The sequence below is a fragment of the Bacteroidia bacterium genome (assembly GCA_039924845.1).
Classification (GTDB): domain Bacteria; phylum Bacteroidota; class Bacteroidia; order DATLTG01; family DATLTG01; genus DATLTG01.
This window is the reverse complement of the sequence record JBDTAC010000047.1, coordinates 1-48,784: the sequence shown is the minus strand read 5'-3', so window position 1 is coordinate 48,784 and position 48,784 is coordinate 1. Positions and strand designations below refer to the sequence as shown.

Genomic DNA, 48,784 nt, shown 5'->3' with positions numbered 1-48,784 from the left:
TCTTTCATGCAGGCAAAAATGCCTTTTTTATTAATTGTTCTGATTGCAGAAGTAGATACTTTTAAAGTAATCCACTTATTTTCTTCCGGAATAAAAAACTTTTTCACCTTCAGATTCGGATAAAATTTCCGTTTCGTTTTATGATTAGAATGCGATACCTTATTCCCTACTACCGCTTTTTTTCCTGTTAGTTCACAAATTCTTGACATCGTATTTTGTATTAATGATTCGAAAAATGGAGTGCAAAGAACGTATATTTTATTGTAATCTGCAAAAAAATATTTTTCCAAAGCATTATTTCTTTTAAAACGGTATCCATCGCGACAAAGACCGTACATTTTAGAATTCTTTAAAAATAGTACATTTGCCTTTTCTGAATCCTTTAAAAATAAAGATGAAAAAAAAGATTTTAGTTACCGGAGGTGCTGGTTTTATAGGTTCTGCCGTTATTGCAAAATTGCAAGAATACGACAACGATATATATGTAATCGACAATTTATCTTTTGGCAACAAGAATTTTATTTCTATCCCAGAATCTCATTTTTTCAATATAGATATTCTCAATAAAGAAGAAATTGAAAAAACCATCCTTAAAATTAATCCGCATCAAATAATACACCTTGCGGCCATTCATTTTATTCCGTATTGCAACCAACATCCTTTTGAATCGAGCAATATCAACATTCAGGGCACGATTAATATTTTAAAGTCTGCCGAAAAATTAACTTCACTGGAATCTTTTCTGTTCGCTTCTACGGCGGCTGTTTATCCGATTTCTGATTCGGCTGTAAAAGAAAACCATCAATTGGATCCTTTAGATGTATACGGTTTATCGAAATTGACCGGAGAACATTTGTGCACCGAATTTCATTTGAAAACGAAAATTCCAACTATTATTTGTCGATTTTTTAATGCTTTTGGTCCGAACGAAACCAATCCACATTTATTTCCAGAGATTCAGCAACAAATTAATTCCGGTTTACGAACTATTAAATTAGGAAATCTTACTCCAAAGCGCGATTTTATTCATACTTCCGATATGGCAAATGCGGTTCATTTATTAATTACAAAATTCGATAAAGGAATTGATACTTTTAATTTAGGACAAGGTGTAGAATATTCCGTTACCGAAATTGTGGACGCTTTTGAACGACAATTAGGCGAGAAAATTACAATAGAAATAGAAGCGTCGCGCGTACGAAAAGTAGAACGTATGCACTTATTGGCAGACGTTTCAAAATTAAAAGTCTTTGCGGGATGGGCTCCAAAAATTGGTATTGACGAAGGCATCAAAACATTAATTTTTCAAAAATCAGAAAAACAAAACGTAAAAAACTGATTTGATTTTGCTCCAAAAATACCTCTTCGAAAAATTATTTTTTCAACGATGCTAAAAATTATTTTTTGCACCGATGGAATTTTTCCGCACGAAGTAGGCGGCATGCAGAGGCATTCGCGTTTGTTGATGGAAGAATTAGCAAAAAACGAAAACATAAAATTAGTGGTAATTCATCCGCATCAAGTCTCTGTTTTTGATCCTCAATTAAATATTAAAGAAGAATTTATTTCCCCTATTGATAAGGACAAAAATTATTTATTGGAATGCTATCATTATTCGAAACGTGTTTATGCTGTTTTAGCAAATTATCCAGATTATATTATTTATTCGCAAGGACTTTCGGTTTGGTACAACATCAAAAAAATTAACCAAAAAATAATTGTCAATCCTCACGGATTAGAAGCGTATCAAAGCATCTCGTTAAAAGATAAATTAACAGGAATTCCGTTTCGAATTATTTTTAATTACCTTTTTAAACATTCCACGAAAGTGGTTTCCTTAGGTGGAAAATTGACAGAAATTCTCGCCAAGAGAATTCAAAATTCAAAACAAAAAATAGTAGTATTGCCCAATGCTGTTATTTTACCACCGCATTTTGAACGAACAGAAAATTCATCGAAATTAAACGTTTTATTTGTCGCGCGTTTTGCACACAACAAAGGAATTCACGTATTATTACAAGCGATAAAAGAATTAAACGCAGAAGGATATTCGGATAAAATAAATTTTCATCTTGGCGGAAAAGGACCATTGTTTGAAACATATCGTACGCATTTCCAATTAAAAAATGTGGAGTATCTTGGTTTTATTTCTGACGAACAATTGATAACACTTTACAAGGGAAACGATTTATTTGTATTGCCCACATTGTTCGAGGGAATGCCCACCGTTGTGTTGGAAGCAATGAGTTACGGCATGCCGATTATTGTGTCGAATGTAGGAGCAACAGCTGAATTGGTGGATGAAAATAACGGTTATTTAATTGAAAAAAATAATGTCAGTGCATTAAAAAAATCTATTTTAGATTTCTATAATTTGAGCGCAGAAGAAAAAAATAAATTATCAAATAATTCTTTTACTAAAATAAAAAATAATTTTACATGGAAATTAATTTCAGAAAAACATATAGAAGTTTTTAATATTCTTAAATCGGACAATGAAAAAAATTAATAAATACATCGCGCCGAAAAATTATTTTTTCTGGATACTGATTTCAGTAATTATTAAAACGCTTATTGTTAGCTTTTTTATTTTGCAATCACATCATCTAACTCCCGATAGAATGGTGAGCAAAATTGTGGTAAAACAAAATGATTACTACATGTTTTTAGGTCCGGTTGACACGTATTTTGCATCGGGAACAATGAGTTTACACGGAGGCGTGCCTTTTGCAGGAAGAATGCCGGGTTATAGTTTTCCGTATCTTTTGTTAGGATCTATTTTTAATCCGCATATCGCTTTGGTTCTGCTTGTTTTAATGCAAATACTATTGGACGCAATCAGTGTTTACATCTTGGCTCGCATCGCATTAATACTGCTTAAACAAGAAAAATATTTTTACATCACTTTCTTTTTATTTGCCATAAGCGCTTATACTTCCATCTTCGATATTTTTACTTTGTCAGAAAGTTTTTCGGTATCTGCATTTATTTTTTATTTGTATTTTTTATTCAAAGCTTTTGTTTCCAACACAAAAATAAATTTGATTCTTTCTGGATTTTTTCTTGCGTGGGCGATATTCCTGCGTCCTTTTTTAGGCCTTAGCATTGTTGTAATTCCTCTTCTCATTTTTCTACATTATTTTAAAGAACAAAATTTTAAAATCGCGTTCATTCATGCCGCTTTATTTATAATTTCTTTTGGTATATTCGAAACGGCTTGGATTGCTCGAAATTACAAAGCTTTGCATGAATTTGTTCCATTGGAAACACCACTGAGCGAATCCTACGAAAAATATGGCTCTTATCGCCCATCTGCTATTGCAATCCGCCAAATGATTTGCACTTGGGGAGGCGAGTCTGGCGAGTTTTACGACAATTCCGATGCCTGGTGGTTTCATTATGCAAAAGGCTCGGAAATAAATAGATATCAATTTAGTCCATCTGTTTTCAGAGCTGATTTTAATAAAGATTCTTTGCTACGCCTCAAAACACTTTTTAATGAAGGTGCGGATAATACTATTTCTGACGCTAAAAAAGATTCTTTCAATTTATTGGCGGAACAAACGGCTATTCGGTTTAAAGAATCTTACTCGCAAGAAAATAAATTTCGAGTGTATTTTATTACGCCTTTTATTCGCATTCAAAAACTTATTTTTTCGAACCCAAGTTTGTTGATGCCTTTGCCGAAATTTAGTGAAATGAAAATCTATGAAAAGTTGATAAAATTATTTTACGTCGGACTTTATTTTATTGTGGTTTTAGGAGGAATTTTCGGAGCAATTATAATGTTTTTAAAACGAGTCTATAAAACACAATGGATTATTCTTATTTCGATTCCTTTGATTATTGTTTTTACGATTATCTTTAATTCTACATTTGTCATCGAAAATCGTTATTTCTTATGCGGGTATCCAGTATGTATTTTATTTTTAATGTATTTATTATCCGTAATTTCAAATCAGAAAAAAACACATGAAATTTCTTAGCTTTCAATCTAAATACATTGATAAAACAAATTTGAAATTTTTCAAAATTTCTATTTACGCGCTTCTTGCTCTCATCAGTATTTTTGACTTTTCTTTTTGCATTTTAAAACAATTTCCAGACATTCCAGATCACAACGCATTCGCTTTTGCTGTTTTTCACGGACACGAGGTTTTACCTGTGCATTTTCTGTATTTTTTGATTTTGCAAATCCCTCAGTTATTTTTTAAAAATATCATTGCAGTACATATTTTTTCAGTCATTATTTTAACGCTGAGTGTGTTGTATAAATATAAAATCAGTCAGCGAATATTCAGCAATAGCCTGCAAGATTCAGTTTCTGCAGATTTTTTGGCAAAAAAATCAGTTTTGTTTTTCTGTTTGCTAATTCCATTTTTAGTGATGATTAGCGAAAATATTATTTGGAAGTTTTCTGCCACCATGTTTTTGGGATATATTCCGCTAAATACTTGGCATAATTCAACAACTATTTTTTTAATGCCTTTTGCATTATTACTTTTTTATCAATCATACCAATATCTTTTACATCCTGATTCTAAAAAATTATGGATTATTTTATTTTTAATTCTCTTGAATTTAATCATAAAGCCGAGTTTTTTTATGAGTTTTATTATCGCATTTCCTTTATTTTGTTTGCTACGTTTTGGGCTTTCCAAATTTTTTTTTTTAGCAGCAGGAATAACATTTATAGGGGCTTTGGGTTTATTGGTAGAATCTAAAATTGGCGTCTATATTGGCAGCACTGTCATTTCCATAAAAATAGCACCTTTTAGTGTTTGGGCACATTGGTCGGACAACATCCCTTTGTCCTTTTTAAGCTCATTATTATTCCCATTGGTTTTTATGATCGTTTATTTTAAAGAAGTAAAAAATAATTTACTCTTAAAATACAGCATTGCTCTTTTTACAGTTGCTTTATTGGTATATATCATTTTTACAGAATCCGGCATCCGGCAATTTGATGCTAATTTTGCATGGCAAATTATTATTTGTTATTATATTTTGTTCTTAACCACCGCCATCGCTTTTTACAAACAATGTGCAACTAAAATAAGTTTGCACATAAAGGATAAAATACTTTTACTGATTTTTTGCGCACATATTTTTACAGGAATAATTTACATTTTAAAATCGCCTATTTTTGGGTTTAGATAAACGAGGGCAGCACCTTCATTTCTTAAATAATACCTATATTTAAAATCTTTTTCTTAAAGTAAGAAACGTATTATTATTAAAAATGTATCGACCGTTAAAAAGTGTTGTTACTCCCGTTTACAACGGAGAATTCTGTATGGACGAATTAATCCTACAGTTAACGATTGAATTAAGCACAATTTCAAGCGGTTTTGAAATCGTGTTGGTGGATGATAGAAGATCTGATAAATCGCGAAAAAAAATTCTTGAGAACTGCAAAAAAGACACACGAGTTAGAGGTATTCAACTGAGCCGAGATTTTGGGCAACATCATGCTATAACTGCAGGACTAGATTATTTAAAAGAAAAAGAGGTAGTTGTGCCGGATTGTGGTTTACAAGATAATCCAGTTTCAAATATTTTATTCTCTTTATTTTAAAAAAAAGTGAAGGATATAAACAACAATTGGATATGCAAGAGCAAATTATTTTATCAGGTAATAGAAATAAAATAACCTTGCGCATATATTTAAAATTAATATTAAATGAATATGTTCTTTATCCTTTTTATTTGATTCAAAAATTAAACACAAAGAATCAAAATTCTATTGTTATTTACGCCGAATTTTCTAATAAAATAATATGAAAAAAATTTCTATACTACAATCTAATTACATTCCATGGAAAGGATATTTTGATTTAATAGCAAAGTCGGATGTATTTGTGATATACGATGAGGTGCAATACACAAAGAATGATTGGAGAAATAGGAACTTAATCAGTACAAAAGATGGGTTGAAATGGCTAACGATACCTGTAAGACAGGAAAATCTTACTCAAAAAATATTTGAATCTAAAATTTCAAGCAATAACTGGCACAAAAAACATATTTCCTCTTTACAAGGGAATTACTCTAAAGCAACTTGTTTTGCTGAATACAAAGATCAAATATTTAGCCTGTATGAAAATCAAAGTGATTTTATTTCAGAAGTCAATACTTCCTTTATTAAAGCTATTTGCAAAATACTTGATATTAAAACTCAGATTATTGATTCGAGAGAATTAAATTTAGATGGAGATAGAAATCTAAGGCTATTAGAAGCATGTAAAAAATTAAATGCAGATGTATATATATCTGGTCCTGCAGCAAAAAATTATTTACAAACAGATTTATTTAAACAAGAAGGTATTGACGTGGAATGGATGGACTACAGTGGCTACCAAGAATACAATCAGCTGCACGAGCCATTTGCGCATGGAGTTACAATTCTAGATTTGATTTTTAATACAGGTAACGATGCGAAGGAATATTTGAAATATGCAGAAGATTAGAATTTATATTTATTCGAAATAATCAACGATATTTACCAGTTGAAGATTTTTTTACGCCCACTTTCGATTTATCCTCTAAATAAAAAAATAAATTATAATGGAATTATCAGTCATTACAACTTTATATAAATCAAAACCATTTCTGGGAAGATTTTTGTCGGAAACGATAGCAACCATCCAACAATTAAATATTAATTCTTATGAATTGGTTTTTGTAAACGATGGCTCGCCGGATGATTCTGTCAAATATTTATTAGAACGAAAAATGGAAATTCCGCAAATAAAAATAATGGATTTATCTCGAAATTTCGGTCATCATTACGCCATCCAAGCTGGATTACGTTTTTGTCAAGGAAAATTTATTTTTTTGATAGACAATGACTTAGAGACATCCCCAGCGATACTGCAAACCTTTTATAATGAATTACAAAAAACTCCTTCATTAGACGTTGTATATGGCTTTCAGGATATTCGAAAAGGTAGTTTTATCGAGAAAAAAGGAGGAGCTCTTTTTTGGAGCATTTTAAATAAAATGTCAGATGTCAAAATTCCACACAATATCCTAACCGAACGATTAATGTCATACCAATATGTACAAGAATTACTCCGGATGCAAGATGCTAATTTATTTATGGGTGGTTTAATGCATTGGACAGGTTTTGAACAAAAAGGAATTCCTGTAATAAAAGGAATTCGCGATGGCGAAAGCACTTATTCGTTGAAGAAGAGGATGCAACTTATGTTTCAAGCTGTCACGTCTTTTTCAGCAAAGCCTTTAGAATGGCTCTTTTATTTCGGTATTATTATTTCCTTACTGAGTTTCATTTTCATTCTGTATTTATTTGTAGATAAACTAATACATAAAGATGCCGTCGAATTGGGATGGACATCTATTATTGCTTTAAATGTTTTAGTTTTGGGTATTCTTTCTACTTTTTTAGGGATAATTGGAATTTACGTTTCTAAAATATTCCGACAAGTACAAGGAAGACCAAATTATATTATAAAAAAAATATATGAGTAAAACGCTTGCCATATTGGGTGCAGGAGAATTAGGGAAGCAAATAGCCAACTTAGCTATTGCCGATTATCATTATGATAAAATTTTATTTTATGATGATTTTAATACTGGGAATTTAATCTGCGGAAATTCAAGCAATCTAATCCATGATTTTAATGATAAGAAATTTAATGAACTCATTATTGGTATTGGCTACAATTTTCTGAAGGAACGTCAAGAAAAATTTAAATTGTTTTGTGACAAAATTCCGTTTGGGATCATTATTCATTCGTCAGCTTGGGTAGATTCGACAGCCACAATAAACAAAGGATGTGTTATTTATCCTCGAACGACAATAGATAAAAACGTAATCATTCACTCCAATGTTATCATAAATCTAAATTGTGTCATTGCTCATGATTCTGTGGTACATTCGCATACGTTTCTTTCTCCTGGAGTGAATGTTGCAGGGTTTGTAACCATTGGAGAATGCTGCAATATTGGCATTAGTACCACTATTATTGACAACATAAATATCGTTGATAATACGCAAACTGGTGGTGGAACGGTTGTCATAAAAGATATTACAAACCCTGGGTTATATGTTGGAAATACTGCAAAATTTATACGATAAAACTATGATTAATTTTAACAAACCCTACCTCACTGGTAAAGAAACAGACTACATCAAGGAAGCTGTATTATCTATGAAAATTTCAGGCGATGGGATATTCACAAAAAAATGTCATCAATTTTTTGAAAAAAAATACGGTTTTAAAAAAGTTTTATTAACCACTTCCTGTACCGATGCGTTGGAAATGGCAGCCATTCTCCTCAATATTAAAGAAGGTGATGAAGTCATAGCTCCCTCCTACACCTTCGTATCAACAGTAAACGCTTTTGTATTGAGAGGTGCAAAAATAGTATTTGTAGATAGTAATTTGGAAAATCCAAACATGAATGTGGATGCTATTGAAGCGCTGATCACCCCTAAAACACGCGTAATTATACCTGTCCATTACGCGGGAATGGCTTGTGATATGGATAAAATAATGCAATTAGCAACTAAATACAATTTGTTTGTTGTGGAAGATGCGGCTCAAGCCATTGATTCCTACTACAAAAAAAGACCCTTGGGTTCCATCGGTCATTTAGCCGCATTTTCTTTTCACGAAACAAAAAATATTATTTCTGGAGAAGGCGGAATGCTGGTTATTAACGATGAACAATTTATTCACCGCGCAGAAATTATTCGGGAAAAAGGAACCAACCGTTCTGCTTTTTTTAGAGGAGAAGTAAATAAATACGGTTGGGTGGATATTGGTTCGTCTTTTTTACCTTCTGATATTATTGCAGCATTTTTATATGCACAAATTGAACACCTCGAAGACATCCAACAAAAAAGAAAAAACACTTGGAATCTTTATTACAAAAAACTCAAAACACTTGAATTAAACGGGCAAATAAAACTCGCTGTGCTTCCTGAATACGCAACAAATAATGCACACATGTTTTATATTGTTTGCGAAAATATAAAACAACGTACGGAACTCCTTCAACATTTAAAAGAGAATAATATCTACGCCGTTTTTCATTATTTATCTCTTCACGAAAGCGATTTTTATAAACACAAGCACGATGGCAGAGTACTCCCCAATTCCGACCACTTTACAGATTGTTTGATTCGTTTACCTCTTTTTTATGATCTCACAACGGAGGAAGTAACTTACATTTGTGATGCTATTCACCGATTTTTCTCATCGAAAAAATAATTTTCCAAAGCGTGAAAATCGTACTAAAAGATAACCTCCAATTTTTTATTTTGCTTCTTTCATGGGTTGTAATAGGCGGTTACGGAGGTCCTGTTATTTATGGATACCTCCCGATTACTTTGCTGCTTTTGAAAAGACGAGAGCGTTATATGGAATTATTTATTGGTTTTTTTTTCATGCTCACTATTTCAGATAGCCGACAAGTGCTTTTATCTTTTGCCGAAAATGTAAAAAATGAATACATTGTATTATTAGCCTTGTTTATTATTTTAGATATTAAAAAATTTCAGCCCTTAAATCTGCTCTACAAAAGATTTATTCCTTTTTTTTTATTTGCATTTTTCTGCTTATTTTTCACAGAGTCATTTGCCATTAGTTTTGAGAAAACACTTTCGTATTTGTTAATGTTATTAATCGTTCCTGTTTATATGTCGAAAGTTTTTCGAGATCAAGGCGAAGAGTTTATCAAAACACTTATTTGGTTCGTCACGTTTTTGTTATTCGTCGGATTTATCATGAAATTTATAGATCCAGCATTTACTACGCTGGAAGATAGGTACTGCGGAATACTCGGAAATCCAAACGGACTTGGAATTTTTGTTACCATGTATTTTTTACTTTGCGCCATTGTCTTCGATTATTTTCCTGATTTATTTTCGAAAACAGATAAAATCATTATTTATATCGCCATTTTTGCTTCCGTTATTTTGTCCGATTCGCGCAGTGCCATTTTCGCTATTTTAATTTTCCTCGTCTTTAAATATTTTTATAAACTTTCTCCTTTTTTAGGATTCATTTTATTCCTGTTATTTATCGTGGGTTACCAAGTCATCTCTAACAATATTGAAGGCGTTATCAATGCTTTAGGATTACAACATTTTTTCCGAGTAAAAACATTTGCCGACGCTTCCGGAAGATTCATCGCATGGGATTTTGCTTGGGAGAACATCAAAAAAAATATTCTTATCGGCAAAGGATTTAATTACACCGAATATCTTTTTCATTCAAATTATACAGAATTGAGTAAACTCGGACATCAAGGAAATGCACACAATTCATATCTTACTTTTTGGTTGGATACTGGCTTAATCGGCTTGTTGCTCTACTTCCGCGGTTTTTTTATAACATTTATCCAAGCGGCAAAAAAAACACGTATTTCCATACCCATTATGTATGCGGTATTATTTTCTATTAATTTTGAATCTTGGCTCTGCGCCTCGCTCAATCCTTTTACCATCCAACTTTTTATGATATTAACCATTATCACCAGCGATGAATTCTACACAAAAGCCGAAGAAAATACTCTTCTTGTACACTGAGCTGGCTTCGTATTTCGCAGCTTGTTTGAATGTATTATCCAACGCGAGTAATATCGAAATTCATCTTGTCAGATTGCCCGTAAACAAAGAAGCTCCTTTTCAATTTTTCTTAAATGAAAAAATAAAAGTGTATGAAAAAAATAATTTTTCAGCGAAAGAATTAGAAAATTTAGGAGAAATAATTTCACCTGATCTTATTTATTGCAGTGGCTGGATCGAAAAAGACTATTTGAAAATTTGCAAAAAATTTAAAAATAAAATTCCGGTAATTCTTGGCTTGGATAATTCTTGGGAAGAGACTTTTAAACAAAAAATAGCCACCTTAATCAGCCCTTTTACCATTCTAAAATCTTTTTCTCATTGCTGGATTCCTGGAAAACCGCAATTAAGTTACGCTGAAAAATTAGGCTTCCCGAAAAAAAATATTTTGAAAGGCTTTTACAGCGCAGATGTTGATTTTTTTCGTAATATATATATTGATACTAAAAAACAGAAAGAAAATAAAATGCCGCATCGCCTTATTTTTGTCGGTAGATATTATGAATTTAAAGGCATCAAAGATCTTTGGCAAGCATTTATCGAATTAAAAAAAGAAACTGAAAACGATTGGGAATTATGGTGTTTAGGCGTAGGTGATATAGCTCCGATCCAACATCCTAACATCAAACATTTTGGATTTATACAAGCTTCTGAAATGGCACATTTTATCAAAGAAACGAGCGTTTTTGTTTTACCGAGCCATAAAGAACCTTGGGGCGTAGTGGTTCACGAATTTGCAGCAGCTGGTTTTCCGTTGATATGCAGTGATAAAGTGGGTGCAGCTTCTGCTTTTATAGAACAAAATAAGAATGGCTACATTTACCCATCAGGAAATATAAAAGAGCTAAAAAACATGCTGAAAAAAATATTTTTTCAATCGGATAAAGAGCTGTTTGAAATGGCTGAAATTAGCGCTGAAAAAGCACTTCAAATAACTCCGGAAAAATGGACATCTACAATTTTATCCCTTATTAATAATTAATAAAGTGTGCGGAATTAACGGGATATACGGTATTAACAATAGCGAAGAGGCACTTGCAAAACTAAAGCAAATGAATACTGCTTTGGCACATCGAGGACCTGACGATGAAGGTGTTTTTTTAAATAACGAAATCGCACTCGGACACAGAAGACTTTCTATCATTGATCTTTCAGCTGCCGGACATCAACCGATGACTTCACACGACGGTCGTTATACAATCGTTTACAACGGAGAATTATACAACTATAAAAATATCAAACTCGATTTACAGCGCGTAACGCGCGACAATACTGATGAAATTTCGAGTTTTGTTTTTCGTACCAACACAGATACAGAAGTAATTCTCGCTGCCTATATTCGTTGGGGAAAGGCTTGTTTGCAACAGTTTAATGGAATGTTTGCTTTTGCGATTTGGGATAATTTGAAAAAAGAATTGTTCATCGCACGCGATCGACTTGGAATAAAACCATTGTATTATTTTCAGAAAAATAATTTATTTCTTTTTTCTTCAGAACTCAGAGCATTGCTTTCTTCCGAATGTATTCCGCGAAAGATAGATCAAAATAGTTTAGTAGATTATTTACGCTATCAAACTGTTCATGCGCCTTCCACGATAGTAGAAAATGTGAAAATGCTTCTTCCAGGGCATTGCATGAAAATTACAAATACGGAAATAGAGATTGAAAATTATTGGAAATTAATTCCGAAAAATTACGATACTTCGAAAGAAAAAAAATACGAGCATATCTGTAAAGACGTAAAAAAATTATTAGGAGATGCCGTTGAAAGACGCTTGGTAGCAGATGTTCCTTTTGGCGCATTTCTTTCTGGAGGTATTGATTCCAGTGCGATTGTGGCTTTAATGAGTCAAGTTTCTTCAAAAAAAATAAAAACATTTTCTGTTACATTTGATGAAAGTGAATTTAGTGAAGCAAAATATGCGCAGCTCATCGCAAAAAAATACGATACTGATCATCACGAAATAAAGTTGAAACCTATTGATTTTATTGAAGATTTACCTGATGCATTAAAAGCGATGGATCATCCGAGCGGCGATGGACCTAATACATTTGTGGTTTCGAAAGCAACAAAAAATGCAGGAATTACAATGGCTTTGTCGGGTTTGGGCGGCGATGAACTTTTTGCAGGTTACCCCGTTTTCAAACAATGGATGGAGTTGAAAAGTAAATTTTGGCTGAATATGATTCCTCCTTTTGCTAGAAATCTTGGAGGAACAATCTTGACAAACATCAAACCAAGCGTGGCTTCTGAGAAAAAAGCGGCACTATTGAAAAATGAAGTAATTGATTTTAATGCGTTTTATAGTTTATCACGACAAACTTTATTGGACAATCAATTAAACATTCTTCGCTCCGAAAATTTGCCGGCAAACAGTGTATCTGAATTTCTAAAAAAACAAAAAATAGCAAATATTAAATCTGAAATTTCAAAAGTTTCTGTCGCGGAAATTTCTACTTATATGCAAAATGTTTTACTTCGTGATACCGACCAAATGAGCATGGCGAACGCTTTAGAAGTACGCGTCCCTTTCCTAGATCACACTTTAGTTGAATACGTTTTAATGCTTTCCGACAAATCAAAATTTCCGATCACACCAAAAAAGTTATTGACAGATTCTTTAGGCGATTTATTACCACCGGAAATTATCAATCGTCCGAAAATGGGCTTTACTTTCCCTTGGAAACACTGGTTAAAAAACGAATTAAATAGTTTTTGCGAACAACGAATAATCGCTCTTTCCAAAAGAATTTTTTTCAATGAAAAAGAAGTGATTCAATTGTGGAAGGATTTTTTAAAAGACAATCCGCGTGTAACGTGGTCGAGGATTTGGCATTTAGTAGTGCTCGAAAATTGGTTGCAAGAAAATAACATCGAGTAAAAAAATATTTTTTGAAAACGAAAAAAAAAATATTGGTTTTGATAGATTGGTTTCTTCCCGGATTTAAAGCCGGAGGTCCGATTCAATCCTGCGCAAACTTGATGGATCACCTCAAAGAGGAAGTTGATTTTTTTGTAATAACACGTAACACCGATTATTGCGAAACAATTCCTTATCCAAAAATAGAAAGTAATAAATGGCTTGATTTTTCAGATGGAATAAAGGTTTTTTATTTTTCTAAAGAGGAATTAACTAAAAAGAATATTCAAAAAATTATTTTTTCGAACGACTATGATTTGATTTATTTGAATGGAATTTATTCGTTCTATTTTACTTTGATTCCTTTGTATTTACTAAATAAAAAGAAAGATCAAAAAATTATTTTATCTACAAGAGGAATGTTGGCTGAGAGTGCTATCTCAGTAAAAAAAACAAAGAAAAAAATATTTTTGGCGCTCGTAAAAAGAATCGGTTTATTTAAAAATATAATTTTTCACGCTACTTCTCTTGCAGAAGAAAAAGACATCCGAAAACAATTTGGAGATACTGTAACTATTGGAGTTGCGCCTAATTTACCTGCAAAGAGAAAAGAAAATAACATTATTAGAAAAACGAAAACAACCGGAAAATTACGCCTGATAAACGTAGCGCGAATTGCTCCTGAAAAAAATTTATTTTTTGCTTTGGAAATTTTAAAAGAAATAAAAAGTGAAATCATTTTCGATTTTTACGGACCTATTTACGACAAAATTTATTTTGAAAAATGCAAACAATTAATTGCTAAAATGCCTTTAAATATTACGGTCTCATATAAAAATAGTTTGGAGCGCGAAAAAATAAATTCCACTTTATCTGATTATCATTTTTTATTTATGCCTACACTTGGCGAAAACTTCGGACATATTATTTTTGAATCACTTGCTGCTGGATGTCCTGTGATTATAAGCGATCAAACACCTTGGAAAAATTTAAATTCAAAAAATATTGGTTGGGATATTTCCTTGTCTCAAAAAAATATTTTTTTGGAAGCCCTTGAAAAGGCTGCTGCGATGAGCCAAGAGGAATACAATCTTTTTTCTTTTTCTGCTTTCGATTACGCCAAAAAGATTTCCGAAGACGAAGAAAATGTAAAACAAAATCGAACATTGTTTTTAAATTCTTAATTTTGTTGTATGTCTAAAAAAAGCACGCATCTTTCTCAATTTAACAACGATTGGTACAACACCGATGCTTCGCTATTCAAAAGAGGTTTATGGTATTTTATAAGTGCTTGTTTCTTCAAAAGTTTTTGTCCCATTAATAATCTAAAACTCTTTTTTTTACGAATTTTTGGTGCGAAAGTCGGAAAGAACGTGGTGATAAAACCTTCCGTAAATATTAAATATCCTTGGAAATTAATTATTGGAGAAAATGTGTGGATTGGCGAAAATGTGTGGATTGATAATTTAGCAACCGTAACGATTCAAGATAACGTTTGTATCTCACAAGGCGCCATGCTTTTAACAGGAAATCACAATTATAAAAAAGAAACTTTTGATTTGATGATTGGAGAAATTTTGTTAGAAAATGGCGTTTGGATTGGTGCAAAATCCGTGGTTTCTCCGGACGTAAAATGTTTTTCGCACGCTGTTTTATCGGTTGGTTCCGTTGCTGTAAAAAATCTCGAAGCATACACCATTTATCAAGGAAATCCGGCTCAAAAAATCAAAGAACGAATTTTTGAATAAGATGATTTCTCCTTTAAAAATAAGCATTATCACCGTTTGCTTTAACAGCGAAGCAACGATTGAAGAAACGTTGAAATCTGTTATTTCGCAAGATTACCCGAATATCGAATACATTGTGATTGATGGAAAATCAACAGACGCAACACTTTTTATCATTGAAAAATACAGAAATAATATACAAAAATTTATTTCCGAAAAAGACGAAGGACTTTATTTCGCGATTAATAAAGGCATTGAAATGGCATCGGGCGAGGTAATTGGAATTTTACATTCGGATGATTTTTATATGAATAAAAATGTTCTCACAAAAGTGATGAAATTATTTACAGAAACGCAGAGTGATAGTGTTTACGGGGATTTACAGTACATAGATAATGTGAGCAACAAGATTATTCGTCATTGGAAAGCTGGACATTATTCCGAAAACTTATTTTTGAAAGGCTGGATGCCGCCGCATCCTTCTTTTTTTGTGCTTAAAAAAATATTTTTTCAATACGGTTTTTTTAATACGATATTTCAATCTGCAGCAGATTATGAATTGATGCTACGTTTCCTCCATAAACATAAAATTTCCACGCATTATCTTCCTGAAGTACTTGTAAAAATGCGTGTTGGAGGTAAAAGTAATGCGTCTTTCATCAACCGCATTAAAGCCAATAAAGAAGACCGTTTTGCTTGGAAAATAAATAATTTGCAGCCCAATTTTCTAACTCTTTGGTTGAAACCATTCTCCAAAATAAAACAGTTTTTCGGACAATAAAAAGAGCTTCGAAAAAATAATTTTTTGAAGCTCTTTTTTTAAGATAAGCGAAGTTTAGAATTTCGCTCTAATTTTTCTTTTTCTGTATTTTTTACCACCAAAAAGACTCGAATAGTGCGAGTGGTAAAAATTACTTTGTCCACGAATGACGTAACTGAAATCAATAGTTGTAAAAATATATGAATCATTGTGCGTAGGATCGCCTCGTTTTTGTCCAGGACCGTATTGTGCCAAATAAACAGGATCGTTTACGATGTAAGAACCACTTCTGTTGGACAAAGCCGAAGCTAAAGCAGCATTTGAACCTGTAAAAGGAGTTGTTGGATATTTGGTACTTATATCATCTAAATAGTCTGTGAATGTGGTTCTCCAGCCGAGTTCCCAACCAATTCTGAATTTACGGTTTAATGTAAAATAAACTCCGGCACCAACAGGAATAGAAGCTTGCCAAAGGCTGTAAGGTGTTTTTTGTCCTTCTGTTTTCAAAGGTTGTAAATCTACCCAAGTTCCTCCGTAATAAGCCTCCGGGTTGTGGTGAAAGCCTGCAATACCAGCAAAAATATATGCTTTAAAATCGTTCCTGTAACGATATGTATGCCCCAAATCATTCACTTGATAAAAATAATATTCTCCAGTAACGGCTAATTCAAAAATATCGTTTCTGAAACTTAAATTTCTTCCACGTCTGCCATAATTTGTGGAAAGGCTGTCGGCACCAGCGATGCGTCCATAATTCAAACTGGCTTTTAAACCGAAGGATTCGCCCAAACGCGTACGCACAAAAATACCTCCGCTAAATTTTGTTTCTGCCAATTTCATGTCGCTTACAAAATTTCGTCTGGTGAGATCTGTTCCACCAATATCTCCGAGGTAATTGGACACGCCCAAACGAAGTCCATAATCCCATCTATATTGAGAAAAGGCAACGGAAGAGATCAAAAAAATAAAAACGAGTAGTGTATGTATTTTTCGCATCGAAGGGCAAATATAGTAAAGTCTTTTAATACGAGAAAATATTTTTTAAGATTCCTTTTAATAGGAAACCGAAAACGGTCGAATAACTCCTAAAAATAGAATAACTTCACGCTCAAAATTTAGAGCGGATGACGTTGAAAAATTATTTTTTTCGAACATGAAAAACAAATTACGTATTTTCTTAGTGGTTTCAATGCTCGCAGGCAGCAGTATCTGCTCTTTTGCTCAAACTTTTTCGCCAGTCATTTCAGAAAAAAGTTTAGATGCAAATAGTCCCTACTCCGTTCAAACATGGAATACGGAAAACGGGCTTCCGCAAAACTCGATAAACGATATTACTCAAACTGATAATGGCTATTTGTGGATAGCTACATTCGACGGAATTGCTCGGTTTGACGGCATTACATTTACCTATTACAACACGGCCAATAATCCGGCATTCAAATCAAATGCTATCAAAAGAGTGTTTGTTGCCAATGATCATCAATTGTTTACGCTTACCGCAGATGGAGAATTATTGGCGTATCAAAAAAATATTTTTTCGGAAATCAAAAATCAACCCGAGAGTTTTAATACCAGCAATGGCTCTGTTGCTTACAATGCCACTACGAATGAACTTTTTTTACTGAGCAAAAACAACCATCTTTATCAATTCGCTAAGGGTATTTTTACCCGCATTCATTTGTCGCAACAGATAGATATCAATGCACTTTGTTTTTCTGCCGAAGATGAATTATTTATTGCGAGTTACCAAGGATTATTCCATTATTTAGACAAGCAATTAATTCCGATAAAAAACCTTAAAAACATAAATGTAGATTGGTTAGAAAGCAACAGTGAGCATACATTATTCGGTCATTCTTCCGAAGGATATTTCGTTTTAAAAAATAAAAAACAAACATTTATTCAACTGCCTAAAAAATACTCGAACTATATTATCAATGACATCGGATTTGATGATAAAAATAATTTAACCTTATTAAGCGACAATGGTTTTATAGAATTAACAGACACTTCAGCTACTGTGATGAACAGCTCTGACGGTTTACCTTCCAACAGTATTTCATCCATTTATAAGGATCGTCAAAATAATTTGTGGATTGGTACAGGTAACGCAGGCTTGTGTAAATTAAAAAGAAAAATAGCCTCGATTCTCTTAGTAAAAGATGCGCAAAATGCAGACGACATTACTGGAATTACACAATTAAAAAATGGCAGTATTTTGTTTGGAAATTTCTGTGGAGGAATGAGTTGTTACCTCTCCGGAAAAATAAGTCATTTGAACGAACCCAAAAATGCCTGTGTTTACAGCATCGCCGAAGACAATCAATCGACACAATGGATTAGTACTTATGGAAATGGTGTATATGCGATACATCCATTGGGCGAAATAAAAAAATACAGCTATAAAGATGGCTTACCGAGTAACGTTGTATTTGTTACTTATGCAGATAATCAAGGAACAATATGGCTCGGAACTGATTCTGGATTATGCTTTGTGGATCACAATCTTTTGAAAAGATACGATCCTAATTTCACATCCAATGTAAAACAAATGATGGAAGATGCCTCTGGACGATTATTCATTGCTTCCGATAAGGGCTTAGGTGAATTAGAAAACGATAAAGTAAAATGGCTGAACGATCAAAAAGACAGCACCTTAAAACTAAAAAATGTACGCTCCATATACGAAGATGCCGATGGCACACTATGGATTGGAACATACGGAAATGGGCTTTTTAAATATAAAAATGGAAATTTTTTCTCCTTTCTACACTATACCAATGTGTTGGGAATAAATACATCTTGCATTGTAGAAGATGAAAAAAATAATTTTTGGATGAGTTCCAACAGTGGGATGTATGTAGTAAACAAAAATAACTTAATTAACTTTTCAGAGAACCCTACAATTCCCTTAAACATTACCTATTTATCGAACGAAGATGGAATTAAAAACAGTGAATTTAATGGTGGATTTCAAGGTTCCGCATTAAAAACGAATGCTGGTTTACTTTTTTTTCCGACGGTGAAAGGAATGGTTCTCATCCATCCGAAACAACTTTCCACCCCTACTGTCCCATCAAATATAATTATTGAAAAAATAATAATTGCCAATACGTCCGAAATACCTGTATCGGATACGATACCCCTTTCCTATTTTGTAAAGGAAATCAAAATTAAATACAGTATTCCGTGTTTTAACAATGCAGATAAAATACAATTTCAATATCAATTAACGGGCTCTTCCAATGCTTGGATAAATGTGGGAACTACCCGTGAAATAGAACTTTCTAATTTACCTTACGGATTTTTAATGTTGCGCATCCGCACCATAAATACGCCACTTAATTCTGAAAAAATCATTTATATCATTCATCGTCAACCTATTTGGGAAACCGAAGAATTTATTGTAATTGCTATTCTTCTCTTTGCACTACTCCTTCTATTCTTCACATGGATTCGAATCAAACACATCGAAAAGCGTGAAAAAGCAAAAACGGAATTGCATCAAAAATATGCCAACATCGAATTGAAAGCATTGCAAGCACAGATGAATCCTCATTTTCTCTTTAATTGTTTAAATGCCATTCAACATTTTGTATTGATAAACGACGAAGTTTCAGCAAATAAATATTTAACAAAATTTGCAACGCTAATGCGCAATTATTTAGAACACTCCAAAAAAAATCGTATCACATTACAAGAGGAATGCGATTTATTAAAATTGTACGTCGAATTAGAAAGCTTACGATTTAATGGACGATTTAATTATATCTTTGTAATCGCTCCGGAAATAAATGCGTTTGAAGTGGAAATTCCGAGTATGTTGTTTCAACCGTTTGTAGAAAATGCGATTAACCACGGCTTGCGAAATTTAGAAAGGAAGGGCAGCTTGACTATTTCCTTCCGTTTGGAGAATAATTGCATCATTGGTATCGTGGACGATGACGGTGTGGGAAGAGCTTTCGAAAAAAATAATTTTCAAACCTCTGCAGAACATATTTCCAGAGGAATGGAAATTATCAACGAGCGAATACATGTTTTAAACTCGATGGAAAAAGCACAAATTAAATTAAGTATTATTGATAAAATGGATGTGAATCATCAATCACTCGGCACATCCATCAGAATAGAAATTCCGATTTAAAAATAAAAATACGATGCACGCACTTATTGTAGATGACGAAGATTTAGGACGATCGGCTTTAGCACATTTAATCAAAAAGCACTGTCCAGAAATTACCTCCATTGTGGAAGCAAAATCCGTGAAAGAAAGTTTGGAGATATTAAAAAAAACACACGTGGATGTCGTATTTTTAGACATCGAAATGCCCGGTGGTTCGGGCTTTAGTTTGCTCGAGAAATTGGAAAACTACACTTTCTCCGTTATTTTCACAACGGCTTATAACCAATATGCCATCAGAGCTTTTAAGTTTTCCGCAGTTGATTATTTGTTGAAGCCAATTGATGCAGACGAATTAAAAAATGCTATTAAAAAAATAGAGAAAAAAACAGACAGCAAGCAGTTGAATGAATCTGTTAAATATTTATTGAATACCTACAACCTGCCAATAGTGAGTAAAATAGCACTTCCCACACAAATTGGATTGGAATTTATTGAGATAAAAAATATTATCCGCTGCGAAGCCGACGGAAAATACACGATTTGCATTTTAACTTCAGGTAAAAAAATTATTTCCACGCGTAGTTTAAAAGATTTTGAAGAACTCTTAGTTCCCAATAATTTTTTCCGTATTCATCACGCACATTTAGTGAATTTAGAACACATCAAAAATTATTTTAAAGGCGACGGCGGCTATATAGTTATGTCGAATGGCGATAATGTTACTATATCCAAACGTAAAAAAGACGCTTTCCTGAAAAAACTGCCCAAAGTATAATTGTAAAAAAAACGTCCAAAGTTTAGAACTTTGGACGTGATATTATTGTACGAAATTTTTGATTTATTTTAGTGTCGAATTACGCTAATCCCAACAACTATTTTTAAATTACATTCTCCAATCACCTGTTAAATCAACAAATTTATATTCTCCTTCAATTGGTCTGATACTAAAAACAGGTATTTTGGAATGATTCACAATTTGTTGTGCATAATTTCCAAGCAAAAATCCAGTTAAACTTTCTTCCTGATCGGTCATAATCATAATTAAGTCAGCGCATATTTTCTTTGCATAAGCCAAGGTAGCCGTAGCAGGATTATCATTATTTATCGTTTCGGCAATAAAATTCACGTTGTGCTTTGTCAAGAAATTTTCAACTTGATTGATCTTCAATTTGAACTTATCCAAATTTACATCGCTATCTACAATTCCTAAAATATGCACTTTCGAATTGTAATGCGAAGCCAATTCAATCGCTTGCATCACTTTTTGACGTGAGTGCGATGAATCGTCAATCGGCAATAAAATAGTAGAGAATCCTAATTTTTTAGCGTGTGTTTGCACCGAGAGTACGGGACAAGGAGATTTGGTAACTACTTTGAACGTGTTGCTTCCCATAAAGAACTCCTCTGCCCCCGATACGCCGTGTGTTCCCATTACTACTACATCAATCTTTTCGTTGTTTACAATCGTTACAATTTCGCTAAAAATATTTCCGGGAGCACAAATACTTGTCGTTTTTACAGCATATTCCTTCCGAATACCTTCAGCAATTTCGGCTAATTTTGCTTCTATTTTATTGGTAAATCCCGATAAATCCTCGATCTGCACTTGAGGTAAAATAACATTAAAATGCGACCATTGCTTTTCAAAAACATGTAACAAACAAATGTCTGCTTTATACAATTTTGCCATAAAAGCACCATGTTTAACCGCTAATAAGGACGTTTCCGAAAAGTCAATCGGAATTAATATTTTTTGTATTTTAAATGCTGTCATATTTTTTTATTTATTGTTTGATTCTATTTTATACTTATCGTGATTTTTACACTTCAAAAAAATAATTTTTCGAAGCTTCTTTTTTTATCAATACGGAACAAAAGAAGTGGTGTCTTTTTTCATAGACGGAATGATACTAATCACAGGAATATCGGACGTATTGATGATTTCTTGAGCCGCTGATCCAATAAAATATTTCGTAAATTCCACTTCTTGTTGCGTCATAATCATAATCAAATCGCCTTCCACTTTGTTAGCGTAATCAATGATATTTTGTCCGAGCGATTCTTCGCCTTTAATTCCTTTTATGATTTCTGCGGTACATTCGATACCCGTTTTTTCAATGAAGTTTTTCACCTGTCCGAGTTGGCGCGTTAAACGATTTACCACAAATTCATCCGTTGTAAATAAAACAGAAATAATACGAATAGCAGCTTTGTTACCCAATTTTGCAAATTCGATCGCTTTGGTTACTTTTTCTTTTGTTTCTTTTGTTAAATCCAGTGGCAACACAATGTTTTTGCAACCATTACGATGGTGTTTCCCTTTAATTGTAATAACGGGGCATTTTGCTTCTCTCACCACGCGCAAGGCGTTGGAACCGATAAATCTCTTTTTCACACCAACGGTTCCATTGGTTCCCATGATAATCATCACCGCCTTCACCAATTCGGCGATTTCTACAATTTTATCGTAAATAACTCCACGAGCAATTAACACATTGATCTTTATTTTTGTCTTTTTTTCTGTTTCGGTAGCCAATTCGTTCATTTTGGCTTCAATTTTCTTTTTCATAGAAGCCTCTTCCGATTTACCGAATAATTTAGACAGCACATTGGAGTCGTCCACCACGTATAGCATGGTAATTTCCGCTTTGTATTCGCGCGCCAAGTTGTACGATTGTTCGAGTGCAATAAGGGATTGATCCGAAAAGTCAATCGGTACTAAAATTTGTTTTTTTGTGGTACTCATAAGTAATAACTATTTTGGTAGATATGCAAAAATAAGCTTTTATATAGATATAATGCAAAAATATTTTTCGAATTAGAAGAAGGTCTATTTTCGATTCTTTTTATCCATTTTAAACACGCTCGAAAAAATATTTTTTTCGATGGAATCAAACTTAATTCCTCTGCGTTGCATTACTTTTTCGGCAACTGCACAAGCTCTATCTAATTTATAATCCGTAAAACCTTGCACTCCTCCCCAAGAAAAAGAAGGAATAAATTTTGGAGGAAATCCTGCGCCAAAAACATTTGCACTCACGCCAACAACCGTACCTGTATTAAACATTGTGTTAATGCCGCATTTAGAATGATCTCCCATAATCAATCCACAAAATTGCAAACCTGTATTTTCAAAATTATTTTTTCGATAATTCCATAATTGAACGTCCGAGTAATTATTTTTTAAATTGGAATTATTCGTATCCGCACCCAAATTGCACCATTCTCCAATCACCGAATTTCCCAAAAAACCATCGTGCGCTTTGTTCGAATAACCAAAAATAACGGAATTATTTATCTCTCCTCCAACCTTCGAATGTGGACCAACAGTAGTAGCTCCGTAAATTTTCGTTCCCATTTTAAGTGTGGCATGTTCGCCTAAAGCAAAAGGCCCACGCACCAAAGAACCTTCCATAATTTCAGCATCCTTTCCTATGTAAATTGGTCCTGCAGATGCATTTAAAACAGCACATTCAACCACAGCTCCTTTCTCTAAAAAAATATTTTTTACACCAATAACGTTGTTTGTTTTTGAAATGCTTTGCGACTTTTTATTTTTAGTGAGTATTTTAAAATCAGCCTCAATGGCTTCGGCATTTTTCGAAAAAATATCATGCAAAAAACGGATTTGAAAAATTATTTTTTCGCGACTGTTTTTTTTGATTGCTTTTTTTTCGAAGGCTTGAAAAATTATTTTTTGAGAGTCCTCGAAATTTATTTTTTCGCTGGTATGAAAAGCGATAAGCGTGTTTCCGTGCTGAAGAATTTCGTTCGGCTTTATTTTTTTTATTTCTTCAACAAGTGATTGATTTGGTAAAACACTTCCGTTAATCCACACATTGTTTTTTCCTTTTTGAGGAGCTTCCGGAAATTTTTTTTTCAAATAAGAACTTGTTTCCGAAAATGTTTTTTCGCCTAAAAAATATTCCCACTTTTCGCGAATGGTAAGGATTCCAATGCGAATGTCTGCAATCGGCCGCGTAAAAGTAAGCGGCAATAAATTTTCTCTTACCTCCGCATCATCGACTAAAATATAATTCATAGAAAAATTATTTTACGCCCATTTTTTTCGAAATCTCTTTCGGAATAATTGCTTTATTCACCATGATATCGGTCGTATTCATCATCACGTAAGCCGCCGAAACGAAAAAATAACCGTTCAAATCATTTCCTTTTAAGCCCCAAGAGTTTTTCACTTTATAATATTTGGTTCCATCTTGCGCCTTGTAAATACCCACAATTTGCATTCCATGATCATCTTGCGTTACGTAATTATCAAAATCTTTTTGACGTTCTTCTTGCGTTACATTCATTTGCTCTACGGGATGTAAAAACAAACTGTCTATTTGCGCTTTGCTTGTAAAATCACTCCATTCCTTTGCTGGAAGAATTGCCACTCCATTTTTATATGAAAAACCCGGATTACTCACATCAGAACCCCAAGCAACAGTATATCCATTGTTAATGGCATTGTCGATAATTGACATTAAATCCGTTAATGGCACATTGTAATCTTCATCCCAAGCCCAGTTGTCTTGCACTTCCAACGGAAATTGAGTGTAAAACGGATGGTGTGTAAACGAAGTGATTTCCAAATAATCTTCCGGATGCAAACCCAATGATTTCAAGTATGATTGTGGAGTGTACGATTTCCCTTGATACTCAAATGTAGTTGGTAATGGACCTAAATATGCATTCAAAATATTATCGAAAGCGGTATGCCATTCTGCAGATATTTTTCCACTCGGTGCGCTAATAACTGCATCCAAAAAGGCTTTCAAGGCTTTGTCCAATTCATCGTGATTGTATTTTTTTTGTTCATCCGGCAAACCATTGTAAACAGCATTGGGCACTGCTCCGTATTTTTCCATCACACTGCGTACATCGTGCGCTTCACCGCCTGGACCAAACGTTAAATTTCCGTGCATACGCACATATTTTTCAGCTTTATCGGAATAAGTATGCCAAACGGTAAACATTTCCGACAAGTCCATATCCTCTTTACCCATGCGGATAAGCTCCGATTCAAAAAAAGAAGTAGTGGAAAAATCCCAACACGTTCCAGTTTGACTTTGATCTTTTACAGAAGTGGCTTCGATGTCTTTTACGGCTGTAAAAATATATCCTCCACCTTTTTTATTGTATATTTTTGTGGTATCAGTTTGTGCATTTAAAGTGATTGAAAAACCAATCCCAATAAGCAAAGCAAGGTTTAATTTTTTTGTCATTTTCAGATATTTTATTTTTTATATTTGGTTTTCCGCTGCTGCGGGATTTGTTTTCTTATTCAACATATCAATGTACGTATCCACATTTCTCAAAAAATATTTCATGCCTTTTGAAAGGTCTGTTTCAATCATCAAATCATATATTTCACTGAATTCTTCCGTGTATTTTCCCACTTTGCATTTCGACTTAGAAATCGCAGCGATGTATGTAAGCGGAAAGCAATCGTGAATGTTTAAATCCAATAAAATATCGTGTTCTTCTGCAATAAAATTGTTGATGTATAAATCCGTTGGTTTTTGAAACCACGTTAATTCCTTGGCTGAAAAAAAAGTGTAGTCCAATTTCGAATAACTCATCGACATTAATTCTTTGGTGGTGAAATAGCCGATTATTTTTACTTTTTTTCGCAACTCTTTTAAATAGGTTACGTATTTTTTTACGAGTTCAAATTCTTCTCTGTCGTCTGCATTAAAAAGCAATGCAACTGTTTTCGCTTCGGACAAATTCAACATGGTTTTATCCCGATGCATCGAAGCGATTTCTTTTTGCAAGAAACGTTTGCCGAAATTTTCTTTTACTTTTTGAATCAGAGCCACCTTCGTTCACTTTACCTCACAAATGTATATATTTTTGATGAAATTACTCTTTCAAAAATAGAGCTTGAAAAATTATTTTTTCGAGGCACTTATTTTACACTCAAAAATTCCTTGAAATCGCTAAATTTGCTTCGTGAAAACTTTTAACATTCCCGAATTTTACAAAAGTGCCATCATCGGAAAAATCAAGGAAACCCGTAAACTGCGCGATCCTAAAAAAAAAGATTTCTCTCCTACTCTGCTTGATTTAGGCAACATTCGATTTTACATTGCGCGGCATTTTGGTTTTTGTTACGGTGTTGAAAACGCTATCGAAACCGCTTTTAAAGCGATTGAAGAAAATCCCGAAAAAAAAATTTTTTTATTGAGTCAAATGATTCACAATCCGGAAGTGAACAAGGATTTGACGGAACGCGGCGTGAAATTTATTATGGATACTTCTGGCAAACAAATTATTCCGTGGGAAGAGTTGAATGCGAATGATATTGTGATTATCCCAGCTTTCGGAACCACACTTGACATCGAAAAAAAGCTCAAAACAATTGGAATGGAACTGCAAAAATACAACACCACTTGTCCTTTTGTAGAGCGCGTTTGGAAGAAATCTGAAAAGTTAGGACAAGAAAATTACACGATAATTATACATGGAAAATACAATCACGAAGAAACGCGTGCTACGTTTTCGCACAGCGAAATAAATTCGCCTTGCATCATTATTAAAAATATGGAAGAAGCTGTAAAATTAGCTGATTTCATCCTCAAAAAAATAAATTTAGAAGTGTTTAATTCGTTTTTTAAAAATCGTTATTCCGAAAATTTTAATCCGGAGAGAGATTTAGAAAAAATTGGCGTGATAAACCAAACTACCATGTTGGCAACGGAAACGCAAGACATTGCCGACTTTTTAAAAAAGACAATGATCGAAAAATACGGCGCTGAAAGTTTGAAAAATCATTTTGCTGATACACGCGATACGCTTTGTTACGCCACGAATGAAAATCAAGAAGCGACGTATCATTTACTAAAAGAAAATGCTGATTTAGCAATTGTAGTGGGCGGTTACAACAGTTCTAACACATCGCACATTGTAGAATTGTGTGAACAAAAATTACCGACATTTTTTATTTCTTCAGCAAATGAAATTGTATCGAAGGAAAAAATAAATCATTACAATTACCATCAACGCAAAGAACTTTGTACCGAAAATTATTTTCCTAAAAAAAATCCAGTAACTGTACTTTTAACAAGTGGCGCTTCGTGTCCAGATGCTGTGATTGAAGCAGTTCTAAAAAAGATAATTTCCTTTTTTGAAACTGAAAAGCAATTGGAAGAAGCCTTGAAAAACTGGGAACTTCTTTAATTTCTGTTGTCGAAAAAATATTTTTTCGAGACGTTATTTTTAGTAAATAAATTCTCCAACTTCGCTTTTAATGGTGAGTTGTTTTTTATCAGATGCCTCTACAAATCCTATTATTTGAGCATCAATTCCAAATGATTTTGAAATGTCAATAATACTTTGTGCGTGTTCTTTTGGCAAATAAATTTCCATGCGATGACCCATGTTAAATACTTTGTACATTTCTTTCCAATCGGTATTAGATTGCTCTTGTATCAAACGAAACAAAGGAGGTATCGGTAAAAAATTATTTTTTACGATGTGTAAATTATCTACAAAATGTAAAATTTTTGTTTGTCCGCCACCGCTACAATGAACCATTCCGTGAATGTTTTTACGATGCTCATCCAATACTTTTTTTATCACCGGAGCGTACGTACGAGTTGGCGAAAGCACCAATTTTCCAACAGTTGTTTCAATTTGATTTTTTTCGTGTTGAAAAATTATTTTTTCGCTGAGCTTTTTATTGCCGCTGTAAATTAAATTTTCAGGAACTGCAGCATCGTAACTTTCAGGATATTTTTGCGCCAACTGTTTTTCAAAAACATCGTGTCTGGCAGATGTTAATCCGTTACTTCCCATGCCGCCATTGTATTCTTTTTCGTACGATGCTTGTCCGTAAGAAGCCAATCCCACAATTACATCGCCTGCTTTTATATTCGCATTGTCAATCACATCACTACGTTTCATGCGACAAACAACGGTAGAATCCACAATTAATGTACGTACTAAATCGCCCACATCAGCGGTTTCTCCACCAGTGGAATAAATTCCGATTCCGTAGTTTCTCAATTCTTCCAACAAATTTTCTGTTCCATTGATAATGGCAGAAATAACTTCTCCAGAAATAAGATTTTTATTTCGTCCAATAGTCGAAGAAAGCAAAATATTATCCGTTGCACCCACACAAAGCAAATCGTCCGTATTCATCACCACAGCATCCTGTGCAATGCCTTTCCAAACCGACATATCGCCGGTTTCCTTCCAATAAATATATGCCAAAGATGATTTGGTACCAGCTCCGTCGGCGTGCATCACGATGCAATACTCTTTGTCTCCACTTAAATAATCAGGAATGATCTTACAAAATGCTTTCGGAAAAATACCTTTATCAATATTTTTAATCGCATTGTGAACATCTTCCTTAGAAGCGGAAACGCCACGTAAATTATATTTCAATTGATTGTCCATATCGTTTATAAAAAAAACATCCCGACAAAAATCGGGATGTTTTTAGAGATTCAAAAATTGGTTTCAAAAATTATTTTTTCACTGTTACTTTTTAGGTGTCGTTGCATTGTTATTATTTGTTGGGGACGGAGTTGTTGGCGCTGGTGTTGATCCGCCATTCTCGTCAGAATGATCGTAATCTTCTGTTTCACCTTTTACTTTAATAATTTGCGTTGGCGTTGTTGTTTTATTAGTGTCTTTCGGATTGTGATAATCAGTACTTAACACTCTGAAAGAAGTCCTTCTATTTTTTTGGAAAGCGGCTTCTTTTTCTTCTTTCGTTTTCATTTTATTGATTTCTTTCATAGAAACCAATGGACGATCGAATGCCCAACCTTTTGGCGTCATACGCACAGAATCAATTCCTTTAGAAATCAAATAACTAACGCAAGATTGTGCCCGCGCTTGAGAAAGTTTGATGTTGAGTGCTCTACTACCACGTTGATCCGTGTTTGCATCCAACTCAATTGTGATAGTTGGATTGTCCACCAATGTTTGATAAAGTGCATTCAAAGAATCTTTTGATTCTGGTCTCAAAGTAGCTTTGTTTACGTCATATAATACTTGAGGGAAAGAAATTTCTTTTCCTTTCGGAGCCGATTGCAACTCAAAATTATGTATGAAAATTTTCGCCTCGTTTACACCCACTGTTGTTTCTTTGGCACTACTGTTAGCCGTTTTGATAAAATCTGTAGCACTGGCAGAAATCACATAAGATGTATTCGGGTTTACGTAACGATCTTTGCCATTTTCAGCAAATTTATACATACCCGCTTTATCCGTAGTAGCTTCTACAGAAGAACCGTCGGAACCCAATAATTTAACTGTAGCATTTGGGATAGGTTGTTTGGATTCTTTATCCGCAACTACACCTTGTATTGTAAAAATTAATGGAGGTAATACAAATGAATAAATATCATCGCTTCCTTTTCCGCCATCGCGGTTGGAAGATAAATAACCTCTTTCATTCTTTCCGTCAAAAATAATGGCAAAATCATCTCCAGAAGAATTGATAGGATATAACATATTGGTAACTTTTCCCCATTTGTCATCGCCTATTTTTTGAGCGCTATAAATATCTAATCCGCCCATTCCAAGATGTCCATTGGAAGAAAAATACAAGGTATTGTCGTCGCGTATATAAGGATACATTTCATCTTGAGGAGTGTTAATTTCTGGTCCGGCATTGATTGGATTTCCCCATTTTTTTGCTTTTTTATCGTATTTAGAAAACCAAATGTCTTTTCCACCTTGTCCGCCTGGCATATCTGAAGAGAAAAATAAAGTCATTCCATCTTCTGAAATAGAAGGATGTCCGAAGGCAAAACTATCTACGCAAAAAGGTAATAACTCAGGATCTCCCCAACCGCTTCCTTTTTTTGTAGCCACGTAAAGTTGACATTTAGCTTGCGAGTTTTTAACTACTCCGCAGCGTGTAAAATAAATCATTTTGTCCTTATTGTCCATTTCTGCTGCACCTTCGTTGTATTCCGAATTTATAGGAGCAGCTAAACTTACAGGTGTACTCCACTTTCCATTTTTATCAACGGTTGTAGTATATAAATCGCTGTATGTTTGTCCTGTATTTAAGTCGGTTTTATCTCCGATAGCTCCAGGTCTGGTAGATGAAAAAATCAAAGATTTGTGTTTTCTATCTCCATAAGCAGGAGCAAAATCTTCATCTCTCGAATTAATCATCGACATATTTTCTACATCGTAACGAGTAGGATTGTCTTTCCATTTTTGAGCCAACTCACAAGATTTAGCGCCATCTTCACCTCTTGGATCAGAAGGAACCATTTGCTTGTAATTATTGTACTCGATAAGTGCCTCATCGTATTTGCCGTTTATTTTTTTCATATCCGCCAAATAAAGTGTTGCTTTTGGGTCTGGATATTTTGCCTTTACGGCTTTTTGATACCACGATTCTGCTTGTTTCGTATCATTGATGTCTTTATAACATTCTGCTGTCTGGAAAATAATACGCGCTTTCTCATCTTTCTTTTTCACTTTAGCGTATGCCTTTTTGTATAACTCAATGGCATTGAAGTATTGCTGACCTTGGAATGCCATGTCTGCATCCTTCGTGAAATTCTTTTGTGCTTTCACACTTACTGAACTCATTGAAAAAACAAATACAGCGATAAAAAAAACGGAGAGTTGTTTGGTTATTTTCATAAATCTTTTTTTTAATTTTTATCAATTTTACGGCTGCTAAAGTAATTAATAATTTGAAACAAAAAAATTAAAAGTCAAAAAAAGCCGCTTCATCGCCCAAATGAGTAAAATGATGTATAGTTATCACCTATAATTAAGTATGAAAGAATATTTTTTCAAGCATCTTTTTATCCTTCTATAAAAAAAACGTTGTAATCTGGACAAATACAGAAAATAATTCCGCTAAATTTCTCGGATTTTTATTACTTTTGCAGCCTTAAATTTTAAGGATTCAAAAAAATAATTTTTCTTCGTATGATTTCTGTCAGTAATTTATCGGTTAGTTTTGGAGGAAGAAATCTGTATGAAGATATTTCTTTCTTGATCAATCGCAGAGATAGAATCGGTTTGGCGGGGAAAAATGGCGCTGGAAAATCTACCTTGTTAAAAATTCTTGCTGGCGGACAAAAACCTTCTACTGGTGATGTGTCCATGCCAAGTGGCTGTTCTATCGGCTATTTGCCGCAAGACATGACGCACAGTTTGGGAAAAACTGTTTTTGACGAAGCCGCAACCGCTTTTGATGAAGTGAAACGTTTGGAAAAACGCCTCGAAGAAATCAATGAAGAGCTTGGTATTCGCACCGATTACGAAAGTGATGCGTATATGAATTTAATCACGGAGCTGAACGATGTAAACGAACATTTGAATGTGTTGGGCGCTTACGCGAAAGATGCAGAAATTGAAGTAACCCTTATGGGACTTGGTTTTGAGCGAAAGGATTTTACGCGTCTGACGGATGAATTTAGCGGCGGTTGGAGAATGCGAATCGAATTGGCAAAAATTTTATTGAAAAAACCCGACGTTATTTTACTCGATGAGCCGACCAATCACTTGGATATTGAAAGTATTCAATGGTTAGAAGATTTTTTGAGAAATTATTATGCAGCGGTGGTGATGGTATCGCATGATAAATTTTTCTTGGATAATATTACCACACGCACCATCGAAATTTCTGCTGGAAAAATTTTCGATTACAAAACAAATTATTCGAAATATTTAGTACTTCGCAAAGAGCGCAAAGAGCAACAAGAATCTGCTGCAAAAAATCAGCAAAAATATATTGAGAAAACGGAGCAATTAATTGATAAATATCGGGCGAAAGCCAACAAAGCATCCTTCGCACAATCGCTGATAAAGAAATTGGATAAGTTGGAAATTGTAGAAGTGGATGAAAATGATAATGCGTCGATTCGTTTTTATTTTCCGCCTGCGGCACGTGCTGGAAAAGTGGTGGTGGAAGCGAGTCATTTGAAAAAAGCATACGGTGAAAAAATAATTTTTAGCGACATCGATTACATGATTGAGCGGCAAGAAAAAATTGCTTTTGTGGGACGTAATGGTGAAGGAAAATCAACGATGATGAAATTGATTGCAGGCATCGAAAAATATGATGGCTCGCTGACAACTGGACACAATGTGGAGATTGGTTATTATGCGCAAAATCAAGCAGAAGAATTGGATCCGAGTAAATCTGTTTTTGAAACGATTGATGACATTGCTGTTGGAGAAGTTCGAAAAAATGTGCGCAGTTTATTAGGCTCTTTTTTGTTTGGTGGTGATGATGTAGATAAAAAAGTGAAAGTGCTTTCGGGTGGAGAAAAAGCACGTTTGGCGATGTGTAAATTATTGTTGCATCCGTATAATTTATTGTTGTTGGATGAGCCGACAAATCACTTGGATATGCGCTCGAAAGATGTGCTGAAAAACGCTTTGTTGAAATACGATGGAACGATGATTGTGGTATCGCATGATCGTGATTTTTTGCAAGGACTTACTTCCAAAGTTTTCGAATTTAAAAATGGAACGATTAAGCCGCATATTGGCGATGTAAACGAATATTTGAAGAATAGACAAATTTCGAATTTGGCAGATTTAGAGAAAAAAGAAAAAACAATTACTCCTACTTTTAGCGTTCCTAAAAATGAGGAAACGCCTGCCAATAAAGAGTTGAGAAAGCAAAAAGAAAAAGATCTTAAACAAGTGCAAAATCAAATTTCTAAATCAGAAAGTGAAATTGCACGCCTCGAAAAAGAGATAAAAAACTTTGACGATAAATTGCTCGATCCAGCGCAATACAATACTATTATGAATGATGCTTCTGCTTTCGCGAAATACGAAGAATTGAAAAAAAATCTCGAAACAGAAATGAAAAAATGGGAAGAGTTACAAACGCAAGCTGAAAAAATTATTTTTTAGAAGGCTTGTATTTCCAGCAAGAAACAAGGTGATCGTTCACCATTCCGGTAGCTTGCATGTGCGCATAACAAATCGTAGTTCCGAAAAATTTAAAACCTCTATTCTTCATATCCTTACTGATTTCGTCGGATATTTCTGAGCGTGGCGGAACGTCTTTTAGCGTTTTTGGTTTATTGATAATTGGTTTTTTATTGGGCAAAAATCCCCACATATAATTACTGAAACTGCCAAATTCTTTTTGAATGTTGATGAATAATTTTGCGTTGGAAACGGCGCTGCGTATTTTTAGTTGATTGCGAATAATGCCTTCATCTTGCATCAAAAATATAATTTTTTGTTCGTCAAATTTGGCTACTTTTTTTACATCAAAATTTGCAAATGCTTTGCGATAATTTTCGCGGCGACGCAAAATAGTAATCCAACTTAAGCCGGCTTGCGCACCTTCTAAAATTAAAAATTCAAATAGTTTATTATCATCGTAAACAGGAATTCCCCATTCTGTGTCGTGATAATCCATGTAGATTTTTTCTTTTTTACACCAGTCGCAACGATTTTTTTCGATCATGAAAAATTATTTTTTTGAATTAAATCTAAATTCTTCGCTCTGCTCAATGGCAACCATAATTTGCTGAATAATTTGATCGGAATCCGCCGTATAATCCATCTTCATCGGCTCCTTAAAGCGAATGCTCAATTCCACGCCTTTCTTTTTCAGTTTCAATCCTTTTTTATCGAACGCTCTTCTAAATCCATCAATAACAACAGGAACAACAACGGGTTGAAATTTTTTCACAATGTGTGCGGTACCGCGTCTTGCAGGAACAAAAGGCGTTGTGGTACCTTGCGGAAAGGTAATTACCCAGCCATCTTCCAATGCTAAGCCGATGTTGGAAATATCTTGCATTTTAACTTGGCGATTAATATCCGTGCCTGCTTCGCGCCAAGTTCGTTTAATTGAAACTGAACCTGCGTACGCAAAAATCTTCGGTAACAATCCTGCTTTCATCGTTTCTTCCGCAGCAATAAAATACGAATTGGTGCGTGGGCGAAGTAAAAAAACAGGATTGCTAATTTTATTTTTAAACTTCCATTTTAAGCTGGAAAACACATGCAGCATCGCAATTACATCTGCAAAATACGTTTGATGATTGGACACAAACAATACATTTTTATCCTCCAAACCTTCGAGGTGTTCTGTCCCAGAAATCTTGGTTTTATTCAGCCAATTATATCTTGGAAAAGTTATGATTCCTATAAAAAAAATCAATATTCGTTTTAGGAATATGTAATGTCCGAACGCATCTTTCTTGAAAATTATCATCGCCGCTTTCGCTATTTTATTTTTTGAAAACGCGAAGGTAGTAATTAATTAAAGAGTGCTTTTTCGAAAAATTATTTTTGATTTATCTCTTAAACCAAGCCGTTATACTGTGCCTATTTTCGTTGGAAATCAATACTTCGTGCGGAATTTTATTACTGATGAAACAAACAAACGTACCATATTCTGGCGCGATGTCCGTGTATTTTTCTTCGGATTCATACATTCTTAAATAGCCGCCATCACTCGGTTTCCAATCTTTATTCAAATACAAAACACAAGAAATAACACGTGCGTCATCGTTCGAAAAACAATCTAAATGTTTTTTATAAAAACTATTCTTAGGATAAATAGCATGATGCGCTTCCAATTTATTTACACCGATAAAAAGCGCTCTGTTCAAATGTTTTCGAAGTTCTTCCATTTGATCCCAATATTTTTTTTGAGGAGCAGAAAGTTGAAATTCATCCATCCAAAAAATAAAATCATTTCGTATTTCAGAAATTATTTTTTTGTCAGAACCTTTGCCAATCGAAGCTTGCTTAAAATGTCCTTCTGAAAAATTATTTTTTTGATCGTCCAATAATTCATCTAAAATTTCATTGGATAAAAAATTTTTACTGATCGCCCAAGCTTTATCTGCCAAAGAATCCGCGAGATTGTCAAAATTATTTTCCATTTATTTTTCGAGGTGATACAAGGTTAATCCGGCAATCGGAGTTTCTAAAATTCGAGCAATGTTCACCTCTTTTTTCTGTGCAATAGCGCGTAAAATATTGCTGTTGTAAAATCCAACCGAGCCAACACAACTCATTTTTACAGTTTTATGTTGGGGATATTTACAAATATGTTTGTCGAAAAATGTTTCAAAGCAATCCGCGATGAGCTTTACGCAATAAGGATGTTGGCTATTTTGATAAACAAATTTCGCGAACGAAGCCAAAAATTTATTCGGCATGGGCTGCGAATAAACGGAATCGAAAATTTTTTCTTTGGTCAATTGAGTGCGTTCAAAAAATATTTTTTCGAGCTCTTTCGGTAATTCTTTGTTCAAATACGCTTGAATAAACGTTTTCCCGATGTGCGAACCGCTGCCTTCGTCGCCCAAAATATATCCCAAAGCCGTTCTGTTTTCAATAATTTCAGAACCATTATAATAACACGAATTAGAACCTGTTCCGAGAATAGCTGCAATGCCTTCTTCGTGTCCGCAAGCGCCGCGAGCTGCCGCTAATAAATCGTGATGTACTTCAATTGCTGCATTCGGAAAAGTAAATTGCAATGCCGATTTCACTTCTTCGCATTTCGCATTACTCGAACAACCTGATCCGTAAAAAAATATTTTTAGCGACGCCGAAATTATTTCTGATTTCAACTGTGGTAAGAAATTTTTTTTCAACTCCGCAATTATTTTTTCAGGTGAAATAAAATAGGGATTAAAGCCAATCGTATTGTATTGACTGATTTTCTGTTCCTCATCAATGAAGCGCCATTCCGTTTTGGTAGAGCCGCTGTCTGCAATTAAAATCATTTTTTGTTTTGTAATTAAATCGTTTTTTTTGTTTCAAAAAATTAATTTTTAAAACTACTATTTATTTAACGATACGACAAATCATGCGATTTATTGTTTTCAGAAAGTTGCTCCAAATCCCACGTAAACGCTTCTTCCCATGGATGGAATAATTCCAGGACCCGGATATTCGACAGTACGTATAGTAAAATATTTTTCGTTGGCGAGATTATTAATTCCAAATTTAATATTGTAATTTTTAATCTTAATAGTATTTGACCAATCCATCACCGTAAACTCAGGAATAATTCCAAACAAAGCAGTTGGACTATATACAGTATTGTTTGCATCTGTAAATTGTTTTGCCGTATTGCTGATTAAAAAAGTAGTAGAAAAACTTTTTAGCGCATACGTCCATCCGATCCGTTCAATTGTTGGAGGTGCATACTCACACTGATTTCCTTTATACAAACCATTTATATACGTTGCATTGTCGTAGGCAAAGGAGTTGAAAAAACTAAAACTTCCAATTTTTGATTCGGGCGCAAATAATTTTACAAGATTTAATTCTACGTAACTTTCTACTCCCAAGTGTACTGCGTCCGCCACATTGGTTTCGTAGGAATACATATTTCCGTTGGCATCTTTTAAATCTTCAAAAGCAATGGCATTATTGTACGCCATATAAAAACCGCTCACATCAAAACTGAAGAAATTTTTAATGCTTCCTCTCCAACCTAAATCTGCATTATAACCACTGATGTCTTTTAGATTTGGATTTATTTTTGCGTTTGTATCCAATCCAAGTGGATATAGAAAAGAATATTCTATCGGCGTATAAGCCTGAGAAAGATTAGCATAGATATTAGTAGTAAAAGAGGTTTTGAATTGGATTCCCAGTCCGCTTAAAAATAAATACCTCACTTTATTTTCATTGATGTTGATTATCGAATCTTGATTGTTTGTAACGTATCCAGAAGCTTTAGATTGCAAGTATTCCAATCGGGCACCTGGCGTTATAGACAAACGGTTACCAAAATGAAATGTGTTTTCAATATAAGGCGCAATATTAGTGGATGAAAAATTAATTTTTTTAGGATAAAATGAAGCAGAATCCGCAAAATCGAAATTAGAGGCGGTATTTCCTTTTCCTCCTTCTTCACGATTCATAGAACCATAAAAAAATCGTATTCCGGCATCCATAACAGAATGTACTTTTCCGATGTTATACTTATTTACCAATCGTAATTCAGTAGTCGAATTTCTAAAATACTCGTGCAAAACTTCACGCGGCTGATAGGTTAAAGTAGCTGGATTGATGGTATCCATTGACGCTGGTCCACCATCTTCATTTCTCCATACAATACTTCTCGAGCTGAAATTTTGTACTGATTTTAAAAATAATGTTGTGTGGTCATTGATACTATAATCCGCCGTAAGCGCGACAATATTCCAAGGCGTAGTAAGCCAATTACGGGTACGAAACGATTGATCAGGGTTTTGATTAAACTCAGCATCGTCCAATCCGCCGGGCATGTGTAATTGATTTCGCAAAAAAGAATATTCTAATCCGATTTTAAATTTATTATTTGCCTTGTATTCCAATCTTCCAAATCCTGTAACTTGTTCAAAATCGGAATTTGGTCTCCAGCCTGATGAATATTCCCCTTCTACAAAAGCATAATAACTGATTTTTTTATATGTCCCTCCAATGGAATTAAAAGAATTCATCAATCCATAACTACCACCTGTCTCTTCCGTTGTAAACTGAAAGGGTTTATCTGTAGGAGCGCTTTTAACAATGTAATTTACTACACCACCAAACTGCGGACCGAATTCCAGCGCAGATGCTCCTCGTGTAATTTCAATGCGTTCAATGGCTTCCAGCGGCGGTAAATAATAGGATTCCGGATATCCATAAATATCGCCGGTTATATTATAACCATTTTGACGCGTATTTGTTTCGATGGATTGAGTAGGATTTAAACCTCTAAAACCAATGCCATTGGAAGGAAATCCGCCTCCTTCTGTTTCAGAATAATTGGATCCTGGAACTCTACCCAATATTTGTCGTGGATTATTTTGCGCCGTATTTGCATTCAAACTGTCCAATATCAACACTTCGTTTTTTTTACCGGAATAAATAACACCGTCGTGTACTTCCGCCAGATGTCCCATTCCTGTGATGGATTGTACACCATTGATAACGACCTCATTCAAAAAATTAATTTTTTCAGATACACTAAAATCAAGTTCAGATAATTGATTTTCTTTTATATTGACTTTTTTTGAAATAGCTTTAGATCCTGTGATACTAAGTAAAACGCTATATGTTCCAACAGGAATTTTTACTATCTGATAGTTTCCTTCTTCATTACTTTGTGTAACAAAATTTGTATTCTGTATCACTATATTCGCGTAAACAATAGCTTTACCACTACTATCTTTTACAGTGCCTTTTAAATTTCCAGTCTGCGCAAAACAAAGTCCAGCTTGCACAATCAAACAAATAATGAGGACGTATTTTATTTTATTCATCGATTATTTTATTTAGAATTAATATAAATAATAATTTTCGACAAAAGTAGAAGAAGAAAAAAGCGGATGCAATACCTTAAAAAAGGTATTTAATTTTCGGAGGAAAAAAGAAATTTATTTGGAGAAATCAATTGCTCGCGAACAGCGTACAAAACAACACCAGCAGTATTGTTAATGCCCAATTTACTCATAATATTTTTGCGATGCGTAGTAACAGTATGTGTGCTCAAAAAAAGTTTTTCGGCAATCTGTTTATTGGAATAACCTTCTGCCACGCATTTAATAATTTCCATTTCGCGATCGGTAATATTGATACCGCTGCAAAAAGAAGTAGAAGGAAAATTTTCAGGATCCTCTTTTTTATCAGACAACATCGCATTCACAATTTGTCCGCACAAAAATTTTTCTCCAGAAGCAGTTTTATATATCGCTTCCGTAATTTCCTCTTTGTCACAATCTGTGAGTAAATAACTGATAACACCTTGTTCCAGCGCTTTCGAAATAGCATTTTTAGATTCCAATGTATTGATTGCCAAAACGTGTAAAGACGTGTATTTCTTCTTTATTTGTTGGATGATTTCTATTTTAAAAGAAGGAGTTGAAAAATCAATTATCAAAATAGAAGTTGGATATAATTTTAATTTCTCCAAAAGCTCTTCTTTGTTTTGCGCTTCGGTCATCCATTCAAAATCACTGCAATCTGCAATCACCGATTCCAGACCTTTACGGAGGAGATAATTGCTTCCAGCTACAACGATTTTTATTTTTTTCATTATTTAGAATAATTTTAAATAATTAATTCCCGACAAAAATAAGAATATAAAACACATCTTCAAAAATTATTTTTCAAACAAAATATTTTTCACCTTCCACAGCCAAAACAGTGTTCGAAAAAATATTTTTTGCCTCGGCTAATAAAGGTTCTAACTCTTTGTAACGTGCCGAATAATGTCCAATAATCAACTGTTTCACTTCTGCTTTCAGCGCTATTTCGCCTGCTTGCGCGGCGGTAGAATGGAAAGTAGCTTTCGCTCTCGCCAACATATTTTGCATAAACGTAGCTTCGTGATACAATAGATCTACTTTTTTTATTTGTTCAATAATGGATTCATCGTAACAAGTATCGGAACAATAGGCATATTTTCTGGTAGGAAAAGAATCCAGCGTAAGTGCCGCATTCAAAATTATTTTTCCATCTTCACAAATATAATCTGCTCCGCTTTTAATGTTATTTATTTCAGAAACGGGAATGGAATATTCTTCTATTTTTTCTTTAATAATATTCCGTTGATTTTCTTTTTCGCTGAAAATAAATCCGCAACACGGAACTCGGTGATTGAGAATAATGGTAGAGACAAAAAGTTTTTCATCTTCATAAATAATTTCGCTTTTATCGTATTTCAGTGGATGATAGACGATTTTATAATTCAATCTCGTATCGGAATGTTTGTAATTTATCTCGATGATTTCTTGCAGTTCCGCTTGCGCATAAATATGTAAATCGTTGGTTCTGCCCAATAAGTGCATACTGGCGAGCAATCCGGGTAAACCGAGGTAATGATCGCCATGCAAATGACTGATAAAAATATGGTTGATCCGTTGAAACTTTATTTTGAATTTGCGCAATTGAATTTGCGTCGCTTCGGCACAATCAATCAAAAAAAACCGCTCAGCATGATTGACAAGCTGAGCGGTTGGGTTACGTTTAGAAGTGGGTGTTGCAGAACTACAACCTAAAATAGTAATATCAAAAGGATGCATTATTTTCCAGCAACAATCATCCGTTTGGTGATGCTCGTTTTTCCGTTATTTAATGAATACATATAAATTCCAGAAGGAAAATCGTTGGCTGATAACTCGTAAGAATTATATCCTTTTTCTGCTTGAAATTTAGATTGCATTATTAAAGTACCCAACACGTTATACACGGATAAAGTCATCGGCGCAACAGTCGGCATAGTAAAAATAATTTTGGTTGTTTGTGTAAAAGGGTTCGGACTATTTTGTCCTACCTCAAATTTTGTCATATCTAATGTTGCAATGCCGGTAGCGTTCAATATTTTTATTTTATAATAATTGATATGTTCCGGAATTGGAGTACCAGATCCACCTATATAAGCATTTACAGTAGCTGATAAATGCCACGTTCCCGTATCTGCAACGGTCGGGTTTCCTGAAATAAGCACACAGCCTTTTGTTCCGCCTTTCCAAGAGCAATGGTTAGGGTTACAAATATAAGTGAAGCCACCCACGGGAGGAAATCCGGTAAAATTAATCAATACTAAAGAGTCAATCGGAATGGGAATACCTGAAACAACTGTGTCCGTAGGAACAACAACCGTCATGGTAGTAGCATAAGCGGTACCTACAAAACCATTCGGTAATCCCTGCGCGCTATCGGGATAAATTCCGCCTGCTGTTTGCGGACCAGGAGTACATTGTGCGTTTGAATTGGTTAAACCAACAAATGCAACAGAAACAATAAGTAAGAGTATTTTTTTTATCATTTTTATATGTTTTTTAAGTTCGAGAAATTATTTTTTAATCCTACAAATATACTTTTTTTTTGTAAAAATATCGATTTTCTGTTTTTAAAATTAAAAGTATTATTTACCTCTTTTTAGAGAATAAAAAATCTATTTTTGTTCGTTCATCATCAAGATGAAAAAGAATTTTTAAAATTAGTATAAATACCAATGACAACAATTATCGACGGCAAGCAAGCTTCGCTACAAATACAAGAAGAATTAGCGAAAGAAGTGGAGAAAATAAAAATTTCGGGTGGTAAAATTCCACATTTAGCAGCTATTTTAGTGGGGAATGATGGAGCGAGCGAAACATACGTGTCTGGAAAAGTAAAAGCTTGTGAGCGCGCCGGTTTTCATTCTACTTTAATTCGTTTGCCAGAAAATACATCAGAAAAAGAATTGGTGGAAGAAGTAAAAAAGCTCAATGAAAATAAGGATATTGATGGATTTATTGTGCAATTGCCACTTCCGAAACACATATCAGAACAAAAAATAATCGAAACTATTTTACCCGAAAAAGATGTAGATGGCTTTCATCCGCAAAGTGTCGGAAAAATGTTGTTAGGAATGGATACGTATTTGCCAGCAACACCTTACGGAATCATACAATTAATGGAACGTTATAAAATAGAAACGTCTGGAAAAAATTGCGTTATTATTGGTCGAAGTCATATTGTAGGTTCGCCTTTAAGTGTGTTGATGTCGCGCAATAATTACCCTGGAAACGCCACCGTTACGCTTTGCCACAGTAAAACAAAAGACTTGAAAAAAATTACACTGGAGGCGGATATTATCATTGCAGCATTGGGGAAACCAGAGTTTTTAACAGCAGATATGGTGAAACAAGGCGCAGTTGTAATTGATGTAGGTATTACGCGCGTGGTTTCCGATAAAACAAAAAGCGGCTATAAATTAGTAGGCGATGTAAAATACGAAGAAGTAGCGCCGAAATGTAGTTTCATTACTCCCGTTCCTGGCGGCGTTGGTCCCATGACCATTGCCTCATTACTTACAAACACGCTGAAAGCAGCCACTCAAAAGGGGTGTTGAAAAAATAATTTTTCAAACGCTATATTTCTTGCATCTGAAAGTAAAAAAAGTGCTGCAAAAAGTTCCGTATGACGTTCTTTTTAAAATTGATAAAATATTTAATCATTATCAATTTTCCATTGTCAATTATTTTTTCATCTTGTAAATTTCGCTTCGTAAACACCAATATTATCGGCATAATCCGTTAAAACGACTTTAAAAATATGTTCTCCTGCAGTAATGGAATTATCAAAATCATAATACAATTTATTTTTTTTCGGATTGTATTGCATCAACACCCATTTTCCGTCGATGGTGCCTCGATAACTTTTTATGCCCGATAAATTATCGCTCATTTGTACTTCAATATCGGTTGCTTTACTCATGTCTTTTCCGGGAAAAATGTTCAGCGGTTTCGCCACGGGCGCAACAGTGTCTAACATAATTGTAAATGTTCCGAATGTTTTTACCTCGGCTTTTACATACCCGTCGCTCCACACTCCACCTTGGCTGGACGCGTATTTCCCGTTTAACAATACAATGACTGCTTTGTTTTGAAATTCCTTTTTAATTTCTTTCGATGGTTTAATTTCCAAGGTGTATGCTTCACTCAGCGGGACAAATTTATTTTGAATGGTACAAAGTGGCGCCAATTCTCTGCGTGTCTCTGCAGGTTCTGATTTGCAATAAAATTTCAAATCATCAAATAAACAATTCGGCGGAATTTGAACATAAAAGTCGCTTGTTTTGTAGCAATTATTTTTGGTGCAATCGAAATTCGATTCGTATTTCTGAATGCTATCCTTGCTCGGAAATATTTTATTTGCACTTTCGCTTTTCGCGGAAAAATCAAGCACAGACGTGTTTCCGGCAATATCTTTGACAATGTATTTGAGTTGATGAATTTTATCATCCGAAAAATGAACGACTCCTTTATTCACCACATCTTTATAAATGGGCAAAGAATTATTTTTCGATAAAAAACTTTTTTGAAATGCTTTTCTTGTTCTTAAAATATCCGGATAATCAATGAATGCGGCTACATAACGACTTTTACTGAAATCCAATTCTTTCATATCGCTATAATAAATTATTTTTCCGTCCACTTGTAATTCGATGGAAAAAACGCCGTCTTCATTGGCAGATCCGTTCATCATATCGTAAGTATCAATCGCAAAACCAATATTTCCATGAAGAATTATCGTGTCCTTATTTTTCAAAAAATACTTCTCGGCAAGTTCTGAAACAGGAAAACGTTCCACTGTATTTTCATCATTTACACTACTTGCACTGTCCAAAGGATAAATGGAAATGGCATTTATTTTTGGTGCGATATTGTCTTTCACCGCAAAACCAAAAAGCAAAGGATTTAAAGGATGCTCAGTTTTAGCATCACGAATTTCGAAATGTAAATGCGGTCCGGTAGAACCGCCAGTGTTTCCCGAAAAAGCAACAATTTCGCCTTTCTTCACCGGAATATCGGTCGGTTTTAAATCAAAATCCACAGCAAATAATTCCAAGCGATATTGCTCTTTCCGTAAATATTTTGTGATGCTGTCGTTGTAAGCACTTAAATGTCCGTAAACGGAGACTAAACCATTTGGATATGTAATATAAAGTGCATTTCCGTAACCCCAAGGAGAAACGCTGATGCGCGAAACGTAGCCATCCGCAATGGCGTAAACCTTTAAACCTTCCACTCCATTTGTTTTTATATCAATGCCAGTATGAAAATGATTGGGACGAATTTCACCGAAATCACCGGCTAATTTGAGCGGAATATCTAAGGGCGCTTGAAAATAATTTTTCGGAAATTCATCTTGCGCATTTGTGTTGAAAATAATTATCAAAAATAAAAAGAGGATAAAAATCGTTTCGAAAAAATAATTTTTTGAACGCCTTTTTTTGATCAACGATTTCATAATTAGATTTTAAATTTGTTATGATAAAAGTATTTGACAAACACGGTCGAAAAAAAAAATTCCGAAGAAGATTTGCACAAACAAAAGTTCATGAAACTAAAATTCGGAAAAAGCTGTTAGAAAAAATAATTTTTCAAACGTTAAATTGCGTTAAATTTGTCCTTCAACAATTTTAAAATGCGTATTGATATATTGACTCTTTTTCCGCAAATGTTCGAAAGTCCTTTCAGTCATTCGATTGTAAAGCGCGCCATCGAAAAAAAAGTGGTGGAAATAAATTGTATAGACTTACGTGATTTTTCAACTAACAAACACCGTACAGTGGACGATTACGCTTACGGTGGCGGCGCAGGAATGGTGATGATGGTGGAACCGCTTGCCAATTGCATCGAAAAATTAAAATCAGAACGCGCTTACGATGAAGTGATTTACATGAGCCCTGATGGCGAAAAACTCAATCAACCTCTGGCAAATCGGATTTCTACATTCAAAAATATTATTTTGCTTTGCGGGCATTACAAAGGCATTGACGAGCGCATTCGTCAGTATTTTATTACGAAGGAAATTTCGGTGGGAGATTATGTTTTGTCGGGTGGAGAATTAGCAGCAGCAATCGTTTGCGACGCAATTGTACGTTTAATTCCAGGTGTTATTTCGGATGAAACCTCAGCTCTTTCCGATTCGTTTCAAGATAATTTAATTGCACCACCCGTGTATTCGCGCCCTGCAGATTACAAAGGTTTAAAAGTACCCGATATCCTACTTTCTGGCAACGAGCGAGAGATTGACAAATGGCGACATGAGCAATCTATCGAGCGAACAAAAACCCGCAGACCAGATTTACTTCGTGATTAAACGTTGATTCAGTTGAGAATAACGCTTTCAAAAAAATAATTTTTCAAACAAGAAAATAGTATATTTGTTCCTTGATGAACTTTGTCAATCCACTCTTTCTTTTCGCACTTTCCGCGATTTCCATTCCCATCATTGTTCATCTTTTCAACTTTCGGAAATTCAAAAAAATATATTTCACGAACGTTAAATTTTTACGAGAAGTACAGCAAGAATCCCAATCTAAATCACGTTTACGGAATTTATTGATATTACTTTGCCGCATTTTGGCGGTGATTTTTTTAGTACTCGCTTTCGCGGAACCTTTTATTCCTAACAAAAACGGAAAAATAATTACAGGCGATAAAGCCATCAGCATTTACATCGACAATTCATTTAGCATGAATGCGATGAATAAAAGTGGCAGTTTGTTGGACGAATCCAAACGAAAAGCACTCGAAATTATTCAGGCATATAAACCGACTGATCGCTTTCAATTATTGACAAATGATTTTGAAGGAAGTCAGCAAAGGCTTATTAATAAAGACCAATTTCGAGAATTGTTGGAAGATGTGAAAATAAGTCCTGCAGTAAAAACAACGGACGAAGTCATTGCGCGTCAAGCAGATTTATTGAATGAAAGCTCCGTACGAATCAAAAAAATATTTTTGATTTCTGATTTTCAAAAAAGCACGACTGATTTCGAAAAAATAAAAAACGACACCAGCATTTCTGTTACGCTGATTCCGACAATTGCGGAACAAACAAACAATGCCTACATCGATTCTTGTGGATTTACAGATCCAGTGCGACAATTGGGCGAAGTGGAGAAATTAAATGTGCGTATTTGCAATGCTTCCAAAGCAGCGATTGAAAATAATTCGATGAAATTATTTATCAATGAAAAAGAAAGAACGCCCGCCAGTTTTTCGGCAGCAGCCAATTCGAGAAGTGATGTAAGCCTTTCTTTTGCTCAGAAAGATACGGGAATGCAGCAATGCCGAATCGAGATAAACGATTATCCGATTACGTTTGATGATAATTTTTATTTTTCGTTTGAAGTGCAAAAAAACATTCCGGTGTTGTGTATAAATGCTTCCGAAAAAATAATTTCCGAAGACGATCATTTTCTCGAAAAGTTTTTTAAAAACGATTCGCTTTTTGTGTTTAATTCGGTGAATGAAAACAATTTAAATTACGCTTCGTTTGCGGATAATAAATTAATTATTTTGAACGAATTGGATTCGGTTTCTTCTGGTTTGGCGCAAGAATTAAAAAAGTTTACGAATAACGGCGGAAGCTTATTGATTGTGCCTTCTGAGAAAATTAAAATGAATTCGTATCGAGATTTTTTGAGTGAATTCAATATCAATTATTACAATAATTTAGATACCGCAAAAACAAAAATTTCAAATATTAATTTTGAAAGTACTATTTATAAAAATGTATTTGAGAAAAATTCAGACAATATTGATTTACCGATTGTTTTTCATCATTATTCCCTCACAAAAAACAGTCATTCCGACGAAAATATGTTGCTGAAAATGCAAAATGGAGATGTATTTTTAAATGAATCAGTTTTCGGAAAAGGAAAAATATATCTTTCTGCAGTGCCTTTCAGCAGCGGATTTAGCACTATTGCGAAACACGCTTTATTTGTGCCTACATTATATAATATTGCGATTAACAGCGAAATAGCGACGCCACTTTTTTACACCATTGGCAAAGACGATGCGATTGATTTGGAAACAATTAATTTAACGGGCGACAATGTTTTTCACATCAAACAAAACGGAACTAATTTTGATGTAATTCCTGAATACCGCAAGGGAGAAGGCAGAACGACACTTTTTGTGCACGATCAAATTAAGCAAGCCGGTAATTATGAATTGTGGTTGGGGAATAAAATTTTGAAAAGCATTTCATTTAATTACGATCGGAAAGAATCGGATTTGAGTTGTTATTCGTCCGATGAAATCGCCGAAAAAACAACTAAATTAGGGTTTGTGAACTTTTCTTTAATCAATAATCAAGCAAAAAATCTAACACAAGTTTTAACAGAAAACGAACAAGGAAAAAAACTTTGGAAACTTTGCATTATTTTAGTCCTCTTATTTTTAGCGGCTGAAATAATGCTCATCCGATGGATTAAAAAATAAATTTTCGAAGACATGAAAACACTTTTAAGAAATGCCAAAATTGTAGATTCGGAATCCGATTACAATGGGAAAACAAAAGATATTTTAATTGAGGGTGGAAAAATTATCAGCATTGGAACTGCTATAAAAGCAGACAAAAATATGCAAGTAGTGGAAGCCGAAAATTTGCACGTTTCCATTGGCTGGTTTGATATGCAAGCCAATTTTTGTGATCCAGGTTTTGAATACAAAGAATCCATTACTTCGGGTGCAAAAGCGGCTGAAAATGGTGGTTTTACAGGAGTTTCAGTGATGTCTTCCACCAATCCGCCTTTGCATTCTAAATCGCAAGTGGAATACATCAAAAATAAAGCGAAAGGTTTAGCTGTGGATGTGCATCCGATTGGAACGGTTTCTCATAAATTGGAAGGAAAACAACTTTCGGAAATGTACGACATGCATCTTTCAGGAGCAGTAGCTTTTTCGGATGATAAACATGCGATAGAAGATGCGGGACTTTTGTTGCGCGCTTTGTTGTACGCTAAAAATTTCAACGGCTTGATTTTAACGCATTGCTGCGATGATTCGATTGCCGCAGACGGACAAATGAACGAAGGCGCAGTCGGTACATCGCTTGGTTTGAAAGGGATTCCAGCGCTTGCCGAAGAATTAATGATTGTCAGAAATATCCATTTGGCGGAATATGCTGAAACAAAAATTCATATTTCTTCTGTTTCTACGGAAAAATCGGTGGAGTTAATTCGCGCTGCAAAAGCAAAAGGTTTAAAAATTACGGCTTCTGTAAACGCACATCACTTGTTCTTAAACGATTCTTCTCTTTCGGATTTTGATACGAATTACAAAGTAAATCCGCCATTACGAATTCAAAAAGATATAGATGCCTTGAAAAAAGGGCTTTCTGACGGAACGATTGACGTGATTGTTTCGGATCATGTTCCAGAAAATAAAGAAAATAAAAAGACAGAATTCGATCACGCAGCCTTCGGAATGATTGGCTTGGAAACAGCTTTTGCGATTGCGAATACAAGCAAAGGAAATATGAAATTGGAGAAATTAATTCATAAAATAAGCATTGCACCGCGAAAAATTTTAAATCTTGAAATTCCGAGTATCAAAGAAGGCGCGAAGGCAAATCTGACTTTGTTTAATCCAGATTTGAGTTGGACATTCACTGAAAAAAATATTTTTTCAAAGTCGAAAAACACGCCGTTTATCGGCACCAAATTAAAAGGAAAAGCTATCGGTATTTTCAATAATAATTTGTTGGTGCTGAATACGGATTCGGAAAAATAATTTTTCAATTTTATTTTTCTTTTTTCTAAAAAAGCTCCTTTATAATTAAACGAGCGTCTCTCGTTTAACATCAATGTAACACCTCCTCTTTAAAAGAACACCTTGTAAATAAACAAATTATTCAAAATAGGAGACAAAGTGTCTTTGTAGTTTAACAAAGAGCCCTTGTAAGTAAACAAGGTGTCATTGTAAGCAAACAAAGAGTCATTGTAAGTAAACAAGGAGTTATTGTAAGCAAACAAAGAATCCTTGTAAGTAAACAAAGGGTCATTGTAAGTAAACAAAGAATCATTGTAAGCAAACAAAGGGTCATTGTAAGCAAACAAAGAGTCCTTGTAAGTAAACAAAGGGTCTTTGTAAGCAAACAAAGAATCCTTGTAAGCAAACGAAGGGTCCTTGTAAGTAAACAAAGGGTCTTTGTAAGCAAACAAAGAATCATTGTAAGTAAACAAAGGGTCATTGTAAGCAAACAAAGACTCTTTTTAGTTAAAAAAAGTTTCCAATACAATAAATAAGGACAGTTTGTTGTTTAACAAGCATAGTAAAACAATTTAAAAAAGGTTCCTTTTAATAAAACTTCGCACCAAAACTGCATGATACAGTCCTACTTGATTTAATTCTAATATCTATTAGCTAAAGAATAATTGAGTATAAACCGTTTCGTTTGCTTTTTAAACAATACACGATTGTTTTCAAAAGTAGGCGAAGCACAAAACTA

The 48,784-nt window shown here is 34.2% G+C and carries 42 protein-coding genes; 23 read left to right on the top strand and 19 right to left on the bottom strand.

Annotation, left to right across the window (positions count from 1 at the left end):
• The coding region (gene rpmB / locus ABIZ51_05050; GenBank protein ID MEO7088144.1) for a 50S ribosomal protein L28 at window positions 1-209 on the bottom strand (209 nt) is incomplete at its 3' end.
• Window positions 210-394: 185 nt separating this feature from the next.
• On the opposite strand from rpmB, the gene ABIZ51_05045 reads away from it, so the two are divergent.
• The 15 genes from ABIZ51_05045 to ABIZ51_04975 all read left to right on the top strand — a co-directional run bounded on the left by ABIZ51_05045 (window position 395) and on the right by ABIZ51_04975 (window position 15,969).
• Window positions 395-1,339, top strand: a complete 945-nt coding sequence (locus ABIZ51_05045; protein ID MEO7088143.1) for an NAD(P)-dependent oxidoreductase — start codon at window positions 395-397, stop codon at window positions 1,337-1,339.
• Between the two features lie 48 nt (window positions 1,340-1,387).
• On the top strand, window positions 1,388-2,509 hold the full coding sequence (locus ABIZ51_05040) for a glycosyltransferase family 4 protein (protein ID MEO7088142.1): 1,122 nt from the start codon (window positions 1,388-1,390) through the stop codon (window positions 2,507-2,509).
• Complete coding sequence (locus tag ABIZ51_05035) at window positions 2,496-3,986, top strand: hypothetical protein (GenBank protein MEO7088141.1); 1,491 nt, start codon at window positions 2,496-2,498, stop codon at window positions 3,984-3,986. The genes ABIZ51_05040 and ABIZ51_05035 overlap by 14 nt, the downstream gene beginning before the upstream one ends.
• Window positions 3,973-5,160: a hypothetical protein gene (locus ABIZ51_05030; GenBank protein ID MEO7088140.1), complete on the top strand. Its 1,188-nt coding sequence runs from the start codon at window positions 3,973-3,975 to the stop codon at window positions 5,158-5,160. The genes ABIZ51_05035 and ABIZ51_05030 overlap by 14 nt, the downstream gene beginning before the upstream one ends.
• Window positions 5,161-5,242: 82 nt before the next feature.
• A complete protein-coding gene (locus ABIZ51_05025) occupies window positions 5,243-5,578 on the top strand; it encodes a glycosyltransferase (GenBank protein MEO7088139.1) in 336 nt (111 codons plus the stop codon).
• Window positions 5,579-5,780: 202 nt separating this feature from the next.
• Entirely contained in the window at window positions 5,781-6,470 is a 690-nt protein-coding gene (locus ABIZ51_05020; protein MEO7088138.1) for a WbqC family protein, read from the top strand.
• Window positions 6,471-6,567: 97 nt separating this feature from the next.
• Window positions 6,568-7,494, top strand: a complete 927-nt coding sequence (locus ABIZ51_05015; protein ID MEO7088137.1) for a glycosyltransferase family 2 protein — start codon at window positions 6,568-6,570, stop codon at window positions 7,492-7,494.
• Entirely contained in the window at window positions 7,487-8,104 is a 618-nt protein-coding gene (locus tag ABIZ51_05010) for an acetyltransferase (GenBank protein ID MEO7088136.1), read from the top strand. Before ABIZ51_05015 ends, ABIZ51_05010 begins: the two co-directional genes overlap by 8 nt.
• Window positions 8,105-8,108: 4 nt before the next feature.
• On the top strand, window positions 8,109-9,242 hold the full coding sequence (gene rffA, locus ABIZ51_05005) for a dTDP-4-amino-4,6-dideoxygalactose transaminase (GenBank protein ID MEO7088135.1): 1,134 nt from the start codon (window positions 8,109-8,111) through the stop codon (window positions 9,240-9,242).
• A 50-nt stretch (window positions 9,243-9,292) separates the two neighbouring features.
• Window positions 9,293-10,561 carry an O-antigen ligase family protein gene (locus tag ABIZ51_05000; GenBank protein MEO7088134.1) on the top strand — a complete coding sequence of 423 codons (1,269 nt, stop codon included), beginning with the start codon at window positions 9,293-9,295 and terminating at the stop codon, window positions 10,559-10,561.
• Window positions 10,515-11,582: a glycosyltransferase gene (locus tag ABIZ51_04995; protein MEO7088133.1), complete on the top strand. Its 1,068-nt coding sequence runs from the start codon at window positions 10,515-10,517 to the stop codon at window positions 11,580-11,582. Before ABIZ51_05000 ends, ABIZ51_04995 begins: the two co-directional genes overlap by 47 nt.
• A gap of 4 nt (window positions 11,583-11,586) precedes the next feature.
• Complete coding sequence (gene asnB, locus ABIZ51_04990) at window positions 11,587-13,482, top strand: asparagine synthase (glutamine-hydrolyzing) (protein ID MEO7088132.1); 1,896 nt, start codon at window positions 11,587-11,589, stop codon at window positions 13,480-13,482.
• Window positions 13,483-13,493: 11 nt separating this feature from the next.
• The gene (locus ABIZ51_04985) at window positions 13,494-14,645 is read left to right on the top strand and encodes a glycosyltransferase family 4 protein (GenBank protein ID MEO7088131.1); all 1,152 of its coding nucleotides are present in this window, start codon (window positions 13,494-13,496) and stop codon (window positions 14,643-14,645) included.
• A gap of 9 nt (window positions 14,646-14,654) precedes the next feature.
• Window positions 14,655-15,209 carry a WcaF family extracellular polysaccharide biosynthesis acetyltransferase gene (locus ABIZ51_04980; GenBank protein ID MEO7088130.1) on the top strand — a complete coding sequence of 185 codons (555 nt, stop codon included), beginning with the start codon at window positions 14,655-14,657 and terminating at the stop codon, window positions 15,207-15,209.
• A gap of 1 nt (window position 15,210) precedes the next feature.
• Complete coding sequence (locus tag ABIZ51_04975; GenBank protein ID MEO7088129.1) at window positions 15,211-15,969, top strand: glycosyltransferase family 2 protein; 759 nt, start codon at window positions 15,211-15,213, stop codon at window positions 15,967-15,969.
• Window positions 15,970-16,023: 54 nt separating this feature from the next.
• Here ABIZ51_04975 and ABIZ51_04970 read toward each other — a convergent pair whose 3' ends face one another.
• Window positions 16,024-16,944 carry a DUF6089 family protein gene (locus tag ABIZ51_04970; GenBank protein ID MEO7088128.1) on the bottom strand — a complete coding sequence of 307 codons (921 nt, stop codon included), beginning with the start codon at window positions 16,942-16,944 and terminating at the stop codon, window positions 16,024-16,026.
• Window positions 16,945-17,101: 157 nt separating this feature from the next.
• On the opposite strand from ABIZ51_04970, the gene ABIZ51_04965 reads away from it, so the two are divergent.
• Entirely contained in the window at window positions 17,102-20,092 is a 2,991-nt protein-coding gene (locus ABIZ51_04965; GenBank protein ID MEO7088127.1) for a two-component regulator propeller domain-containing protein, read from the top strand.
• A gap of 13 nt (window positions 20,093-20,105) precedes the next feature.
• Window positions 20,106-20,846 (top strand): LytTR family DNA-binding domain-containing protein, encoded by a 741-nt coding sequence (locus ABIZ51_04960; protein ID MEO7088126.1) that lies wholly within the window; start codon window positions 20,106-20,108, stop codon window positions 20,844-20,846.
• A gap of 108 nt (window positions 20,847-20,954) precedes the next feature.
• Here the strand turns inward: ABIZ51_04960 and ABIZ51_04955 are convergent, their stop codons facing one another.
• The 5 genes from ABIZ51_04955 to ABIZ51_04935 all read right to left on the bottom strand — a co-directional run bounded on the left by ABIZ51_04955 (window position 20,955) and on the right by ABIZ51_04935 (window position 25,851).
• A complete protein-coding gene (locus tag ABIZ51_04955) occupies window positions 20,955-21,845 on the bottom strand; it encodes a universal stress protein (protein ID MEO7088125.1) in 891 nt (296 codons plus the stop codon).
• An 87-nt stretch (window positions 21,846-21,932) separates the two neighbouring features.
• Window positions 21,933-22,817: a universal stress protein gene (locus tag ABIZ51_04950; protein ID MEO7088124.1), complete on the bottom strand. Its 885-nt coding sequence runs from the start codon at window positions 22,815-22,817 to the stop codon at window positions 21,933-21,935.
• 84 nt (window positions 22,818-22,901) lie between these two features.
• Complete coding sequence (locus tag ABIZ51_04945; protein ID MEO7088123.1) at window positions 22,902-24,113, bottom strand: GlmU family protein; 1,212 nt, start codon at window positions 24,111-24,113, stop codon at window positions 22,902-22,904.
• Between the two features lie 7 nt (window positions 24,114-24,120).
• Window positions 24,121-25,299, bottom strand: coding sequence for a C1 family peptidase (locus ABIZ51_04940; GenBank protein MEO7088122.1), 1,179 nt, complete (start codon window positions 25,297-25,299; stop codon window positions 24,121-24,123).
• A gap of 18 nt (window positions 25,300-25,317) precedes the next feature.
• On the bottom strand, window positions 25,318-25,851 hold the full coding sequence (locus tag ABIZ51_04935) for a hypothetical protein (protein MEO7088121.1): 534 nt from the start codon (window positions 25,849-25,851) through the stop codon (window positions 25,318-25,320).
• 178 nt (window positions 25,852-26,029) lie between these two features.
• On the opposite strand from ABIZ51_04935, the gene ABIZ51_04930 reads away from it, so the two are divergent.
• Complete coding sequence (locus tag ABIZ51_04930) at window positions 26,030-27,256, top strand: 4-hydroxy-3-methylbut-2-enyl diphosphate reductase (protein MEO7088120.1); 1,227 nt, start codon at window positions 26,030-26,032, stop codon at window positions 27,254-27,256.
• Window positions 27,257-27,295: 39 nt separating this feature from the next.
• Here the strand turns inward: ABIZ51_04930 and ABIZ51_04925 are convergent, their stop codons facing one another.
• Complete coding sequence (locus ABIZ51_04925; GenBank protein ID MEO7088119.1) at window positions 27,296-28,483, bottom strand: AIR synthase related protein; 1,188 nt, start codon at window positions 28,481-28,483, stop codon at window positions 27,296-27,298.
• 84 nt (window positions 28,484-28,567) lie between these two features.
• The gene (locus tag ABIZ51_04920) at window positions 28,568-30,700 is read right to left on the bottom strand and encodes an OmpA family protein (protein ID MEO7088118.1); all 2,133 of its coding nucleotides are present in this window, start codon (window positions 30,698-30,700) and stop codon (window positions 28,568-28,570) included.
• 294 nt (window positions 30,701-30,994) lie between these two features.
• Between ABIZ51_04920 and ABIZ51_04915 the strand changes: the two genes are divergently transcribed.
• Window positions 30,995-32,938: an ABC-F family ATP-binding cassette domain-containing protein gene (locus ABIZ51_04915; protein ID MEO7088117.1), complete on the top strand. Its 1,944-nt coding sequence runs from the start codon at window positions 30,995-30,997 to the stop codon at window positions 32,936-32,938.
• Here ABIZ51_04915 and ABIZ51_04910 read toward each other — a convergent pair.
• From ABIZ51_04910 to ABIZ51_04875, 8 genes are all read right to left on the bottom strand, one after another.
• Window positions 32,928-33,503, bottom strand: coding sequence for a DNA-3-methyladenine glycosylase I (locus ABIZ51_04910; GenBank protein ID MEO7088116.1), 576 nt, complete (start codon window positions 33,501-33,503; stop codon window positions 32,928-32,930). The two genes, ABIZ51_04915 and ABIZ51_04910, sit on opposite strands and share 11 nt — an antisense overlap.
• Window positions 33,504-33,509: 6 nt before the next feature.
• Window positions 33,510-34,259: a lysophospholipid acyltransferase family protein gene (locus tag ABIZ51_04905; GenBank protein ID MEO7088115.1), complete on the bottom strand. Its 750-nt coding sequence runs from the start codon at window positions 34,257-34,259 to the stop codon at window positions 33,510-33,512.
• A gap of 82 nt (window positions 34,260-34,341) precedes the next feature.
• Window positions 34,342-34,935, bottom strand: coding sequence for a 2OG-Fe(II) oxygenase (locus tag ABIZ51_04900; GenBank protein ID MEO7088114.1), 594 nt, complete (start codon window positions 34,933-34,935; stop codon window positions 34,342-34,344).
• On the bottom strand, window positions 34,936-35,787 hold the full coding sequence (locus ABIZ51_04895) for an N-acetylglucosamine kinase (GenBank protein ID MEO7088113.1): 852 nt from the start codon (window positions 35,785-35,787) through the stop codon (window positions 34,936-34,938).
• Window positions 35,788-35,886: 99 nt separating this feature from the next.
• Entirely contained in the window at window positions 35,887-38,304 is a 2,418-nt protein-coding gene (locus ABIZ51_04890; protein ID MEO7088112.1) for a TonB-dependent receptor, read from the bottom strand.
• Window positions 38,305-38,393: 89 nt separating this feature from the next.
• Window positions 38,394-39,077: a response regulator transcription factor gene (locus ABIZ51_04885; GenBank protein ID MEO7088111.1), complete on the bottom strand. Its 684-nt coding sequence runs from the start codon at window positions 39,075-39,077 to the stop codon at window positions 38,394-38,396.
• 73 nt (window positions 39,078-39,150) lie between these two features.
• On the bottom strand, window positions 39,151-40,065 hold the full coding sequence (locus tag ABIZ51_04880; protein MEO7088110.1) for a ribonuclease Z: 915 nt from the start codon (window positions 40,063-40,065) through the stop codon (window positions 39,151-39,153).
• Window positions 40,065-40,811: a T9SS type A sorting domain-containing protein gene (locus ABIZ51_04875; GenBank protein MEO7088109.1), complete on the bottom strand. Its 747-nt coding sequence runs from the start codon at window positions 40,809-40,811 to the stop codon at window positions 40,065-40,067. The genes ABIZ51_04880 and ABIZ51_04875 overlap by 1 nt, the downstream gene beginning before the upstream one ends.
• 189 nt (window positions 40,812-41,000) lie before the next feature.
• Here ABIZ51_04875 and ABIZ51_04870 point away from each other — a divergent pair, with 189 nt between their 5' ends.
• Window positions 41,001-41,882 carry a tetrahydrofolate dehydrogenase/cyclohydrolase catalytic domain-containing protein gene (locus ABIZ51_04870; GenBank protein MEO7088108.1) on the top strand — a complete coding sequence of 294 codons (882 nt, stop codon included), beginning with the start codon at window positions 41,001-41,003 and terminating at the stop codon, window positions 41,880-41,882.
• Window positions 41,883-42,016: 134 nt separating this feature from the next.
• On the opposite strand, the gene ABIZ51_04865 is transcribed toward ABIZ51_04870, so the two are convergent.
• A complete protein-coding gene (locus ABIZ51_04865) occupies window positions 42,017-43,783 on the bottom strand; it encodes a M23 family metallopeptidase (protein MEO7088107.1) in 1,767 nt (588 codons plus the stop codon).
• Window positions 43,784-43,960: 177 nt separating this feature from the next.
• On the opposite strand from ABIZ51_04865, the gene trmD reads away from it, so the two are divergent.
• The 3 genes from trmD (at window position 43,961) to ABIZ51_04850 (ending at window position 48,066) form a co-directional block, all read left to right on the top strand.
• Complete coding sequence (gene trmD / locus ABIZ51_04860) at window positions 43,961-44,638, top strand: tRNA (guanosine(37)-N1)-methyltransferase TrmD (protein MEO7088106.1); 678 nt, start codon at window positions 43,961-43,963, stop codon at window positions 44,636-44,638.
• 74 nt (window positions 44,639-44,712) lie between these two features.
• Window positions 44,713-46,773, top strand: a complete 2,061-nt coding sequence (locus tag ABIZ51_04855) for a BatA domain-containing protein (GenBank protein ID MEO7088105.1) — start codon at window positions 44,713-44,715, stop codon at window positions 46,771-46,773.
• Between the two features lie 12 nt (window positions 46,774-46,785).
• Window positions 46,786-48,066, top strand: a complete 1,281-nt coding sequence (locus tag ABIZ51_04850) for a dihydroorotase (GenBank protein MEO7088104.1) — start codon at window positions 46,786-46,788, stop codon at window positions 48,064-48,066.
• 89 nt (window positions 48,067-48,155) lie between these two features.
• Here ABIZ51_04850 and ABIZ51_04845 read toward each other — a convergent pair whose 3' ends face one another.
• Window positions 48,156-48,539 carry a hypothetical protein gene (locus ABIZ51_04845; protein MEO7088103.1) on the bottom strand — a complete coding sequence of 128 codons (384 nt, stop codon included), beginning with the start codon at window positions 48,537-48,539 and terminating at the stop codon, window positions 48,156-48,158.
• Window positions 48,540-48,784: the final 245 nt, after the last annotated feature.

Coding starts and splice junctions, on each gene's coding strand:
- ABIZ51_05025 (MEO7088139.1), top strand. CDS start 5,243: ATGTATCGACCGTTAAAAAGTGTTGTTACTCCCGTTTACAACGGAGAA.
- ABIZ51_04870 (MEO7088108.1), top strand. CDS start 41,001: ATGACAACAATTATCGACGGCAAGCAAGCTTCGCTACAAATACAAGAA.
- ABIZ51_04960 (MEO7088126.1), top strand. CDS start 20,106: ATGCACGCACTTATTGTAGATGACGAAGATTTAGGACGATCGGCTTTA.
- ABIZ51_05010 (MEO7088136.1), top strand. CDS start 7,487: ATGAGTAAAACGCTTGCCATATTGGGTGCAGGAGAATTAGGGAAGCAA.
- ABIZ51_04920 (MEO7088118.1), bottom strand. CDS start 30,700: ATGAAAATAACCAAACAACTCTCCGTTTTTTTTATCGCTGTATTTGTT.
- ABIZ51_04975 (MEO7088129.1), top strand. CDS start 15,211: ATGATTTCTCCTTTAAAAATAAGCATTATCACCGTTTGCTTTAACAGC.
- ABIZ51_05045 (MEO7088143.1), top strand. CDS start 395: ATGAAAAAAAAGATTTTAGTTACCGGAGGTGCTGGTTTTATAGGTTCT.
- ABIZ51_04950 (MEO7088124.1), bottom strand. CDS start 22,817: ATGAGTACCACAAAAAAACAAATTTTAGTACCGATTGACTTTTCGGAT.
- ABIZ51_04875 (MEO7088109.1), bottom strand. CDS start 40,811: ATGATAAAAAAAATACTCTTACTTATTGTTTCTGTTGCATTTGTTGGT.
- ABIZ51_04900 (MEO7088114.1), bottom strand. CDS start 34,935: ATGGAAAATAATTTTGACAATCTCGCGGATTCTTTGGCAGATAAAGCT.
- ABIZ51_04955 (MEO7088125.1), bottom strand. CDS start 21,845: ATGACAGCATTTAAAATACAAAAAATATTAATTCCGATTGACTTTTCG.
- ABIZ51_04940 (MEO7088122.1), bottom strand. CDS start 25,299: ATGACAAAAAAATTAAACCTTGCTTTGCTTATTGGGATTGGTTTTTCA.
- ABIZ51_04855 (MEO7088105.1), top strand. CDS start 44,713: ATGAACTTTGTCAATCCACTCTTTCTTTTCGCACTTTCCGCGATTTCC.
- ABIZ51_05015 (MEO7088137.1), top strand. CDS start 6,568: ATGGAATTATCAGTCATTACAACTTTATATAAATCAAAACCATTTCTG.
- ABIZ51_05040 (MEO7088142.1), top strand. CDS start 1,388: ATGCTAAAAATTATTTTTTGCACCGATGGAATTTTTCCGCACGAAGTA.
- ABIZ51_04865 (MEO7088107.1), bottom strand. CDS start 43,783: ATGAAATCGTTGATCAAAAAAAGGCGTTCAAAAAATTATTTTTTCGAA.
- trmD (MEO7088106.1), top strand. CDS start 43,961: ATGCGTATTGATATATTGACTCTTTTTCCGCAAATGTTCGAAAGTCCT.
- ABIZ51_04970 (MEO7088128.1), bottom strand. CDS start 16,944: ATGCGAAAAATACATACACTACTCGTTTTTATTTTTTTGATCTCTTCC.
- ABIZ51_04850 (MEO7088104.1), top strand. CDS start 46,786: ATGAAAACACTTTTAAGAAATGCCAAAATTGTAGATTCGGAATCCGAT.
- ABIZ51_04925 (MEO7088119.1), bottom strand. CDS start 28,483: ATGGACAATCAATTGAAATATAATTTACGTGGCGTTTCCGCTTCTAAG.
- ABIZ51_05030 (MEO7088140.1), top strand. CDS start 3,973: ATGAAATTTCTTAGCTTTCAATCTAAATACATTGATAAAACAAATTTG.
- ABIZ51_04910 (MEO7088116.1), bottom strand. CDS start 33,503: ATGATCGAAAAAAATCGTTGCGACTGGTGTAAAAAAGAAAAAATCTAC.
- ABIZ51_05020 (MEO7088138.1), top strand. CDS start 5,781: ATGAAAAAAATTTCTATACTACAATCTAATTACATTCCATGGAAAGGA.
- ABIZ51_04880 (MEO7088110.1), bottom strand. CDS start 40,065: ATGCATCCTTTTGATATTACTATTTTAGGTTGTAGTTCTGCAACACCC.
- ABIZ51_04965 (MEO7088127.1), top strand. CDS start 17,102: ATGAAAAACAAATTACGTATTTTCTTAGTGGTTTCAATGCTCGCAGGC.
- ABIZ51_04995 (MEO7088133.1), top strand. CDS start 10,515: ATGAATTCTACACAAAAGCCGAAGAAAATACTCTTCTTGTACACTGAG.
- ABIZ51_05035 (MEO7088141.1), top strand. CDS start 2,496: ATGAAAAAAATTAATAAATACATCGCGCCGAAAAATTATTTTTTCTGG.
- ABIZ51_04980 (MEO7088130.1), top strand. CDS start 14,655: ATGTCTAAAAAAAGCACGCATCTTTCTCAATTTAACAACGATTGGTAC.
- ABIZ51_04890 (MEO7088112.1), bottom strand. CDS start 38,304: ATGAATAAAATAAAATACGTCCTCATTATTTGTTTGATTGTGCAAGCT.
- ABIZ51_04905 (MEO7088115.1), bottom strand. CDS start 34,259: ATGATAATTTTCAAGAAAGATGCGTTCGGACATTACATATTCCTAAAA.
- rffA (MEO7088135.1), top strand. CDS start 8,109: ATGATTAATTTTAACAAACCCTACCTCACTGGTAAAGAAACAGACTAC.
- ABIZ51_04895 (MEO7088113.1), bottom strand. CDS start 35,787: ATGATTTTAATTGCAGACAGCGGCTCTACCAAAACGGAATGGCGCTTC.
- ABIZ51_04885 (MEO7088111.1), bottom strand. CDS start 39,077: ATGAAAAAAATAAAAATCGTTGTAGCTGGAAGCAATTATCTCCTCCGT.
- ABIZ51_04915 (MEO7088117.1), top strand. CDS start 30,995: ATGATTTCTGTCAGTAATTTATCGGTTAGTTTTGGAGGAAGAAATCTG.
- ABIZ51_04945 (MEO7088123.1), bottom strand. CDS start 24,113: ATGAATTATATTTTAGTCGATGATGCGGAGGTAAGAGAAAATTTATTG.